Below are 57,413 nucleotides of genomic sequence, written 5' to 3' on the forward strand. Positions count from 1 at the left end.
CGTCCCGGGCCCGGTTCGTAGAAGCGGCCATTGCCGTCATTGACGATCACCGAGCCGATGTAGGCCTGGTCCAGCACGTTGTCCAGCCGGGCGAAGGCGCGCAGCTCGCCACCCGGCAGGGTCCAGCGACGGCCGGCTTCCAGGTTCAGCAACGCATAGCCCGGCGCGCGCTCGGTGGCCAGGTCGTTGACCACGGTATCGCTGCTGGCAGAAGCCTCCAGCGCCCACTGCCAGTCGGCGGGGCTCCACTGCAGCCGGGCGAAGGCCTGCTGGCGTGGCACACCGGGCAGGCGGCTGCCCGCAGCAACCACGCTGTTCGAGGTCACGTACGGCGAGCGCACCTGCGCCTGCAGCCAGGTCCACGCCAGCTGCAGTTCCAGTTGCTCGGCCAGCGGCTGTCGATACTGCAGTTCCACACCCTGACGGCGGGTTCGGCCGATGTTGCGATAGGTGCTGCGCCCACCAATATTGCTGGCAACGGCCAGCTCATCGTCGGTACCTGCACGGAACAGGCTGATATCGAGCTGGGTGCCATCCTGTGCGTGCCACTTGCTGCCAATCTCCAGGCTGCGGCTGAGCGCCGTCGCCAGATCCAGCGCCAATCCCGCCTGGCCGTCGGCGCGATAACCCAGTTCGTTGAAGGTAGGGGTTTCGAAGCCACGTCCCACCGCCGCGTGCAGGCGCCACTGCGGGCTGGCCTCGAAGCTGATCCCGGCCACCGGCGTGGTCGCCTGGTAGCGGCGGCGACCACTGTCATCCGGGTTGCCGACGGTGATGTAGCGATCATCCGAGTCGAAGCGCACGGTGCTGTGGCGCAGGCCGGCCAGCAACGACCAGCGCGGGCTCCATTGCCACCAGGCCTGGGCGAACTGGTCCACGTTCTGCACGGTGTCGATCTGGTCACGACGCAGGCGCCCCCGCACGCCCAGGGCGCTGCCGATGAAGTTCTCGTAGCCGGTGCGGTGCTGGCGCTGGCGGTCGGCGCTGAGCCCGGCCACCAGATCCAGCGGTCGACCCGCCAGATCGCCGTGCCAGCCCCAGCGCGCGTCCAGCCCGCCGTAGCCGCCCTCCAGATCGATCACGCCGCCGGCATGCAGCGGGCTGTTGTTCTGGGGTGCCGGCGGAATCGGCAGGTACTGGCGTACCGCGCGCTGGCCGGCATAGCCCATCAATTGCCAGCGCTGTGCCCCGGTCTCCCGCGTCCAGCGTAGGCCGGCCTGCTGCTGGCGCACCGATTTTCGCGTGTTGTACTGGTGCGCCACCGCCGTGGCCTGGCGCGGATCCGCCGCCACCTGGGTACGGGTCAGGCCCAGCGGATCCTGCGCATCGGGGGCGTCAAGCGCGTTGAGCAGCAGCTCCAACCGCCCGCCGCCCAGCTCACCACCGATGCGTGCGTTGAGCGATTCACGGCGCGCGCGGCTGTGGTCGCGCCAGCCATCGGTGCGGAAATGACTGGCGGCGATGTTGTAGTCCAGCCCGTGGCCGGCACCCTTCAGCTGCGCGCCGACACTGAGTGTGTTGTCAGCCCCGGCGTTGAGGCGCAGCCGCCACGGGTCGCCGGCCTGGCCCTGCGCGCTCCAGACCTGCAGCACGCCGCCGGAGGAATTGCCGTACAGCGCCGAGAACGGCCCGCGCAGCACCTCGATGCGTTCGGCGCCCAACAGGCTGGCATGCGACAGCTGGCCCTGGCCATCGGGCATGGTCGCGGGCACCCCGTCGATCAGCACCCGCACCCCGCGCACGCCAAAGGTCGAGCGTGCGCCGAAGCCACGGATCGACAGCTGCGTGTCCTGGGCAAAGTTCTGCCGGTCACGTGCCAGCAGTCCGGGGACCCCAGCCAAGGCCTCAGACAGCTGCGCGCCGGTGCCCGCGCGGCTGGCGTCGATCCAGACCGTGTCCTGGCTGGCCGGCAGCGCGAACGGATCGATGCCCGGCACCCGGGCGGCCTGTACCTGCACCGCAGGCAGGGCGGTGGGCGCAGGCTCGGCCACCGCCGCCCAGGGCGACAGCAGCAGGGCGGACAGCGGCAGGCAATGGCGTCGTGCGGCGGGATTCATGATTCAGGTTGATGGATCGGGCGGCAACGCACGCCATGGTACGGGGCCGCGGATGACGATGGCGGCGGCCAGCCCCGGCAGGCTTTGTTACGATGGGCTGTTTCCGGCTGAAAAGCCGCAGACCGCGTAGCGCACTTCCTCCCCCTTTCCGTCTACCGAACGAGTACCGCCGTGTCCTTCTTTGCAAACGTGGAACTGGTCCCAGGCGACCCGATCCTGGGCCTGACCGAGGCGTACAACGCCGACAGCCGCCCGACCAAGGTCAACCTGGGTGTGGGCATCTACTACGACGAGAGCGGCCGCATTCCGCTGCTGCGCGCCGTCAAGCAGATCGAGCAGCAGCTCGCCGCTGAAGCCAAACCGCGCGGCTACCTGCCGATCGATGGCCTGCCGGCGTACACGCAGGCCACGCGTGAGCTGGTGTTCGGCAAGGATTCGCCGCTGCTGGCCGCTGGCCGCGTCACCACCGCGCAGACCGTTGGTGGCAGCGGTGCGCTGCGCGTCGGCGCCGACGTGCTGAAGAAGCTGCTGCCGCACGCCACCGTTGCGCTGAGCAACCCGAGCTGGGAAAACCACCGTGCGGTATTCAGCGCCGCTGGTTTCGACGTGCTGGATTACACCTACTTCGACCCGAGCACCCATGGCGTCGATTTCGACGGCATGCTGGCCGACCTGGGCAAGCTGGACGCCGGCACCGTGGTGCTGCTGCACGCCTGCTGCCACAACCCCACCGGCGCCGACCTCACGGTCACCCAGTGGAAGCAGGTCGCGCAGCTGCTGAAGGACAAGCAGCTGTTCCCCTTCATCGACATGGCCTACCAGGGCTTCGACAAGGGCATCGAGCAGGACGGCGCCGCCGTGCGCATCATCGCCGAAGCCGGCATCGACAGCTTCATCGTCGCCAACTCGTACTCCAAGTCGTTCTCGCTGTATGGCGAGCGCGTGGGTGCGCTGTCGATGGTGGCGCCGACCGCCGCTGACGCCAAGGCCGTGCAGTCGCAGGTCAAGCGCGTGATCCGCACCATCTATTCCAGCCCGTCCACCCACGGTGCTGCGCTGGTGGCCGGCGTGCTGACCAACCCGGAACTGCGTGCGATGTGGGAGCAGGAGCTGACCGAGATGCGCGAGCGCATCCATGCCCTGCGCCAGGGCCTGGTCGAGAAGCTGGCCGCTGCAGGTGCACCACAGTTCGGCTTCATCAACGAGCAGGCCGGCATGTTCTCCTACTCCGGCCTGAGCCGCGAGCAGGTCGAGCGTCTGCGCGACGAGTTCGGCATCTACGCCGTCGGCACCGGCCGCATCTGCGTGGCCGCGCTGAACCAGAACAACCTGGAATACGTCGCCAAGGCCGTGGCCACCGTCGCCAAGGGCTGAAGCAACACTCCAGTAGCTTGAAGACAAAGGCGCCGAAAGGCGCCTTTGTTTTTTGCTTTTGCTCTTGCCTTTGCCATCCCCACCGCGCTCGCGGCGAACCCTGAAGCGCGTGGGAGGGGGAGGCGCTGCAGGACCGTTGGCGCCATGGGCCCGAGGCATGCCTCGGGCGGGTTGGGCAGGACGCCCCACCCCGGTCTTGCCGTGTGCGCAGGACAGCGCACACGAGCAAGGCGCCATCGAGCTTACATGGACGTACTTGCAGCGTGTCCTGCATCGCCTCCCCCTCCCACGAGCCTCGACAAAAGGAAGGCGCCACGAGCGCAACGCATCTGGAAACGATTACGCCTTCCCGCGCTCACGCACGCCCCCGCCATACGGGCGACAATAGGCGTTTTCCCGCTGCCGAGACCTGCCCACTCATGTCCCGTACTTCGTTGACCCGCTTCCTGATCCAGGAACAGCACGCCGGCCGCATCAACGCCGACCTGCGCCAGCTGATCGCGGTCGTCGCCCGCGCCTGCACCAGCATCTCCATCGCCGTCAGCAAGGGCGCCCTCGGTGGCGTGCTGGGCGATGCCGGTACCGGCAACGTGCAGGGCGAAGCGCAGAAAAAGCTGGACGTGATCAGCAACGAGATCCTGCTTGAAGCCAACGCGTGGGGTGGCCACCTTGCCGCCTGCGCCTCGGAAGAAATGGACCACAGCCAGCCGGTGCCGGACATCTACCCGCGCGGTGATTTCCTGCTGCTGTTCGATCCCCTCGACGGCAGCTCCAACATCGACGTCAACGTCTCCGTCGGCACCATCTTCTCGGTGCTGCGCTGCCCGACCAATGTCGAACTGCCGGGCGACGACGCCTTCCTGCAGCCGGGCAGCAAGCAGATCGCCGCCGGCTACTGCATCTACGGGCCCAGCACCCAGCTGGTGCTGACCGTCGGCCATGGCACCCACGCCTTCACCCTGGACCGTGAGAAGGGCGAGTTCGTGCTGACCACCGAGAACATGCAGATTCCGCCGGCGACCCAGGAGTTCGCGATCAACATGTCCAACCAGCGCCACTGGGAAGCACCGATGCAGGCCTATGTCGGTGATCTGCTGGCGGGCAAGGAAGGCACGCGCGGCAAGAACTTCAACATGCGCTGGATCGCCAGCATGGTGGCCGACGTGCACCGCATCCTGACCCGCGGCGGCATCTTCATCTACCCGTGGGACAAGAAGGATCCGTCCAAGGCCGGCAAGCTGCGCCTGATGTACGAAGCCAACCCGATGGGCCTGCTGGTGGAACAGGCCGGCGGCGCCGCCTGGACCGGCCGCGAGCGCATCCTCGACATCCAGCCCGACCAGCTGCACCAGCGCGTACCGGTGTTCCTCGGCTCGCGCGAGGAAGTGGCCGAAGCCGTGCGCTACCACCACGCACACGACAACGCACAGGGCTGACGGCCTATCGCCTGACAGCGGTCATGGCAGAACGATGACATGACCGTGGGGTGACACCGAGGGCGGCAAACGGCACCATCAAGCCGTTGCCGCCTAAGGAATGCACGCATGCACGAGCAGGGCCCGGTCGATTTCATTGAAGTCATCCACAACGCCGTCCCCAGCGAGGTCTGCGCGGCCATCGTTGAACGCCTGCGCGCCACGCGTGGCCTGCAGCCCGGTGCCGTGGGCAGTGGCGTGTTCCCGGAACTCAAGCACAGCAAGGATCTGCGCATCAGTGGCCTGGACGGCTGGCAGGATGTCGATCAACAGCTGCAGCTTGCGGTGTTCAACGGCCTGCTGACTTATCTACGCCGTTATCCACAGGCGTTGATCGCCCCGCTGATGTTGCAGATCCAGGACAGCAACGGCCAACCGCGACGCCTGTCTGCCGAGGACTTCCCCGACATGCCGCCACAGCAACTGGCGGATCTTGCGCGGACCTGCCTGCGCCCCGGCGCCATCAACCTGCAGTGGTATGCGGCGGGCGAGGGTGGTTACCCCTACTGGCACTGCGAGCTGTACCCGAAGGACGCACAGGCCGAGACCCTGCACCGGCACGTGCTGTGGACGCTGTACCTCAACGACGAATTTGAAGAGGGCGAGACCGAGTTCCTGTTCCAGGGGCGGAAGATCGCGCCGCGCACCGGCAGCCTGCTGATTGCGCCGACGGCGTTTACCCATACCCATCGCGGTAACAGGCCGCAGGGTGGGGACAAGTTCATCGCGACGAGTTGGATCCTGTTCCAGAGCGCGCAGAAGTTGTTTGGGGGAGGGTGAGGTCATCGTACTCCTCCCGATTGGGGCCGATATCCAGGCAAGTTCGTTATGCCGTCGGTGGTTTACCGGGCCTCAGGAGAGCAGTAGTAGTCGCCGCCCCTGTCCGAGTCCCAGTAGGTTCCTCCAGAGAGCTTCACCGTACTGCCTCTTGTCGTCAGCTCTACCGAGCGCGCCAGGCGATCCTCGCAGAAGACCATCAATCTGTAATGGCGCTGCCGTTTGTCTTTCTGCAGTCGCCACCGCTTCTCTGCGGCTTGTTTGATGAAGAAAGCGGCGATCTGCTCTGGATCAGATTCGAGTTCGGCGTCGAAGACGGCCCCCAGGAACGTGACCTTCGGTAAGAACCTAACGTTCGTGGGATGGCTCCCTGAAGGAAGTTCAAAGGTCTCGGTAGCAGCGCGCAGTTCTGATTCTGTTGGCTTTCCGGTCCAATCGCCACCTCCGAAGGATCCAAACATTGAAAGATAGGTACCGCCTATCAGGGCCGCAATGACAGTGCACAGGAGCAGATGGCGCAACGGTACCTTTTTCAAGGCCTATTCCCCGACTGTCGTTGTTCGTCGCTACTTGAATCCCGCAAGGCTTCAGTCGTCTTTGCCCCGAGCACCGGATCATTGATGCTCGACGGAGCTGGGCGCTTGTGAGGACGACGGCGATACAGGATCCCCCCGCTGCCCCACCAAATACGGCAGTGCCGAGGCCGACCAGCTCTTCGCTGCCTAGCGGATCCGCTGACAGCAATTTAGCTGCCGTCAGTAGAAGAAAGTTCAATGGGAGCATCCACAGGAACGCGATGCCCAGCCAGTAGATGATCTTCATTTCATGCGCTCATGGATCCGGAAACACCGACTTGAACCAGTAGGCGGATATGCTTCGCATCCATGATGCTGAACTCTTTCGTCTCTAGCTCGTGCAACTTGCGCATGTCTATTCCATGGTGTCGAAACATCGAAATCAGCTCTCTTACGCTGGCCTCATCCACAGCCGACCGATCCATGGAAACAATGCTCCTGCTGAGAGATCCTTGGACGGGAGCCACACCTTGCGCCCTCACTTCTGGAGGAAAATTCAGCTTCGTCCAGCCGTAAATGAAACCTCAGGAATTTGATTTCCAACCTCAAAATGTCCAGAACGCGGAAAAGTCGCTGGGCGTAGACTGATTCACCCGACTATTGGGAGAGACAAGGGATAGCCAGGAATTGGAGACCCAGCCTTGCCATACACTTGGCCTTCTCGACCAAGATTTCCTTGCATCGACATGTGCACTGTAGATCGAATGATGTGTCCTCGATTCGAAGCAGCCTTTCGAATCGAGGACACATCGTCCCAGCCCGCATTCGTCTCCGGCACTGCATGGCTACTCCCTCAGTAGCCTGATGCTGTGCTCCACTCTGTATAGAGATATGGGGAATTGGCAGCGCCTAATGTTGATTGTTCCCATCTGACCGGCACTTCCTAATAAATCCATCTCTGAACTCGTTGGGCCTTTGCGCACTGCCATTCGTCGTTAGGCGAACAAAAAGTGGCCCCTGGGGCTGTCCAGTTGCCATCGCGAACAGCGCACTCTGACCTTCTGGTCCATCGTGCACTGCAATCAGCGTGAACTCGCCTTTGGCGTACTCTCCACGGCGGCGCTCGCCGATTGTGAAGCCGGGATGTCCACCAATCAGTACGTCAATACGGCGCTTACCGTCTACGAACACCCCGGTTTCAAAGTCAGGCCCAGGAGCGTCGGATTGAAAGCGCATGCCAGATTGAGCCTCTGCGCATACGTTGAATCGCTTACTTATGGGGGCCAGCTCCTTAGCGTGGCAGCCCAGCATCATATAAGCGACTAAACTGCACAGTATGGCGGTCCTATTTGCACCCACACCCTTTGATAATTGCCTCATTGCCCGCCTTCAATACGTCTTCTATGTTTTTTTCATTGACGGAGTTCATGTTAATCACCCTGCCCATGATTCCGGTTCCGTAGTCAGGCAATCCCATCAGATGCCCTGCTTCATGAGCGAAGGTGGCTGCGCCCCACTGTCCAGGCAGATACCATACGCCCTCATTCATCCACACCCGATTTACCCAAGACTCATGATCGCCCTGGCGAATCGACACGGCATTGGTTCTGACAGGATCGTACTTGTCCATTTGCATGACAACCGTCGTGACCTGGTATTTCCCGAATCTCCCAGTCCATGCCTTTTCGATTGCACTGGCCATCGCAGCCGCCTGAGCATTGCTTCCATTCTGGAAATTGATTGGCAAAGCGATGCCAACATTGTTTCCTGATTTGGTGCATGCATATGCGATAAGCCCCAGAGGATCGACATTGCTCATGGGATTGCCACCAACATATGCGTAGGTGTTGGTTCCCCCTGCCAATCCAATCGGATCACTCTGCACGTAGCGGCCAATACTCGCGTCATAGTCGCGGAAGCCGTTGTACCAGAGGCCGCTTTCCGCGTCGTAGTACTGGCCCGGAAAGCCAATGTTCAACCCGCCAATCTCATCCTTCTGGACGCTGCGTCCATAGGCGTAGTTGTACGCCTTCCAGACGGTCTGCTGGCTTGGGCTGGTGACGAACTCAGGGCGTCCCAAATGATCGGTATGCACGTAATTGTGCTGCCCGCTTCGCGCCAAGCCCACCAGCTCTCCATCGAACCAGAAGTAATTGGTCCACACACCGTTGTTGAGCTCAGTCATGAGCTGGTTCTGGCCAGCGTAGAAGTAGCGGCTGTTGGTGCTCTGGTTGATCTTGGCAACGCGCTGTCCCTGCGCATTCAGCACGTAGTCGGTCGCTACTCCTCCGATGTTGCTTCGGCTCATGCGATTGAAGGCATCGTATTCGTAGGTACTGATCCGGCTACCCGCAGTCTCGCTGATACGATTTCCCAATGCGTCGTATTGGTACTGGCGGCTGCCGTCCTGATTGGTGTAGTTCAGCACCCGGTTGCTCCCCGGGTCGATGCTGTACTGGGTCAGCTGACTACCGGCCTGATAGCGGTCGTGATTGCCGCCGGCGTCGTAGGAAAGATTGTTGGTGACGCCAAACCGAGTCAGCTGGGTCAGTCGGCTCAGTGAGTCGTACCCGATCATCTGCGTCATGTTCGGGTCGACAGCATCGACGATGGCGATGATTTCTCCATCACCACTGTACTGGTAGTCCCAATAGCTGAGCTTGCTGCTGTTGGGTCCCCAGACCGACATTGCCGTCAGCCGTCCCTCCGGATCGTGGTTATAGCCCCGGCCGAGGCCATTGCCATAAGCCAGCCACCCGCGCGCTCCCGTGGCCTTCCAGCTTGCCTGGGAAATGATCGAACGCTGCGTGCCGTCTACGGTTGCCACCAACGCGCTTGGTTTTCCGTGGGAACCATAGGAGTAGGTTGCCTTGTCACCATTGGGATAGGTGATCTCGCTCAGGCGATTGATGCCGTCGTAGCCATACGTCGTACTGTAATCCGTCTTCTGACCAGACAGATCTGTGAAGTCGCGGCGTATCTGCAGCGATCCATTCGCGGTGTAGGCAAAATGTGTTGCTGTTCCCGGCCCCGAGGTGCCGCACAACAGTCCTTTACCATTGCCACACCAGTCGTAGCTGTAGCCCAACGTCCGGTCCTCCGCACTCGCAGAGGTCATGCGACCCAGGCCGTCATAGTCGAAGGAAACAACGCTTCCGTCCGATCTGGTCGTCGATGTCCGTAGACCTGCAGCGTCGTACTGGTGCTGTGTCGTTCCCGTATCCGGGCTCACCTGCTTCCACATCTGGCCGAAGCCATCAAACTCATAGGTGGTGACCAGATTGCGGGGATCGCTCACTCGGATTGGACGATCTGCATGATCGTACGCAATCTGCGTCTTCCCTCCAGCAGCATCGATTGATTGGATCAAGCGACCGCGAGCGTCGTAGCTCATGCGGGTAACCCGATTCTGCGAGTCGGTGACCTGGGTGACGCGTCCCTCCGCGTCATAGGCATAACGCACGTTCTGTACGCCGTTTCCGCGCTCGACAATCACGCGACCCAGCTCGTCGTACTCATATGTATTGACGGAGACAACAGCGTTCAGCCCGATCAGGGCAAGCGTCAGTGCTGGCATATGGATAGTCCTTTCTTACCGAGGCCGTTCGCACGTGACGCGACCACAGCTTCCCTTGTTGTTCTCTACAGACAATGTCGCCCTCCCCTCCGGGCCCCACGCAGTACCGCCAGAGGCCATCTGCGCCTTGTAGATGAAGGTGACGTTGCCATTGCCGGTGTTCTTCGGACCAACGCTTCTGCTGAAGGTTGCAACTGCTCCAGGAGGCACCGGTCCAGCTAGGCCCATGCTTTCATTGAGCTGAAGAATTCCGAATGCCAGATAGGTGTCACCAGGATTCCACACGACGTTGCCGGTATTTCGGAACTGGAACGTCAGATTCGACGAGCCACCATTGAATATCTGGCGGGGTGATGCCGATGCGCTGACCAGTTCCGCATTTCGGACGACGGCAGGTATGGTGAAGGCTCCTGATCGATTGAGCAGCAGATGAGCCTGGCCCGAGGGCGAGATGCCGTGGACGTAGATGGGCTTTCCGCCATGTGCGTTGCGCATATTGGAATCCAACGTGAAGCCAAACCAATACGCCCCTTGCGATTGGCATGCGGCCTTTACGTCGTCGTTCGGAACCAGCGTGCCGGTAACGCTCCCAAGATACGTACCAGCGCCTGCCGGCCCTCCCGCATAGATGTGTACGGTGGTGGCCGCGTTGACGCCCACGGAGCATGCCCATCCTTGTACGGAGAAGTTCCAGTTCGCGTCGTTCGTAACCCCTGCGACGTCTCCGATGATCGTTGCCGTGGGAATGGCGAAGTTGCCGGAGTTGCCCAGCGCTTGGTTGTGCTGTGCTCCCTTCGGAGATACACCGTAGATGGAGAACTTGCGGCCACCCAGCTGCTGCCTCTGGGCCAGCGATATCGGCAGCTGGTATCTATAGCCATTGCCTGAGGCTTGGCAGGCGGCAGCAACCCCTGGCTCGCTGGCGAGGTTTGCCTGGGTGCTTCCCAGGTAGACGTTGCCTTCGGCGTAGCCATCCACCTGGATGGATCCGGCCGATCCGGTGGAGCAGGCCCAGCCTCGAGCGAACCAGTTCCACTGCCCGTCATGGGTGATTTCGTCAATCATTCCCTTGACTGCCGTATCGATCGGATAGTCGGTCTGTGAAACCTCGGTACGCGTGCGGTTGGAAGCGTTGTTGTAGCTATGACGGGTCCACGCCCACGTACCGTCTCCCAGCGAGCGGACTTCATGCGTCAGGCGGCGTCCTGCATCGTAGCCGTAGCGTACCGTCACGCCATCGGGCTGGGTGAGCGAGGCGATGTCGCCTGCGGAGGTGTAGCCAATGGCTGTGGTCGCCCAGCCGGTTCCCGAGCTGGTTCTGTCGGACACAACGCGGCCACGACCGTCATACGTCAGCTCCCGCACACCACCGTTCGCATTGACGATACGTCCCGGCAATCCCAAGCCGTTGAAGTTGGAATAGCTGATCGTATGACCGAGAGCGTTGGTGGTGCTGGTCAGATCGCCCTGGTTGTTGAAGGTCGAGGTGACGTCATCCTGCGGAAGCGGGCCATCGATTTTGATCGAGGCCTTCAATCCATTGGCGTGATAGCTATAGGTGGTGCGGGTTACCCGCGTCTGGCTGGGCACCCCACGTGCCGTCAGATTGCGCTCAGTCACGCTGGCCACGTTTCCGCGATCGTCATAGGTGTAGGCGACTTCAAGATCACCCACCACCGTTGTCTTGAGCAGCCGGTTACGCGCGGTATCCCACTCCTGCAACGTCGTACGTTCGGCCGTGCTGCCGACCGCTTCCACCCGCTTCAGCAGGTAGCCCTGTGCGCTGTAGTCGAAGTTGGTCAGATTGTCCTGGAAATCATGGACCAGATCAGGGTACCCATTGGCGTCGTAGCTCTGCTCCTTGTAGCTGGCAGGGCAGTTCGGCGACGGATCACCCTTGGTCGACACCATCTTTCCGTCCTTGAACGTGTAGGTGGTGCTGCGGCCAAGAGGGTTGATCACAGTGACATCGATATCGACGGGCCGCGTAAGGCTCGGCGCAGCGGCGGCGGTCATGCCGAGAGCGCTCTCCATCGGCAGCGAATCGACAGGCAGCGAGCGCGGCTGGTAGCAGATGCGTGAGCCTCCGGGGCGCTGTTCGCACCATCCACGCTCTTCGTCGGCGCGGACACCGCCCGGTCGAGCCGGGGCGGGGGGCGGAAGCACCGGTTCGGTGCTGCGCACGGCGTAGCTGAAGCGGAATCGTTCGATGCCGCCATTGTGCTCGGTGCTGATGGCGCGCCGCTCCGCGTCGTAGGCAAACGTGGAATAGCGCACGCCGTCAAAGGACTTGCCGGTCAGGGCACCCGGGAAGCGGGCATCTTCGTAGTGGTAGCTGATCGTCGTTGCAGGTGTGCCTGGTAGCGTCGCACTGGCGAGCCGGCCACGCCCGTTCCCGAACACGTTGGGGGTATAGGTGTAGCGGTAGATGTTGCCGGCCGGGTCGGTCACCTGGGAGACCTGTCCATTGGTCCAGCCAAAGCTGATACTGCGTCCCGAGGAGTGGGTGACCTTCTGCAGGTAGCGATCGGTATAGGAGAACGTCCAGCTCACACCTTGCTCATTGCTGAGCCGGGTGATGTAGCCCTCGGCGTTGTAGATTTCCGTCCCGTTGTTTTCGTTTCGAAGCGTGAACGTGCCGTCTCCGTTCGCGGCGAGATACGCGATGGGCTGGGCCTTGTCCTCGTACCAGCGCCCGCTGGCTGGATCCTTGAGATACTTGATGCGGCGACCGTCGGGCCGTTGTACCCACGCCAGCTGGTTTGCATCGGTGAACGCGAGCGAATAGTCGAAGTTGCTCAGCCAGTGATTGCCGAACAGGCCGGTCGCGCTCCAGTAATGATTGTAGTTGCGCTGCAGGAACAAGCCCATTTCGCCCTGGCTGGCGAAATCGAGTTCCGGCTCGACCTTGTTGCCGCTGTAGAGCACGACAGGATTGCCCTTGCGGCCATTGCAGTCCTTCTCCTTGTCGTCGGTCGGCTGCTCCTTGGCGGTTTCCGTGGGGATTGCGCCACCACCACCACCGTTATCCATCTGTGCTTCGGACAGATGGATTTCACTACCACCACCGAATCCAAAGCCACCCACGCCACCACCGCCAGTTCCAGGCAGCCGCTTCTTGGTGACGTATACGGTTCCCTCAGTGCTTGCTGCAGTCGCCGGGGTCATGGGCAACGAAAGGAATGGCAGCAGAAGGAGTGGGGACTTCAGAATGTTCCGTGTAGCAAAGTGCATCATGCGCTTTTGTAGCTCCTCATCCGAGACCGAGTCATTCAGTCACCGGGAATTCACGTTTGTAAATATTCTAGGTCGGTGTGCCGCCGATGTGCAACGCACACGGTGCGAATCTTCTGTGCCTTCTTGATCTGTGTTGGTCAACTCATGCCGACAATGGCGTCAGAACAAACTGCCCTGCGGTGACTCTTTCTTCGGCGGCAGCGGCTTCAGGAACCGGCTGCAATCCAGCTTCGGCCAATGGCTGTTCTGCGCATTGAAGCCGAGACGCTTTCGCGCCAGCTTGAAGCGGTTGTTCAACAGATCGGCATACACGCCTTGGCCACGCATGCGCGTGCCGAACTGACTGTCGTAGTCCTTGCCGCCACGCAGCTGCTGGATGGTGCTCATCACATGCGCGGCGCGATCAGGATGGTGCGTATCCAGCCAGTCGCGGAACAACGGCGCCACTTCAAGCGGCAGGCGCAGCAGCACGTAACCGGCTGTGCTGGCGCCGGCATCATGTGCGGCCTCCAGCACGGCTTCCAGTTCGCTGTCGTTGATCCACGGGATCACCGGCGCCACCATCACTCCCACCGGAATGCCCGCTTCATGCAGGCGCTTCATCGCGCGCAGCCGTGCATGCGGCGCCGACGCGCGCGGCTCAAGCTTCGCGGAAAGATGCGGGTCCAGCGAGGTCACCGAGAAATGCACGCTGACCAGGTTCTCCGCCGCCAGCGGTGCGAGCAGATCGATGTCACGCTCGACCAGTGCGTTCTTGGTGATCAGCGAGAACGGATGCCTGGTTTCCAGCATCACTTCGATCAGCTGGCGGGTGAGCTTGAACTTGCGTTCGATCGGCTGGTACGCATCGGTGTTGATGCCCAGTGCGATCGGCTGCGGCACATAGCCTGGTTTCGACAGTTCCTTGCGCAGCAGCTGCGGCGCATTGGTCTTGGCGAACAGCTTGGTCTCGAAGTCCAGGCCCGGCGACAGGTTCAGATAGGCGTGCGAGGGGCGCGCGAAGCAGTACGAGCAGCCGTGCTCGCAGCCACGATAGGGATTCACCGATTGACTGAAGCCGACGTCGGGCGAGTTGTTGCGGGTGATGATGCTGCGCGCGGTTTCGGCGCGCACTTCGGTGCGCAGGCGCGGGGCAAGGAACTCATCGCTCTCGTCGACCGCCCAGCCGTCGTCCACCGCCTCGCTGACGGTGCTTTCAAAGCGCCCGGCAAGGTGGGACGTGGAACCTCGGCCCTTGATCGCAATACCCATTGCGTCAAGGTACGCCAAGGCTGTCTCAATGGCTGCGACGGTCGCCTGAAGGGTTCAGGGCGGTGCTGAGCCGAGCATGGGCTCGGCTCTACAGTTGATGCAGAGACTTTGTAGAGCCGAGCCGACGCTCGGCTGCAATGCATCAAAGCAACGCCAGATAACCGCGCACCGTGGCATCCAGTCCGTCATACAGCGCCTCGCCGATCAGCGCGTGGCCGATCGACACCTCCAGCACCTCCGGCACGTGGGCCAGGAAGTCACGCAGGTTGTCCTGCGACAGGTCATGGCCGGCGTTGACCCCCAGTCCCACTGCCTGCGCACGGCGCGCGGCGGTGGCGAACAGCGCCAGCATCGCGTCGGCATCGCCGGCCGCGTGGGCTTCCGCATAGGGGCCGGTATACAGCTCGATGCGATCGGCGCCGACTTCGGCCGCCTGCTCCAGCAGTGGGTTGCCCGCGTCGACAAACAGGCTGACGCGACAGCCCAGTGCTTTCAGTTCCGCAACCAGCGGGCGCAGTCGCTCGGCATCGCGCTCGAAGTCAAAACCGTGATCGGACGTGATCTGCCCATCGCCATCCGGCACCAGGGTGGCCTGCGCCGGGCGGGTCTGTTCGCACAGCGGCAGCAGGCCTGGGTAGCCCTCGCGCGGTGGCGCGAACGGGTTGCCTTCGATGTTGAACTCGACACCCCGCACGCGGGTCAGCATGGACAGCGCCAGCACGTCCTCGGCGGTGATATGGCGGCGGTCCGGCCGCGGGTGCACGGTGATGCCATGCGCACCGGCATCCAGGCAGGCCTGGGCGGCACGCACCACGTCCGGTTCGGCACCGCCGCGCGAATTGCGCAGGACGGCGATCTTGTTGACGTTGACGCTGAGCTGGGTCATGGAACGGAACTACTTGGAAAGAGGGGACGGATCGTGATCGTTGGCGTCTTCGTTGCGGCGGGCCTGGGCCTGCTCGCGCAGGCGGCGCAGCTCCTCGGCATCGACCAGGGTGGCGGGGTCGCGCTGAAGGTCGCCGAAGCGGGCCACGTAGCGGCCGCGCACCCAGGCCAGCAGGAAGGCGAGGGCGGCCAGCAGGCACAGGCTCATCAGCCCCGCGCTGGGCGTCTTCAGGGCGAAGGCAAAGCAGCCCAGCGCCAGCAGCAGGTACAACCAGTACATAGTCGGGCTCCCCGGGTGATCGCCGCAGTGTAGCGCTGCGTCAGAGCAGCGGCGAGGCCAGCCGGGCGAAGGCCTCGGGCAGGCGGTGCAGCCACAACGAGCGGCCGGCCTGGTCGTGCACCCGCGTGGAACGGTCGAATTCGCCCTGCAGCAGTTCGGCCAGCGCGGCGACGCGGTCACGGTCGCTGATCATCATCGACAGCTCGAAGTTCAGCCGGAAGCTGCGGTGGTCGAAGTTGGCGCTGCCGACGATGCAGACATCGTCATCGGCGATGAAGGCCTTGGTATGCAGCATGCGTGGGCCGTACTCGTAGATCTTTACCCCGGCGTGCAGCAGCTCGTCGAAATAGGAGCGTGCGGCCTGGGTGACGAACCAGGAGTCGCTCATCTTCGGCACCAGCAGGCGCACGTCCAGGCCGCCCAGCGCGGCCGAAGTCAGGGCCATCCGCGCCGCTTCGCCGGGCACGAAGTAGGGCGTCACCAGCCACACGCGCTCGTGTGCTTCCTGGATGGCTGCCACGTGCAGGCGGTGGATGGTTTCCCAGCCCGAGTCCGGGCCGGATACCAGCACCTGGGCGTTGATCGCACCGTCGCCGCGCAGCGGCATGTCGGCTGGCCACAGGCGGGCGATGTCCATGCGCGAGGGATCCTGCCCGCTGGCGTAGAGCCAGTCCTCGGCAAATACCAGCTGCAGGCTGCGCACTACATGGCCGCGGATGCGCATGTGCAGGTCGCGGTAGGCGTCCGACTTGCGGCTTTCGTCCTCGTCGTCGGTGATGTTGATGCCACCGGTAAACGCCAGCCGGCCATCGACGATCACCAGCTTGCGGTGGGTGCGCAGGTTCAACCAGGGGCGCTTGAAGGGCTTCAGCAGCTGCCGTGGGTGGAACCAGATCGCTTCACCACCGGCGTCGAGCAGCGGCTGCAGGAAGCGGCGGGGCAGGGCGGAAGAGCCCACGGCATCGAGCAGCAGGCGCACCTGCACGCCGGCCTGTGCGCGCTCGACCAGGGCGTCACGCAGGGCGGTGCCGGCATGGTCCGGGTTGAAGATGTAGTACTCCAGATGCACGTGGTCGCGTGCCTGCGCGACGGCCTCAAGCAGCGCCGCGTAGGTCGCCGCGCCGTCCACCAGCCAGGTCACTTCGGTGGCGCTGCTCGGCGCAAGCCCTGTCGTGGCCTGGGCGATCTTGGCCAGCTCGGTGCAGTCGGCATCGGGCGGGCAGACGTCGCTGTAGTGCTCCATGCCCGACCGCGCGCGGCCACGGCGCAGGCGCTGCCGCTTCACCTTCTGCGGGCCCAGCAGGTAGTAGATGAAGAGACCCAGGTAGGGCAGCAACGCCAGTGACAGGATCCAGCTCAGCGTGGCCACCGGTTCGCGCTTCTGCAGCATGATCCAGCCTGCCAGCGCGAACAGGTACAGCAGGTAGGCCACCGCCAGGATCGTGCCGAGATGGGCGATGCCGTCAAGCCAGTGGCGCAGGGAGTCGAAGAGGGCGAGCATCCGCCGATCATAGCGGCCCCGGCCATCCGGCATGAAAAAAAACGCCCCTGTTTCCAGGGGCGTCTGCAGTCGCGTCATGACTGTTGTGTTGCGGTGTAGCGATTACTGCTGCACAAAACCGATCTTCTTCATCTGAGCATTCTTCGCGGCGGCCAGAACCTTGGCCATCACGTCGTACTCGGAATCCGGGCTGGCGTCGATGCGCAGTTCCGGCTGGTTCGTCGGGTCACGCTGGACCTCCTGCTCCATCCGCTGCTGCAGCTCGCTGGTATTGATCGGGCTGTTGTTCCACGAGACCTGGTTGCTGGCGTCGATCTTCAGTTCGATCGGCGGCGGCGGTTCGACCAGCTGCGGCGGTGGATTGAGCACGCGCTGCGGCAGGTCCACGGCGATCGGGTACGTCATGATCGGCGCGGTCACGATGAAGATGATCAGCAGAACCAGCATCACGTCCACAAGGGGCGTGACGTTGATGTCTGCCATGGGGCCCTTGCCACCACCACTACTGAATGCCATGGCTTATTGCCCCTTTTCTTTGGTCGCGACGAAGCCGACGTCCAGCATGCCCTGCTCCTGCGCGACCTTGGTCAGGTCGTTGATGACGCGCATCTTGGTGGTGCGGTCACCACGCAGGTTCAGCGGCGGCTGCGGGGTCTGCTGGGCGGCGGTCGCCAAGCGCGACTCGAGAGTCTGCTTGTTGATTTCTTCGTCGTTCCAGTAGATCGAGCCGTCTTCCTTGACTGCCAGGGTGATCGGTCCGGAACGCTTTTCAGCGTCTTCCGGCTTCTGGATCAGGTTGGCTTCCGGCAGATCCACCTTGACCTTGTGGGACATCAGGGGCGCCGTGATGATGAAGATGATCAGCAGCACCAGCATCACGTCCACGAGGGGCGTAACGTTGATGTCGGCCATGGGGCCGCCGCTGTTACCACTACTGAAAGCCATAACGGGCTCCGTCTAGATCTTGGTGACTACTTACGTTCGTCGCAGGGTGACGCGCGCCGCAATTAGCGGACGCGCGAGCCGGTGGCGAAGAAGTCGTGCAGGTCGTGCGCGAAGGTATCGAACTTGCTGATGGTCGCGCTGTTGATCTTGCTGAAGAAGTTGAAGGCGAACACAGCCGGGATCGCGACGAACAGACCGATCGCGGTCATGATCAGCGCTTCACCCACCGGGCCGGCAACGGCGTCGATCGAAGCGGAGCCGGTGGCACCGATCTTGATCAGCGCGCCGTAGATGCCCCACACGGTACCCAGCAGACCGACGAACGGAGCGGTTGCACCGACGGTGGCCAGCAGGGTCATGCCCGACTGCAGCTTGTTGCTTTCGCGGGTGACGGCCTGACGCAGAGCGCGGTCGACGAACTCCGAACGGCTCAGGTTCTCACCCACGCCGCCGGTGGCGCCGCCTTCAGCGCGCTGGTGGTGGGCAGCAGCCTGGGCAGCGTCCAGGGCGATCTTGGAGAACGGCTCGGAAGCCGGCTGTTCTTCCATCGCACGGATGGCGTCCTGCGCGTTCGGGGTATCCCAGAACAGGCTGACGACGCGATCGGCGGCGCTCTTCAGGCGGGTGGCACGGAAGATGTTGATGACGGTCCAGTACCAGGACATGGCCGACATGGCGATCAGGGTCAGCAGCACGACCCAGGAAACCGCGAAATCACCCGGCTTGGTGGTCATTTCGTGGATCAGGTGCTCGAAGCCCATCTGCGACAGGGCGTTGGACGGATTGCCCCCGGCAGCAGCGGCGATGAAAATTTCCTGCAGCATGACGCTTACCTTTGTTGTGTGTGGTGATAAAGGGTGTAGCTAAGCTAAACAATCGAACCGGGAGCGGGGGTGGCCAGGCGGCCACCCGGACGCATCAGTTCAGCGCAAAGTTGACCGGGACGCGAACGCGACCTGCCGCCTTCTTACCGCCAGATTCAGCGGCGTTGAAGCGCCACTTGCGAGCCGCTTCCATCGCAGCACGGTCCAGGTCGCGGTTACGGCTGGACTTTTCCACCGTGACATTGGTGACGTTGCCGCTGGCATCGACATCAATGATCAGGATCACTTCGCCCTGGATACCAGCGCGGAAGGCTGCCGGCGGGTAGCGCGGCGGATTCATGGCCTTCGACGAGATGTCCACGCTGGCCTCGATCGAGGTCGCAGGTGCCGGCGGCGCGGGCGGCGACGGCGGGGTGACGATATCGCTCGGGCGCGGTTCCGGCACGTCCACGACCGGCGCCTGCGGCGGCGGCGGGACCGGCGACGGCTTCGGCGGCGACAGATTCTTCACCGGCGGCGGCGGAGTATCTGTCGGCGGCGGCGGCGGCGGCGGCGGGGGCGGCGGCGGCGGTGCGTCGACGATGGTCACCATGACGTTACGCTCCTTCTCAGCCACGGCCTTGGGGGCCACGGCGGGGATCAGGAGCATCATGAAGGCGGCCAGATGCAGGGCGATTACAAACGCGATGCCGACGATGCGAGGCCAGCTCAGCCCCTTGTCATCGGGTTGTTCGTACCGGTGAACGACTAGTTGTTCCGTCATGCGCCAAGAGCTCAATAGTGGGGCCGGGATGCCGGGGGCGGAATCCCTGATCAGCGGTGCATGACACCGCAGGAACCTCCAAGCTTATACCAATCCTGAGCGCCTGCGCATCAACTGGGCAGGCATTCAGGCGTTATTCCTACTTACTTCAGGTTGATGATTTTTTTGGCATCAGCCTGGTTCTTCACACCCTTCGCCAGCGCCTGCTGGGCGGCCTGCTTGGCCTCCGGGATGCGACCTTCGGCATGCAGGACGCGTGCCAGGTTCAGGTAGGTCTCACCGTCCTTGGACAGCGGGGCAGCCTTCTGCCACGCATCGATCGCCTGCGGCACCTGGTCGGAGTAGTAGTAGGACTGGGCCAGCGCCAGGTAGACCTGGTAGTCCGGCTTCAGGATGCCCTTCTGCAACCCTTCGTTGATGACCGCGATGACGTCCTTTTCCTTGTGTTCGGTGTTGGCATAGATCGAGTACAGCTGCTTGTACTCGCGCTCTTCGGTGAGCTGGCCGCTGCTGCGCAGCTTGTCCATCACCGCAGCCGCCTTGTCCATCTGGTCGGCCTGCATGTACATGCTGGCCAGGTTCAGCTGGGCCTTCTTGTCGTTGGGGTTCTTGGCAGCCAGGGCCTCGGCTTCCTTGACCGCTTCACCGGACTGGCCGGCTTCGGACAGGGCCGCCATCAGCAGCTGGTTCCAGTTGTCCTTCGGTTCGGTCGAGCCAGCGATGGCCTGCTTCAGCACCGGAATCGCTTCCTGGTAGCGCTCCAGCTGGTACAGCGCCTGGCCCTTGGCGATCAGCTCTTCCGGCTTGGTCGACTTGCTCTCGGCGAAGTACTTGTCGAGAGTGGCCAGGCCTTCGGCTGTCTTGTCTTCCTGCAGTTCCAGCTGGCCCAGCATCAGCATCGACTGGAAGTGGCCGTTGTTGTCCAGGCCGTTGAACTGCAGGACCTGCTTCAGGTAGGCGATCGCCGCTGCGGTGTCGTCGGTCTGGTAGGCGGCCTGCGAGGCCAGCTGTGCGGCCAGCGACTTGTCGTACTCGTTCGCGGCGCTGTCAGCCAGGATGGCGTCGGCCTGCGTGCGGGTCTCCGGGAACTTTTCCTTGTTGTAGCTGTCGATCATTTTCTGCAGCTTGCTGCCCAGCTTGGCCGAAGCCTTGACCGTCGGCTCCTGGCGGGTCGCGTTCGGGTACAGCACCTCGGCCTTGGCCTGCTTGCCGCCGCGGTTGCCGCGCTCGGAGGAGCGCGAGGACTGCGCGAAGGCATCGGTGACCACGGCGCCGGTCAGGGCGGTCGCGACGAGGACGGAAAGCACAGCTTTGTGGTTACGGAAAATCATCGTTCACCTCGATCGAACCGCCGGTTAGCGGCAAAGTCGGACTGTCAGAAAAATCTGAGCCGCCAAACGTATCAGAAACAGATGGCGTGAGAAATCGTTTTATGTGCTGCAATACAGCATAAAACTGCGCACTCATCCGCACTTTGGCCGCAGTCCGGCCGCCTGCGCCTGCTGATAGACCGGCGTCAGAGCCGGTGCATCGCGCCGCAGTTCCTGGATCCGGTTGGCCGGGTCAGGGTGCGTGGAGAGCCATTGTGGGCTGCGACCGCCACTGGCGGCCATCATGTTCTGCCACAGATCGACCGCCTGGGCCGGGTTGAAGCCGGCCTGGGCCATCAGTCGCTGGCCGATCACATCGGCCTCGCTCTCCTGGGTGCGCGAGCCGGGCAGCAGGAAGGCGGTCTGCGCGCCCATCCCGCCAAGCTGGTTCACGGTGCTGGCGGCACCCTCGCCGTAGGCGGCCCCGGCGAGCGCGCCGAGCACGGCCAGGCCGGTCTGCGCGCCCATCTGCCGGGTGATGCGCTCTTCGTGGTGGCGAGCGATGACATGGCCGATTTCGTGGCCGATTACGGCAGCCAGCTGGTCCTGGTTCTTGGCGACGGTGAAGATGCCGGTGTTCACGCCCACCTTGCCGCCGGGGAGGGCGAAGGCATTGGGCTCCTTGTCGACGAACACCGCGGTCTCCCACCGTACGCCACGGTACTGGGCAGGCAGCTGCGCGACCAGCGCGTTGACCACACACTGCACGTAGCCGTTCTGGCGGCCGTCGGTGCTGATCTTTTCCTTCTGCTTGGTTTCGGCGAACGCCTGTGCACCCAGCTGGTCCAGCTGCGCCTGTGATACGCCGCCCACCATCTGCCGGCGCCCGGTCGGCGACGTCGTGGTCGCGCAGGCGCTGACCAGGGTGGTGATGACAAGGGCCAGCAGCAGTTGTTTCATGGAAGCTCCCCCGCGTTCATATGCGCAGTGTGTAGCGTAGCGGCTTAATCTTTCGTCAAGCGGACACGGCGTTACGTTGACCCCAGGAACACCATCGCGGCAAGCGCGACAGCATTGTTCAGCGCATGCGCGGTGATCGCCGCCCACAGCGTACCGGTGCGCTGGTAGAGCCAGCAGAACGCGGCGCCCATGCCGCCATAGACCAGCCACAACTGGGCCATCCCCAGCAGCGAATTCTTGCTCAGGCCGGGCACTTCATGCACCAGCGCGAAGGCCAGGCTGCTGAGGATGATGCCCAGCCAGGGGCGGCCCGCCTGCCACAGGCGCCCGAACAACACGCGGCGGAACAGCAGCTCCTCGTAAGCCGGGGCAAGCACCACGGCAAACAGCACCAGGAACAGCGGGAAACGCGCGATCGCGTTCTGCATCAGTTCCACGTTGGTCGGCACCGGCTCGATGCCGAACTGCCTGGCCAGGAACGCGATGCCGTTGCTGCCGAGCACGATCAGCGTGGCCACCAGCAGTGTCCAGCCCCAGGTCGAGGGCCGCCGCAGTGCCTGGCGGGAGGCGAGGCGTTCGTCCGCATTGGCGGGACGGCGCCAGAAGTACAACAGCAGTGCGGCGCCTCCGGTGGCAATCAACGCCATCAGGATCTGCGCCAGCGCACCCGGCTGGCCAACCGCCGCGCCGATTGCATCAGGCGACAGCACGCCGCCATTGGCCTCCGCGTTGGCACGACTGACCATGATCGCGCGGTAGAACCCCCACAAAAGCCCGGTGATCATGCTCAGGCCGAACAGGGTGACGGCGGCAATGCCCAGGTCAATGAAGAAGCCCGCCAACGGGGAACCGGCACGCGGCGCGACCGAAGCCGGCGGAATCGGGGGCGGGGCGGAAACCGGGGCGGATGCGGACATCAGGTACCTGCGTTCAAGGGTCGAAGGCCGGCGCGCCTCCCCGCGCACCGGCCGTGTCCCGATTGTGTCAGATATCCAGGTTTGCGACCTTCAGCGCGTTGTCTTCGATGAAGTCGCGACGCGGTTCGACGACATCGCCCATCAGGGTGCTGAAGATCTGGTCGGCAGCGACAGCGTCTTCGATGCGTACCTGCAGCAGTCGACGGGTTTCCGGATTCACCGTGGTGTCCCACAGCTGCTCCGGATTCATTTCACCCAGGCCCTTGAATCGCTGGATCTGGCGGCCGCGCTTGGCCTCCTCGAGCAGCCAGTTCTGCGCCTTGGCGAAGCTGTCGACTTCGATCGACTTGGCGCCGCGGGAAATGGTCGCGCCCTCGCGCACCAGACCGTGCAGCAGCTTCGACGCCTGGTGGATCGCGCGCAGTTCGCCGCTTTCGAAGGCCGACATCGGCAGCACCTGGATATGCTGTTCGCCCATGTGGCGACGGGTCACCAGCACGGCGGCCGGGCGCTCATCGTTCGGTTCCTGCAGTTCCAGGCTGAAGCGCGGGCTGCCCAGGCTGCCCTGGTTGAGGCGCTTGGCCAAGGCATCCAGGCCTTCGCCTTCGCCGGCATTGCGCAGGCTGTCCAGATCCATCGGCACGAAATCGACCAGCGCTTCGAGCAGGTTGCGGTCGTAGCGATGCGCGTTGCGTTCGATCGAATCCAGCGCGGCGGCGTAGGTCAGCAGCAGCTTTTCCAGGGCCAGGCCTTCAATGCCCGGCTCGCCGGTGGCCGGTACCAGCGCAGCGTTTTCCACTGCGCTGCTGGCCAGGTAGCTGTCCAGCGCCGGGTCGTCCTTCAGGTACAGCTCCTGCTTGCCCTGCTTGATCTTGTACAGCGGCGGCAGGCCGATGTAGACGTAACCCCGCTCGATCAGCTCCGGCATCTGACGATAGAAGAACGTCAGCAGCAGGGTGCGGATGTGGGCGCCGTCGACGTCGGCGTCGGTCATGATGATGATCTTGTGGTAACGCAGCTTGTCCGGGTTGTACTCGTCACGGCCGATGCCGGTGCCCAGCGCGGTGATCAGCGTACCGACCTGGTCGGAGGACAGCATGCGGTCGAAACGTGCGCGTTCCACGTTGAGAATCTTGCCGCGCAGCGGCAGCACGGCCTGGTTCTTGCGGTTGCGGCCCTGCTTGGCCGAGCCACCTGCCGAGTCGCCCTCGACGATGAACAGTTCGGACAGCGCCGGATCCTTTTCCTGGCAGTCGGCCAGCTTGCCCGGCAGGCCGGCGATATCCAGCGCGCCCTTGCGGCGGGTCAGGTCGCGGGCCTTGCGCGCCGCTTCACGTGCACGCGCGGCGTCAACGATCTTGCCGGCGATCGCCTTGGCTTCGTTCGGGTTCTCCTGCAGGAACTCTTCCAGGCGCGCACCGAAGGCGTTTTCCACCGCCGGGCGCACGTCGGAGCTGACCAGCTTTTCCTTGGTCTGGCTGGAGAAGCTCGGATCCGGCACCTTCACCGACAGCACCGCGATCATGCCTTCGCGCATGTCATCGCCGGTGAGGTTGATCTTGGCCTGCTTGGCGATGCCGTTCTGCTCGATGTAGTTGTTGAGCACACGGGTCAGGGCACCGCGGAAACCGGCCAGGTGGGTACCACCGTCCTTCTGCGGAATGTTGTTGGTGAAGCAGTACATCGTCTCCTGATAGGAGTCGGTCCACTGCAGCGCTACATCCACAACGATGCCGTTGTGCTCGCCGGTGACCGAGATGACGTTCGGGTGCAGCGGGGTCTTCAACTGGGCCAGATGCTCCACGAAGCTGCGGATGCCGCCTTCGTAGTGGAAATCGTCGCGACGGCCTTCGCCGCGCTCATCGGCCAGCACGATCTTGACGCCGGAATTGAGGAAGGACAGTTCGCGCAGGCGGCGGGCGAGGATGTCGTAGTGGAACTCCACGTTGTCGTGGAAGGCGACGGTCGACGGCCAGAAGCGCACGGTGGTACCGCGCTTGGTGGTGGTTTCCAGCTTGGCCAGCGCGGTCACTGCGGCGCCGTTGCTGAATTCCTGCTGGTAGTGGAAGCCGTTCTGGAACACGTCCACCAGCAGCTTCTGCGACAGCGCATTGACCACGCTGACGCCTACGCCGTGCAGGCCGCCGGAAACCTTGTAGCTGTTGTCGTCGAACTTGCCGCCTGCGTGCAGGACAGTCATCACCACTTCGGCGGCAGACACTTCGCGACCGAGCTTGGCGCTCATCTGCTCGTGCTTGCCGGTCGGGATGCCACGGCCGTTGTCGGACACCGAGACCGAGCCATCGGCGTGGATCGTCACGGCTACGTGGTCGGCGTGGCCGGCCAGCGCTTCGTCGATCGAGTTGTCGACGACCTCGAACACCATGTGGTGCAGACCGGTGCCGTCATGCACGTCGCCGATGTACATGCCGGGACGCTTGCGGACAGCCTCCAGGCCTTCCAGGGCGGTAATGCTGTTGGCGTCGTAATTGCCGTTGTTTGCCGGGGTGTTCTGTTCGTCGCTCATTGCGCTTGCCGTAGGCTCCGCAGGTCGGCCACCGCGTGGAGCGATGTGCCGAGAATGAAAGGGTTCCAACCCGAATTATACCAGCCGGGGTCTAACGGCCCTGATGTGCCCACTATGGCACAGCCACGATCTGTGCATGTTCCACGTGGAACCGGGCGATGTGGGTCAGGTCCTGCAGCGCCGCCGGAGTTTCAGTGGCAGTGATGAAGATCTGTGCCGGCCCACTGAGCAGGCGCTCCAGTACCCGCGCCTGGTGGGTGCGATCCAGCTCCGAGGCCAGATCGTCCAGAGCGATCACCGGCCATTCGCCGCGCTGTTCCGCATAGTCTTCGGCCTGTGCCAGCAGGCAAGCCAATGCCGTCAGCTTGGCCTGACCGCGGGACAGCGCATCACGTCCCGGAATGCTATGGGAATCCACACTCCAGTCCGCCCGATGTGGACCGACCGAGGTGTATCCGGCCTGCCGGTCACGTTCCCGGGCCAAAAGCAGGGCATCGGCCAAGGGAAGCTCATGCCGCCGCCAACCGGGGCTCAGTTCCAGTCCCTGGATGCCGAGTTGCGGAGCCAGGCTGGCGGCCAACGCCACCGTGCGCTGTTGAAGACGCTCCAGATAGTGCTGACGGCGGCTGGTCAACGGTTCTCCGGCCTCGGCCAACTCATGGTCCCAGGTATCGAGCATCCGCGACGGCCCGCCCTGCTTGAGCAGGGCATTGCGCTGCTTCAGCGCACGGGAGTAGCGGCGCCACAGCGATAGAAAATCCGGTTCCACGTGGAACAAGCCCCAATCGAGGAAGCGGCGGCGGGGTTCTCCGCCCCCGCTGACCAGTGCGTGGCTCCCGGGCTCGAACGTCACCACCGCCAGCGCTGCGCAGAGATTACCCAGCTGCGCGACATCTTCGCCATCCAATCGCCCCTTCCAGTCCTGGCCGCTGTGACGCAGCCCGGCCTTTCGGCGGTGGGGCGGGTGATCGGCACGCTGTTCGTCCCATTCCACGAAGATTTCCAGCGCTTCCTGACCCTGGCGCACCAGACCGTCGCGCACCCGGCCACGGAAGCTGCGCCCGTAGGCCATCAGGTGCAGGGCTTCGAGCACGCTGGTCTTTCCGGCACCATTGTCGCCGGTCAGCAGGTTCAATCCCGGCTGGGGCGACAGGTCCACCGCACTGAAGCGACGCAGTTGGTGCAAGGCGAGGCGGCGGATAAGCATGGGGCGCGAAAGACCATCCGCACGAGGCGGTAGTGGGGCAGGGAATCCATCAGCTTACTGCATCGGTCAAGCCAGCCGTGGCGCGCCAGACATCGCCACTGTGCTGAAGCCTCCGCCTGGCAGCCCTACGCGTGTTCCACGTGGTGGCGCTCCCTCACCTGTGCTCGCCTGGGTCTGGATATGCCCCGGAATCCTTGAATTCTGAGCGGCGGCGCAGGGTGCAGGCCCTCAGATTTCAGTGATTTCAGCCTCATTCCGCAAGCATCGCCAGGTGCCCCGACGGTGGGTTGCGCGAACACCGCACAGATTTCTTGAAATCTACGATGCGATGCCGTGGAGGGTTCCACAGATTTCAAAGAATTCAGCCCATTCGTTTCACGCTGTCCACAGCGGGTCTGTATGACTTATACACAAGGTATGGGCAAACTGTGGATAAAAAAGCCCTTTTGCCCGACCTGCGAAACTATCCACAGGTTCCCCCCCAGCCTGAGGGGCCTCTATACAGGGGGTTTCATCTGCATAAATCTCTTAAAAATCAATTGGATAATGCATTTTTCCACGAAATCTGGGCCTACCATCACCACCATGCTTTAGATTTATACCCAGATTTAGAAGCTAGGCCAGCCCTGATCCGGCCCCAACCAGGCCTGTGGACAGTGACGTCTGCAGATGAAGCAACCACTGCGATAGCGGATGCGATCCGCTTCATCCATCCGACCAGATCGAGTCACCTGCGATCAGGCTGAAGACCCGGAACTGCTTACTCGATCGAAGTTGGCTGGGCAGCGCCCAAGTCAGCAACCTGGATTCCTACCGCGCAGGGCCGATTGCATCGGAGGGGCAACCAAGAACTATCGCCAAGCAGCAATCTCGAGCAAGGCATTCGCCCAGACCTAGAGATTCCGCGATCCCCGATGCTCCACGTGGAACCTGCAAAAAAAAAACGCCCGGGAAAATCCCGGGCGTCCTTCGGTTCCACGTGGAACAGGCTGCAGTCAGAGACGCAGCGGCATCACCACGTGGCGCGACTTCTCGCTGCTGGATTCACGCACCAGCGCCGAGGAGTTGGAGTCGCGCAGCTGGATGATCACTTCCTCGTCGCGCAGGGCGGAGAGGGCATCCAGCAGGTAGTTCACGTTGAAGCCAATGGCCAGATCGCTGACCGTGGTGTCGGCTTCGATCTCTTCCTGGGCTTCTTCCTGCTCCGGGTTGTGCGCGCTGATCTTCAGGTTGCCCGGCGAGACTTCCACGCGGATACCGCGGTACTTCTCGTTGGACAGGATCGCAGCACGCTGCAGCGAGGCACGCAGTGCTTCACGATCAACCTTCACTTCGCGGTCGGCACCGATCGGGATCACCGCTTCGTAATCCGGGAAACGGCCGTCGATCAGCTTGGAGGTGAAGGTGACATCGTCGCGCTTGACGCGCACGTGGCTGCGGCCGACTTCCAGCTCGATCTCGCGATCGCCGCTCTCCAGCAGGCGCTGAAGTTCGGTCACGCCCTTGCGCGGCACGATGATCTGGCGCTTGGAACCGCTGGGCTTGGCCAGGTCGGTTTCACAAAGAGCCAGGCGGTGGCCGTCGGTGGCAACGGTACGCAGTGCATCACCGCGCAGGTCGAACAGCAGACCGTTGAGGTAGTAGCGCACGTCCTGCTGGGCCATTGCGAACGCGGTGCGCTCGATCAGCTCCTTCAGGGTCGCTTCGCCGATGGCCACGCGCTCGGTGGCTTCCACTTCGTCAACCGAAGGGAAATCATTGGAGGGCAGGGTGGCCAAGGTGAAACGGCTGCGACCGGCCTGCACGGTGATCTTGTCACCTGTCTGCGAGACGGTGATCCGGCTGCCATCGGGCAGGGCGCGGATGATCTCGAACAGCTTGCGGGCGGGAATGGTGGTTTCGCCGTCCTGGGCATCTTCAACCGCGATCCGCGACACCATCTCCACTTCCAGGTCGGTACCGGTCAGCGACAGCTGGCCGTTCTGCACCTGGACCAGGAAATTGGCCAGAACCGGAAGGGTCTGGCGGCGTTCGACCACGTTGACGACCTGTGCCAACGGCTTGAGAAAGGCTTCGCGCTGCAGTGTGAAACGCATGTGGTTCCGTGCCCCTATGCTTTAAAAAATGTGGAATAAATCAAAAGCTTGGTGGTGCTGGTAGAGACAGAATCGCTGGAAAACAACGCTAAGTCTTTGTAAATAAAAGGATTTCAGACCTCGAAACCCTCTGTATTACCGACCCCCAGAGGGTGGGGAAAGCTGTGGATAAATCCGACGCGATTTCAGACGCCTTTTTTATCCACAACGTGTCCCGCGCTTGCTACCGGATTCTGCACCGTTTTGTGCGATGACGCCTCATCGGCATCCGTGCATCATTCGCTCAGCTTCCGGATCAGCTTGTCCCAGTCCTCGCGGAGCTTGCCGTCGGTTTCCATCAGGGTCCGGATCTGGCGGCAGGCATGCAGCACCGTGGTGTGATCGCGACCGGCAAAGGCGTCGCCGATCTCGGGCAGGCTGTGCTCGGTCAGTTCCTTGGTCAGCGCCATGGCGACCTGGCGGGGGCGGGCCAGCGAGCGGGTCCGACGCTTCGACAGCAGATCCTTGATCTGCAGGCCGTAGTAGTCGGCAACGGTTTTCTGGATGTTGGGAATGCTGATCGCCTGCTGCTGGGCGCGCAGCAGGTCGCGCAGGGTTTCCTGGGCGAATTCGGTGGTGATCGCGCGGCCGGTGAAGTTGGCGCGGGCGGTCAGGGTATTCAGCGCACCCTCGAGGTCGCGCACGTTGGAGCGCATCTTCTTGGCGATCAGGAACGCAACATCATCGGGAATCTCCGCACCACGTTCGCGTGCCTTGGCAAGCACGATCGCGGCGCGGGTCTCGAAGTCCGGCGGTTCGATCGCGACCGACAGGCCCCAGGCAAGACGCGACTTCAGGCGCGCTTCCAGACCTTCGACTTCGCGCGGATAGCGGTCGCAGGTCAGGATGATCTGCTGCTTGCCATCGAACAACGCGTTGAAGGTGTGGAAGAACTCTTCCTGCGTGCGGTCCTTGCCGGCGAAGAACTGGATGTCATCGATCAGCAGCGCGTCCACCTGCTGGAACTGGCGCTTGAACTGATCCATGGTCTTTTCCTGCAGGGCCCGGATCATCGCGCTGAAGAACTGTTCCGAACGCAGGTACAGCACCTTCGCGCCCGGATTGGCCTGGCGCATCGCGTTGCCGGCGGCGAACATCAGGTGGGTCTTGCCCAGGCCGGTGCCGCCGTACAGCAGCAGCGGGTTGTGCGCGCGGTCGCCCGGCTTCTGCGCTGCCTGGAAGGCGGCGGCCAGGCCCAGCTGGTTGCTGCGGCCTTCGACGAAGTTGGCGAACGTGTAGTGGTTGTCCAGGTTGCCGGCGAAGGGCACCTGCGGTTCGCTGGACACATGCGCCGACGGCGTGGAAACCGGCGCGATCTGCGCCTCCACAGGACGCGGGCGCGAGCCGATTTCAAGAAAAACGTCGCTGAAACCGGCGAAATGAGCCAGCAGTTCGCGGATCCGGGCCAGGTACAGCTCGCGGACCTGGTCGACGATGAAGGCATTCGGTGCATACAGCACCAGGCTGTCCACGCGCAGATCAGCCTGCAGCGGCTTCAACCAGGTATGAACGTCTTCCGGCGGGAACTCCGCTTCGAGGCGCTCGAGACTACGGGACCAGGCATCCATCAGCAATAATCGTCCGGTGGCCGGGGCATGGACGCGACAAGGCGCCCAAACACAGGCCGGAAAGGGGGGAAATGGATGGCTCAGACTACCACCGAGCGCCCGCCTTCGGAATGCTTGTCCCCTACTTATTCACAAAAACATCCACAGCTATTGCACAGCCCAGTGAATTCGCGTAGCTGACAGGGGTTGACTTGGGGCAGGGTACCTCTCTAGAATTTCCGGTTCTTTCCGTCCCATTCATACGAGAGGCCCCCAATGGCCACGAAGCGCACCTACCAGCCCAGCAACCTCAAGCGTAAGCGCGACCACGGCTTCCGTGCCCGTATGAAGACCGCTGACGGCCGCAAGATCCTGTCGCGTCGCCGCGCCAAGGGCCGCAAAGTCCTGAGCGCCTGATTGCCATGCCGCACCCTGCGGCAGACGCAATCCCTTCGACAGTGAATACTGCAGACCCGCGCAAGCGATTCCCTCGCTCTGCGCGGGTTCGCACGCGTGCCGAATACTCAACGGTCTTCAACGGCGCCCGCCGTGTGTCCGATCCGCTGATGACCCTGCACTGGCTGCCAGCTGACCGGCCGGCCAGGCTGGGTCTGGCGGTTTCCCGCAAGGTTGATCCGAACGCCGTTGGGCGTAACCGGATCAAGCGCGTCCTGCGCGACATCCTGCGTCAGACACGTACCGACATCCAGCCAGGCGACTTTGTCGTCGTGGCTCGTAGTGCTGCGCGTTCCGCCAGCAACGACGAGATCCGCCAGGCCTTCCTGCGCCTGCTGCGTCGCCTGCGTGCATTGCCCACGCCGGGCGTGGACGGCACAATGCCGCCGCCTGATGGCATCGCAACTCCTTCTTTGACCGAGCCGGCATCGCGTCCCGGCCCCGCCGAGCCTGTCCGCTGATGAACCAGACCCGCGTATTCCTCATTTTTGCCTGGCTGATGGTGGCCGTGCTGCTGTGGATGGAGTGGAGCCGTGAAAAGGCTGCTCCGACCCCGGCACCGACGACCACGTCGGCCCCGGCCGCCGCACAGAGCGTTCCGGGCGCAACCCCGGGCGCCATCCCCAGCGCCCAGGTTCCGGGTGCCCCCGGCCAGGCCGCCGTGCAGGCGCAGGCCAGTGCCACCCCGGCCAGCCAGCGCGTGACCGTCACCACCGACGTGCTGCGCCTGGTGCTCGATGGCGGCCGTGTGCTCGACGCCGAGCTGCTGCAGTTCCCGCAGACCAAGGACGAAGGCAGCCCGCCGGTCCGCCTGCTGACCGAAGACCCCGCGCACCCGTACAGCGCGATCAGTGGCTGGGCCAGCGAAGACAAGAACACCCCGGTCCCCGGCGCTGACGGCTTCAAGCTGGTCGGTGACACCAGGGACTTCGTGCTGGCCAAGGGCCAGAACGAACTGCAGATCCCGTTCGTGTGGACCGCCGACAACGGCGTGACCATCAAGCGCACCCTGACCGTCTCGCGCAACGAGTACGCCGTGCGCTTCAAGGACGAAGTCAGCAACGCCGGCGCCGCGCCGTGGAACGGTTACGTCTACCGCACCCTGGACCGCACCCCGACCATCCTGTCGCGGAGCATGACCAACCCGGATTCCTTCAGCTTCAACGGTGCCACCTGGTACGACAACGACAAGAAGTACCAGCGTCGTGCGTTCAAGGACTACCTGGAAGACGGCACGCTGAACCAGAACATCACCGGCGGCTGGCTGGCGATGCTGCAGCACCACTTCTTCACCGCCTGGATCCCGCAGAAGGACCAGACCGCGCACTACGTGCTGTCTCAGGTGGCCGGTCGTGACCTGATCGAAGCGCGTGGCCCGGCCTTCACCGTGGCCCCGGGCCAGTCCACCAGCACCGAAGCCCGCCTGTGGGTCGGCCCGAAGCTGGTCAACCTGATCGCCAAGGAAGACGTACCGGGCCTGGACCGCGTGGTCGACTACAGCCGCTTCTCGATGATGGCGGTGATCGGCCAGGGCCTGTTCTGGGTGCTGAACCAGGTGCACAAGCTGGTCGGCAACTGGGGCTGGGCGATCGTCGGCCTGGTGGTGCTGCTGAAGCTGGTGCTGTACCCGCTGTCGGCAACCCAGTACAAGAGCGGTGCAAAGATGCGTCGCTTCCAGCCGCGCATCGCGCAGCTGAAGGAACGCTATGGCGATGACCGCCAGAAGTTCCAGACCGCGATGATGGAGCTGTACAAGAAGGAAAAGATCAATCCGATGGGCGGCTGCCTGCCGATCCTCATCCAGATGCCGATCTTCTTTGCCTTGTACTGGGTGCTGGTGGAATCGGTCGAACTGCGCCAGGCGCCCTGGTTCGGCTGGATCCAGGACCTGACCGCACGCGACCCGTACTTCATCCTGCCGGTGATCAACGTGGCAGTGATGTGGTTCACCCAGAAGCTGACCCCGGCACCGGGCATGGACCCGATGCAGCAGAAAATGATGCAGTTCATGCCGCTGGTGTTCGGCGTCATGATGGCCTTCATGCCGTCCGGCCTGGTCCTGTACTGGGTGGTCAACGGTGGCCTGGGCCTGCTGCAGCAGTGGTGGATGACCAAGCGCCATGGCGGAGAGCCGGTTCCGGCCACCACCGCGCCGGCCCCGGTCAAAAAGAAGTAATCCCGACCGCAGGTCACCTGCTTTGTAGAGTCGACTGTTGGTCGACTGGCGGATGAGCAGTCGACCAACAGTCGACTCTACCGGCCCGATCGACCCGAGAAGCCCGCCGCAAGGCGGGCTTTTCGCATGCGGCGTTAGAATCGCCTGCACATCGTTCCTCCCACCTTCGAGTCCACCATGCTGCGTGCGTCGTCGTTTCGCCTGTTCCTGCCCTCGCTGTTGTTGACGCTGGTTGTTGCCGGCTGCGGCGACAAGGACGCGAAGGCGCCGGCGACCACGGTCACCCAGCCGAGTGCGCAGGCCGCGGCCGCCGCCGATCCCGCCGCAGCGCCGTTGCTGGCGGCGCTGCAGAAGCAGCTCGACGGCTACCGCCGGATCATCGTGCTGCTGGCCGGCGAGGAACAGCAGTCGGCCGCCGACCGCGGCACCTCCACGCGTGTGGGCCAGCAGCTGTTCCACGATGGTCTGGAACAGCGCACGGCCATTGCCACACAGTTCGACGCGCTGCTGCGCGGCTCCAGTCCGCAGCGCTTCGCCACCCTCGGCACCGTGCTGGACTACATCGAGTCGGCGCCGGAACTGTTCGACGCCGACCGCCTGGCCTTCCGCGAAGTGCTGCGTGACCTGCATGAGCGGGTCGGCACCGATTCGTCGCTGCCGGCGGTGAAGCTGCACCAGCGCATCGGTGAGGACCTGGAAGCGCTTGATGAGATCGAGCGCAACTACAACCAGGAACTGACCCGCATCTTCAGCCGTTTCGAGCGCACCCGCGCCATCGAACTGAAGCGTGAGAAGTGGGACGACTACATCGCCCACTTGCACAAGGACTACAGCCGCGAAGCGATCCTCCGCGACTATGGCGTGATCGAGCCGTACCCGATGTCGATGAAGGACAGCGACCGCGAGATCTTCGGCCGCGACCTGCCGGCCAAGACCGTGGTGCTGACCTTCGACGATGGCCCGCACAAGGCCTATACCGATGAAGTGGTGGCCATCCTCAAGCGCTACGACGTGCCGGGTGTGTTCTTCGAAGTGGGCCGCAACCTGGGCAAGGTCGAGGCCGATGGCAAGGTCAGCCTCGGGCCGATGGCGAAGATCAGCCGCAACCTGATGGAAGAGGGCTACGCGGTGGGCAACCACAGCCTGACCCATGCCCAGTTGTCGCGCACGACCGGTGACGCGCTGCGCCAGCAGGTGCTGGACACCGACACCCTGCTGAAGGACGTCGACAGCAAGCGCGCGCCGCTGTTCCGTTTCCCGTACGGCGCGCGCAATGCCGAAGGCCTGCAGCTGCTCAACGAAGCCGGGCTGAAGTCGATCATGTGGAACATCGACTCGATGGACTGGGCCGACCCGGTGCCGGAGTCGATCGTGCAGCGCGTGCTCGACCAGGTGAACAAGGAGCAGCGCGGCATCATTCTGTTCCACGACATCCACGACCGTGCGGTGAAGGCGCTGCCGCAGATCCTCGATCGTTTGATCGCCGATGGTTACCAGTTCGCCGGCTGGAATGGCCGCGACTTCAGCGTCGCCCGACCGCGCAAGGGCAGCGACCGCGATGCCACCGTCACCACCGGCTATGAAAAATCGTGGGCGATCGTGGTCGGCATCGACAACTACGCCAAGTGGCCGAAGCTGGAATACGCCAGCCACGATGCCCAGGCCGTGGCCGATACGCTGACCGGGCAGTTCGGCTTCCCGTCCTCGCAGGTGATCGTGCTGAAGAACGAGCAGGCCACCCGCAACAACATCCTGGCCGCCTTCCACGACCGCCTGGCCGATGACCGCACTGGCAAGAATGATCGCGTGTTCGTGTTCTTCGCTGGCCATGGCGCCACCCGCCAGCTCGCCTCCGGGCGTGACCTTGGCTACATCATTCCGGTCGATTCGGATCCGAAGGAATTCGCCACCGACGCGATTGCGATGACCGACATCCAGAACATCGCCGAAAGCATGCAGGCCAAGCACGTGATGTTCGTGATGGATGCCTGCTACAGCGGTCTGGGCCTGACCCGTGGCGGCCCGTCGTCGTCGTCGTTCCTGCGCGAGAATGCCCGCCGCAGCGCGCGGCAGATGCTGACCGCCGGCGGTGCCGACCAGCAGGTGGCCGATGCCGGCCCGAACGGCCACTCGGTGTTCACCTGGGTGCTGCTGCAGGCGCTGGCCGGCAAGGGCGACCTCAACGGCGATGGCCTGATCACCGGTACCGAGCTGGCCGCCTACGTGGCGCCGGCGGTGTCGGCGGTCTCGCACCAGACCCCGGCCTTCGGCAGCCTGCCCGGTTCCCAGGGGGGCGAGTTCGTGTTCCAGGTGCCGGACAGCCAGGAATTCCTCAACGCTGATACGCGCCAGCTGACCGCCGATGCGATCGCGCTGAACAGCAAGGTGGATGCCGCCAGTGAAGCCAAGGGTGCCCAGGCGCCGGTAACCGTGGCCGATCTGCAGGGCGGCAAGGCCAAGCTGGTGGTGCCCACCGCCGGCCCGGCGTCCGACCGCCAGCGCGCACAGCAGGCCAACGACCGCGGCCTGCAGCTGTACCGCGAGAAGCAGTACGATGAGGCGGCCGCGCAGTTCACCGAGGCGCTGAAGCTGCGCCCGGACTTCGCCCAGGCCGCCAACAACCTCGGTTTCGTCTATTACCGTCAGCAGCGCTACGCCGAAGCCGCACGCTGGCTGGAAAACACGCTGAAGATCGATCCGTCGCGTGCCGTGGCCTATCTCAACCTGGGCGATGCCTACTTCAACGCCGGCGACAAGGCCAAGGCGAAGCAGGCCTACACCACCTACCTGGCGTTGCAGCCGCAGGGTAGTGGTGCCGCGCAGGCACGCGCGCAGCTGGAGAAACTCTGAACCATGAACGACGCGATCCGCACCGACACCATCGTGGCCATCGCCAGCGCGCCGGGCGCCGGCGGTGTCGGCCTGCTGCGCCTGTCCGGTCCGCGCGCAGCGGCCATCGCCAACGCGTTGGGTGCGCCTGCACTGCGCCCGCGCCATGCGCACTATGCGCGCCTGCGCGACGCCGATGGCGAAGTCATCGACGATGGCATCGTGCTGTGGTTCCCGGCGCCGAACAGCTTCACCGGCGAAGAGGTGGTGGAACTGCAGGGACACGGCAGCCCGGTGCTGCTGCAGCAACTGGTCGCGCGCTGCATTGCGCTCGGTGCGCGCCAGGCGCGACCGGGTGAGTTCAGCGAACGCGCGTTTCTCAACGGCAAGCTCGACCTGGCCCAGGCCGAGGCCATCGCCGACCTGATCGCGGCCGGCGACAACCGCGCCGCGCGCGCTGCACGCCGTTCGCTGGATGGCGTGTTCTCGCGCCGTATCGACGCGGTGATCGAACAGCTGGTGCTGCTGCGCGTCCATGTGGAGGCGGCCATCGACTTCGCTGACGAACCGCTGGATACCCTCGGTGGCGCGCAGGTGCGGCGTGGCCTGGCACAGGCGCGCAGCGACCTTGGCCTGCTGCGCCGCGATGCCGAACGCGGCCGTCGCCTGCGCGATGGCCTGCATGCGGTGCTGATCGGTCCGCCGAATGCAGGCAAGAGTTCCCTGCTCAATGCATTGGCCGGCAGTGAGCGCGCCATCGTCACCGACATCGCCGGCACCACCCGCGACACCTTGCGCGAGACCATCCGCCTGGATGGCCTGGAGCTGACCCTGGTCGACACCGCCGGCCTGCGCGACGGTGGCGACGCCATCGAACGCGAAGGCATGCGCCGCGCCCACGTGGAAATCGAGCGCACCGACCTGGCGCTGATCGTGCTGGATGCGCGCGATCCCGCGGCCGGCGAAGCCGCGCTGGGCGAGGCCGTAGCGGCGGTGCCGCACAAGGTCTACATCCACAACAAGTCGGACCTGCTGGAGACGTTGCCGGCACTGGACGATCCGGACCGCGTGTTCGTCTCGGCTGCGACTGGTGCCGGGCTCGACGATCTACACGCGCGCCTGCGCAGCATCGCCAGCGCCGGGGCAGGAGAGCAGGTGGATGGCGAGTTCTCCGCCCGCACCCGCCACGTGGATGCGATCGAGCGTGCGCAGGAACACGCGCAGCGTGCCGATGGCGAGCTGGTGCACGAACACCTGGAACTGGCCGCCGAGGAACTGCGGCTGGCGCATGACGCGCTGGGCGAGATCACCGGGCAGATGAGCGCCGATGATCTGCTGGGAAGGATCTTCTCCAGTTTCTGCATCGGGAAGTAACTGTAGAGCCGAGCCCATGCTCGGCTTCTACCCGTCAGCCGAGCATGGGCTCGGCTCTACAGGTGCAGGCTTCCCCCACCTGTCACATTGCCGCCGCATACTGACGCCCATCACATACCGCTTGGGGAAGTCGCAGTGAAGTCGTGGGGTTGTGCGTTGCTGTTGTCGCTGGCCGTGGCACCATCGGTGGCCATGAGTGCCGAATCCTCCACCCCGGCCGGCCACAAGGTGTCGGTCTATGGCCATCGCGGCGCAAGCGCGCTGCTGCCCGAGCACACCCTGGCGGCTTATGCGCAGGCCATTGCCGATGGCGCTGACTACATCGAACCGGACCTGGTGATGACCAGGGACGGGGTGATGGTGGCCCGCCACGAGAACGAGATCGGGGGCACTACCGATGTCGCCTCGCATCCCGAATTCGCCAGCCGCCGCACCAGCAAGGTCATCGACGGGCAGAAGGTCGACGGCTGGTTCACCGAAGACTTCACCCTGGCCGAGCTGAAGACCCTGTACGCGCGCGAGCGCCTGCCGGAACTGCGCGGCACCGCCTATGACGGCCAGTTCCGCATCGCCAGCCTGGACGAGATCCTGGCCTTCCTGGTGCAGCAGGCCGGCCGCGCCAACCGCGGCATCGGCCTGGTGCCGGAGATCAAGCACCCGACCTACTTCCAGTCGATCGGCCTGCCGATGGAAGACAAGCTCCTGACCGCGCTGCGTGGCAACGCGTATACCAACGTCGGCCCGGTCACCATCCAGTCGTTCGAGACCGCGAACCTGCGCTACCTGCGCGGCAAGATCCCGCGCGGCAGCAACATCCGCCTGCTGCAGTTGCTGTGGAAGGGCGACACCCAGCCGGCCGACATCGCCAAGGCCGGTGGCAAGCTGACCTACGCGCAGATGATGACCCCGGCCGGACTGAAGGACATCGCCAGCTACGCCGACAGCATCGGCCCGGAACTGCGCTCGATCATTCCGCTGGATGCCAAGGGTGCACTCGGCACGCCGACCTCGCTGGTGCGCGATGCGCATGCGGTGGGCCTGATGGTGATTCCGTACACCTTCCGCCCGGAGAACCACTTCCAGGCCAGCAACCTGCGCAAGGGCGCCGACACCGCGCGCAATGCCGAAGGTTCGATTGCCGAAATGCGTGCCTACCTGGCCACCGGCATCGATGCCTTCTTCACCGATGACCCGGCACTGGGCCGGCAGGCGGTGGACGGGATGGGCGCGGCGGGGAATGCGGCGAACTGACGGACTCTGGTAGGTGCCAACCTTGGTTGGCACACAACAACCGCGCCGACCAAGGTCGGCCACTACCGGTTCATGAAGTTGCCGGCCAGCGGCCGGCACTACCGTCACTTCAACTGCGCGGCTCGCCCGGCCGGCGGAACGGGATCACCACGTAGTCCTGGCCTTCGCGCGGCTGCCACAGCACCGGCACGCGCTGCGGTGACGGCGGCTCCAGCTCATCGTCGGCCAGCGGTTCGATGTCTTCTTCCTCGTCTTCCCAGCTGTAGCGCGGGCGCGGCGGCAGCGGGTCGGCATTGCGGAACAGCAGCGCGGCGATGATGCCGGCGAAAGCGCCGCCCATGTGCGACTGCCAGGACACGCCGTCGGCGTGCGGCAGGATGGTCATCAGCATGCCGCCGTAGAACAGCATGCCGATCAGGCCGGTGGCGATCGCCGCGCGATCGCGGCGCAGCAGGCCCAGGCTGGCCAGCAGGAACATCAGGCCGTGGGTTACGCCGCTGGCGCCCAGGTGCACGCTACCCGGATTGCCGAGCATCCACGCGCCGATGCCCGAGCCCAGCCACAGCAGGGGCAGGGCGCGCACGGTGGCTTTCGGGTAGACGCTGCCGGCAAGGGTGCCAAGGATCAGGATGGCGATGCTGTTGGCGGCGATGTGCTCGACCGAGGCATGCAGCATCGGGCCGCCGATCAGGCCAAGCAGGCCCTTGGCTTCCAGCGGTGCGACCGCCCACGGCCGCCAGTCGAAAGTGCCCTGCAGGGCGAACACCGCCACCAGCACCAGCACGGCGGCCAGGCTGACATTGAACGCCCGCAGGATGCGCGAGCGGTCATTGCGGGGGGCCGGCACGTCGCCAGCGGGCAGGGGCGCGTTGTTGTTCATACCTCAGCAATGGCGGTGGTTGGTGCGAAACCAAGGCCACCGCTGCGGGAGAGTGGGTGCGGCCGGCGGGACAATCCCGCCGGCCGGCCGTGATCAGGCCTGGCCTTCGCCTTCCTTCGGCGGGTACTTCAGGCTCAACACCACGGTGGCGGCGATGATCACCGCAACCACGCCCAGCGACACCGGGGTCGGGATCTTGAACAGGTCGATGATCATCATCTTGATGCCGATGAAGCCCAGCACCAGCGCCAGCCCGTACGGCAACAGGTGGAAGCGGTCGGCCATGCCGGCCAGCAGGAAGAACATCGCACGCAGGCCCAGCACCGCGAACACGTTGGAGGTGAGCACGATGAACGGGTCGGTGGTGATCGCGAAGATCGCCGGGATGCTGTCCACCGCGAAGATCACGTCGGTGACCGCGATCAGGATCAGCACCGCGAACAGCGGGGTGAACCAGCGCACGCCATCGCGCTTCACGCTCAGCGCATTGCCGGCGTAATCCGGCAGCAGGCGCAGGTGCTTGCGCATCCAGCGCAGCGCCGGGTTGGCCTCCAGGTCCGGCTCCTGGCCAGCGGCGAACCACATCTTCCAGCCGGTGAACAGCAGGAAGGCACCGAACACATAGAGCAGCCAATGGAACTGGGTGATCAGCACGCTTCCGGCGAAGATCATGATCGTACGCAGCACGATCGCGCCCAGGATACCGATGATCAGCACCTTCTGGCGCTGTTCCTCCGGCACCGCGAAGTAGCTCATGATCATCAGGAAGACAAAGATGTTGTCGACCGCCAGCGCCTTCTCGACCAGGTAGCCGGTCAGGAACTCGAGGCCGACCTTGTTGGCCACCACCTGGCCGGCGGTCTCATTCAGGTAGTACCAGAGGCCCGCATTGAACAGCAGGGCCAGCGCGACCCAGCCGATGGACCACCACAGGGCCTCCTTGAAGGTGACCTTGTGCGGTCCACCATGGCGCATCAACACGAGGTCGACCAGCAGGGCGATGACCACCACCGCTGCGAAGCCGCCCCACAACCACACGTTACCGATCGTCTGCATTGGGAATGTCCGTTGGAAAGATGAATGCCAGGCCGGACGGCGAGGATCTGCAACGGAGGATCGGGAGGGGGATCCAGGGACAGAGCTTCGCCAGTACGGCGAAGGTCTCGCTCGCAGTTCCAGTCGGCTGGAACTGCCGTTGCACCGGAGCCTGCGGGCTCGAAATGACGGCGACAACGTCTGGGAGCTACTCCCCTTCTGGCGCCGATTCTGCCGTCTGGCCGGGCCGCAGTCAAATGCCCCTGCACTGGGGTCGAGTCCCCAACGGGGCTCCGCTCCCCGCTCTGGTAGATGCCAACCTTGGTTGGCATGCCGGCCGGGGTCAGAGCCCCTTCGGAGATCCGACCCCGATGCCCGGTTTACAATAGGTGGATGAATACCCCCCTTCCGATTGTCCGCCTCAAGAATGCGTGGCGTTCCAGCCACCCGTGGATCTTCCAGAAACTGGTCGAGAAGCCGACCGTCCGGCCCAAGCCCGGTTCCATCGTCGACGTGGTCGGCATCGATGGTGAGTTCATTGGCCGCGGGTTCTACAACGGGCACTCGCGCATCGCCGTGCGCATCCTCGAAACCGACCAGAACGTGCCGGTCGATGCCGGCTGGTTCTCGCGCAAGATCGCCCAGGCGGTGTCGCTGCGCCGTGAGGTGCTCAAGCTCGACGCGGTGTCCGACGCCTGGCGCGTGGTGCACAGCGAAGGCGACGGCCTGTCCGGCCTGGTGGTCGACCGCTACGGCGACCTGGTGGTGGTCGAGTTCTTCGCCGCCGGCATGTTCCGTCACCGCGAGTGGATCTACGACGCCCTGCGCGAACAGTTCCCAGGCTGCCGTTTCCACAGCTTCGCCGATGAGCACGTGCAGAAGCAGGAAAGCTTCGACTTCCACGGCAATACCACCACCGAAGCGTCGGTGATCACCGAGTACGGCATCAAGTTCCGCGCCGACCCGGCCGGTGCGCACAAGACCGGCTTCTTCGCCGACCAGCGCGAGAACCGCGAGTGGTTGAGCCAGCAGGTGGAAGGCAAGAGCGTGCTGGACCTGTGCTGCAACACCGGCGGTTTTGCGGTATATGCGGCGGCGCGTGGTGCTTCGGAAGTGGTCGGCATCGATATCGATGAGGACGTCATCCAGATCGCCAAGGGCAATTCGCGCCTGAACAACGTGCGCCCGAAGTTCATCCAGTCCGACATCTTCCCGTGGCTGCGCGACGCCGCCAACCGCGGTGAGCAGTACGACGTGGTGATCCTGGACCCGGCGAAGATGACCCGCGACCGCGACCAGGTCATCACCGCGCTGAAGAAGTACCTGGACATGAACAAGCTGGCGCTGGGCGTGGTGAAGCCGGGCGGCCTGTTCGCCACCTTCTCGTGCACCGGCCTGGTGGCCGAGGACCAGTTCCTCGACATGCTGCGCCGCGCGGCCTATTTCTCCGGCCGCACGATCCAGATCCTGAAGGTGGCCGGCGCCGGTCCGGACCATCCGTTCATGGCCCACGTGCAGGAATCGCGTTACCTGAAGGCCGTGTTCTGCCGCGTGGTGGACTGATTCCAACCTGTAGAGTCGAGCCATGCTCGACTTGCGCGGTCCTTGATCAGATCAGTCGAGCATGGCTCGACTCTACAAATCAATGGGCCCCGGGCCTGCAGCGCCAGGGAATGGTCCATGCGCAAGGCCATTGTCCTGCCCGGTTGAGCACCGGCGGCGCGCACCTCAGGGGGGCGCGCCCGCCTGTGCCGGTGGCACCTGCAACTGCTGCAGCAGGCCGTTGATCACCCGGGCCCGGCCGCGCACGTGGTAGCCCAGCGTGGTCAGGCCGATGCCAGCGATGACCAGCAGCAGCAGCGACCAGGCGATCGCCGTGCCGATGAAGTGCAGCGCGCTCATGCGCAGCCAATGGTCATGCAGCCACGCTTGGCTGCGCACCGAATAGGGAACCTTGGCTTTGGCTTCAAAACGCGCACGGATGACGTCGGGCACCGCGATACCGATGTCCTCGCCGCGGGCGACGGCCTGGCCGACGTCGTTCAAGGGGATGCTGGGCCTTCCCAGCGAGCGCTGCGCCTGCAGGTAGCCCTGCCATTGCGGGCTGAGCGTCGTGAAACCCGGGCTGTCGATGAGCTTGCCGAGCTGGCTGCTGTCGAGCTTCCTGCCATCGCCGGCGTCAGCCCGGCTGAAGTCGGGACTGACGATTCCGCTGCCGAACAGCAGGCCGACCAGCACCGGACCACCAATCACGAACGAGAAGGTGAAGTGGCGTACGCCGCGGTTGAGCAGCACCCTGCGCAGGCCGAATCCCATCCAGAACAGCAACCCGCCAAAGAGGATCAGGTTGGCCAGCAGCAGCAGGGCAGATGTGCCGGGATCAGTGCCGTAGCCGGCCGGCACGTGTGCCGAGGGTGGACTGCCGGTCAGCCCCTGCAGGAAGATCATGGACAGCAGCGCCGTGGCCGGCAGCACCGCCAGACACGCCAGACCCAGGGTGCGTGCGAACGAACCCCGGCGATACAGCGCGCGCAGTCCGGGAACCGCTTCGACCCGCGGCTGCAGTTCCGCCGGTACCTTCAGTGGGTCGGGCCGGGACGTGATCATGCCGGTTCTCCGGAAGTGCGCAGCAGCTGCTGCAGGGCCTGTTTCAACTGGTCCTGTGCCTGCGAGGCGCGGTAGACCAACTGCGGGCTGGCGTTGTCGCTGTTGTGCAGGGCGAGGACGGTCTGGCGCCAGATCGGCAGCAGGATCTGCACCGTCTCGCTGTAGCGGTCCAGCAGTTCGATGGCGTGGTTGCGTGCCAGCTGCACCTGGATGCGGCTCATCGAATGGCTGGCCAGCAGCGCGGTCAGGTTGGCGATGCGGCGCTGCAGGCGCTCCACAGGGCGATCCAGCACCATCGGGTCATCGCTGGCAGCACTTCCCGGGGGCAGTTCCTGCAGGAACTGCACGCCCGCATCGATGTAGATCTGCAAGTGTGCGCCCTGCACGTCATGCAGCTCCAGCTGAGCGTTCAACCGATCAACGCTGCTGCGTACCGCAACCGCCTGGCGCTCGATCTCGGCCAGCACGTCACCGTTTCCCCCCAGCGCAATGCGTCGGCGCAGGCGCTGCTCGATGTCGGCACCGGTGAACCGGTCCCACCAGCCAGCGCGTTCCAGCAGTGCATTGGGGTCATGCTCGGAGAGGCGGCTGACCAGTTCAGCCAGCGCCTTGGCCAACGCGTTGGCGCTGCCGTCCTGCCAGGCCGGTTCCGCGTTGGCGCTGGCCAGTTCGGCCGGGCCATAGCGACCGATGTCGATGCGCCCGGCGAACAGGACCGGCAGCACATCGCGCTTGAGCTGTTCGACGCTCGGCGCGCCGGGAAGCGGTGGAGGACCAGGGGGCGGCATCGGGATTCCGTCTCAGGGGGCGGCGCAGCGCGGGGCTGCCAAGGCTGTTAGCGGTTGCCGCCGAGTGTAATGGAGCGTGCGCGCTGTCGTCCGGCACTACCCCCGGTCACCCTCGCGGCGCTATGGTCGGCGTCTCCCAACATCGGTGGATGCCCATGCCCTCGTTGCGCCGTCTGTCCGTCGTGCTCGCCCTGGCGCTGTGTGCGCCGCTGTCGGCCCATGCCATCGAGTTCAGTGCGCAGGAACTTGCCCGCGCCAAATCCCTGCAGCAGCGCCTGGTCACTCTGGACAGCCATCTGGATACACCGGCCAATTTTGGCCGCACCGGTTTCGACATCGAGCAGCGCCACGACCGCAACGCGCTTTCGCAGGTGGACTACCCGCGCATGGTCGAAGGTGCGCTGGACGGCGGTTTCTGGGCGATCTACACCGACCAGGGCGACCGCACCGCCGCCGTCCATCTGGCCGAGCGCGACCATGGCCTGCAGCGGCTGCTGGAGATCCGCGAAATGCTGGCGGCCAATCCCGAGCGTTTCGCGCTGGCGTTGACCGCCGATGACGCGGCGCGGATCAAGGCCGCCGGCAAGCGCGTGGTCTACATCAGCATGGAAAACGCCAGCCCACTGGTGGAAGACCCCAGCCTGCTCTCGTTCTACCACCGTGCCGGCCTGCGCCTGCTCAGTACCGTGCACTTCGCCAACAACGAGTTCGCCGATTCGGCCACCGACCCCAAGGGTGCGGAGTGGAAAGGCCTGAGCCCGGCCGGCAAGGATCTGGTGCGGCAGGCGGTGAAGCTGGGCATCGTGATCGACCAGTCGCATGCCTCGGACGCGGTGTTCGATGACCTGCTGGCGATGATGCCGGTGCCGTTCGTGCTGTCGCACAGCTCGGCCAAGGCCGTGTATGACCACCCGCGCAATCTGGATGACGCGCGCCTGCGCAAGTTGGCCAAGGCCGGTGGCGTGATCCAGGTGAACGCCTACGGTGGCTACCTGATCGACACCGCAAAGACGCCCGAGCGCAAGCAGGCCGAAGAAGCGTTGAGCAAACAGCTCGGTGGCTGGGAAGGAATGAACATCGAGCAGGGCGTGCAGCTGCTGAAGGCCGAGCAGGCGTTGGACCACGAGCACCCGGTGCGCCATGCCAGCCTGGACGACTTCTTCGCCCACTTCGAGCACATCCTCAAGGTGGTCGGCCCCGAGCACGTGGGCATCGGCCTGGACTGGGATGGCGGCGGTGGCCTGAGCGATCTGCCCGATGTCAGCCAGCTGCCGAAGATCACCGCGTGGCTGCTGCGCAAGGGCTATACCGAGCAGCAGATTGCCGGCATCTGGGGCGGCAACCTGTTGCGGGTGATGCGCCAGGCGCAGGATTACGCCGCAAAGCAGGGCGGTTGAAACGACCTGCGGTAGTGCCGGCCGCTGGCCGGCATTGCCCCTATCAACAGGATGCGGGTTGCCGGCCAGCGGCCGGCACTACCGGTGATCCGGTTATTTCGCGATCAGCGCGTGGCGACGGCTGTACAGGAAGTACAGCACCAGGCCGGCCAGGTTCCACAGCAGGAAGTACAGCTGGGTGCTGTGCGGCAGGCTGAGGAACAGGTAGATGCAGCCCAGCGCGGCCAGCGGGCCGACCACGAAGGCCAGCGGGGTGCGGAAGGTACGTTCGCGGTTGGGCTCGCGCAGGCGCAGCACCACCAGGCAGATGCCCACGGCGGTGAACGCGGCCAGGGTACCGGCGTTGGCCAGCGCGGCAATCTCGTCCAGGCGCGCAACGCCGGCCAGCGCCGACACCACCACCGCGGTGAACAGCGTGGTCGCCACCGGCGTGCCGGTACGTGCATTGACCTTGGACAGGCTGCGCGGCAGCAGGCCATCGCGGCTCATCACGAAGAAGATGCGGCTCTGGCCGTACAGGAAGGCCAGCAGCACGGTCGGCAGCGCGATGATCGCGATCACGCCGATCACCATCGCCGCCGTCGGATGACCGAGCTGGCGCATGATCAGCGCCAGCGGCTCGGCGCTGTGGCCAAACACGGCGTAGCTCATCGCACCCACCGCGGCCAGCGCCACCAGCACGTAGACGATGGTGCAGCCGATCATCGAACCGATGATGCCGATCGAGAGGTCGCGGCCCGGGTTCTTGGTTTCCTCGGCGGCGGTGGAGATCGCATCGAAGCCGTAGAAAGCGAAGAAGATGATCGCCGCCGCCGCCATCACGCCGTGTTCGACGCCATCGGGGCCGATCGACTTGGCGAAGCCGTACGGCATGAACGGCTGCAGGTTGGCACTGTCGAACGCGGGCAGCGCCACGGCCACGAAGATGGCCAGCGCGATCAGCTTGAACACCACCAGGATGGCGTTGAGGGTGGCGCTTTCCTTGGTGCCGGCCATCAGCATGCCGGCCACCAGCCAGGTGATGATGATCGCCGGCAGGTTGATCATGCCGCCTTCGACGTGCGGGCCGGCCGCCAGCCAGGCCGGCAGGTGCACGTTCCAGCCGAACTGGGTGTGGATCCATTCGAGGAAGCCGACGAAGTAGCCGGACCAGCCCACCGCCACCGTACTCACCACCAGCGAGTACTCCAGGATCAGGCTCCAGCCCACCACCCAGGCAAACACTTCGCCCAGCGCGCTGTAGCTGTAGGTGTAGGCACTGCCGGCGGCCGGCATCATCGTCGACAGCTCGGCGTAGGACAGCGCCGCGCAGGCACAGACCGCACCGGCGATGGCGAAGGAGATCAGCACGGCCGGGCCGGCCAGGTTGGCACCGACGCCGATCAGCGTGTAGATGCCGGTACCGACGATGGCGCCAATACCCAGCGCGATCAGGTGCGGCCAGCTGAGCGTCGGGATCAGACGCCTGCCGGCTTCGTGGACGGTGACGGAATCTAGGGACTTGCGCCGGAACAGGGACATGCAGGCCTCGGAAGGGGTGACTAAGAACGACAAGTTCCCGAGTGTGACCGAACGCAGCGCAGCATTGCCACTGACGGGGGTCATGCAGGGCGGCGCGCGCGCTGCGCCCCAGCCATGCTGCCGGAATCGGCACAATCCGGCGGCAGCCACCGGTGTCCGTTCGTCCCGGCCGCTGCTACGACTCGATGTTGGCCATACCGCTGTCCGAATAGCGGTCACCGGCCGCGGCGTGCAGCGGGAAGGCCGCATCCAGTGCGACCAGCGTGGCCGCCTCCAGTTCCACCTGCAGCGCACCGAGGTTCTCGTCCAGCCGTGCCTGCCGCGTCGTGCCCGGGATCGGCACGATGTGCTCGCCACGCGACAGCACCCAGGCCAGCGCCAGCTGCGAGGCGGCGATGCCGCGCTCGGCGGCCAGCGCCTGCACGGTATCCACCAGTGCCAGGTTGCGCTGGAAGTTCTCGCCTTCGAAGCGGGGCGAGGTGCGCCGGTAATCGTCGGCGTCGAAGTCATCCGGGCTGCGGATGGCGCCGGTCAGGAAGCCACGGCCCAGCGGCGAATACGGCACGAAGCCGATGCCCAGTTCCGCCGTGGTGGCCAGCACTCCGTTCTGCTCCGGCTCGCGCGACCACAGCGAATACTCGCTCTGCACCGCAGTGATCGAGTGTACCGCATGGGCGCGGCGGAGGGTGGCCGCCGAGGCCTCGGACAGGCCCAGCCAGCGCACCTTGCCCTGTTCCACCAGGCGTGCCATCGCACCCACGGTGTCCTCGATCGGCACGGTCGGGTCGACGCGGTGCTGGTAGTACAGGTCGATGTGGTCCACGCCCAGCCGGCGCAGGCTGGCCTCGCAGGCGGTCTGCACATAGTCCGGGTGGCCGTTGATCTGCCGTCCCTGCGGGTCGGAAGGATCCAGGCCGATGCCGAACTTGCTGGCCAGGAACACCTGGTTGCGGCGCCCGGCAATCGCGCGGCCAACCAGCACCTCGTTGGTGTGCGGGCCATACACATCGGCGGTGTCGAGCATGGTCACGCCACGGTCCAGCGCGTGCCGGATGACGGCAATGCCGTCATCGTCACTGCCGCGGCCGCCGTAGTAGGCGCTCATGCCCATGCAGCCGAGGCCGAGGGCGGACACGGTGGGGCCGGCGGGGCCGAGAGTACGGGTCTTCATGCGGATCTCCTTGGGGAAGGCGCCACGCCTGGAGGGGCAGCGGCGAGGGGCACAGCATCCTCCACGCCATCATGTGGATAAACTGCGTGCCACCGGACTTACCTTGAAGACTGGCTTCACAATGGATGCTTCCGCCCCCCTCACCGCTGTGGTCGCATTCGTCCACGTGGCCGAGCATGCCAGCTTTACCCGCGCCGCCGATGCCCTGGGCGTGTCCACCTCGGCGCTGTCGCAGAGCGTGCGCGCGCTGGAAGCGCGGATGGGCGTGCGGCTGCTGCAGCGGACCACACGGCGGGTCAGCCTGACCGAACACGGCGCGCGTTTCCTGCAGCGCGTGCGTGGCGGCCTGGACCAGATCGACCAGGCCTTTGCCGAACTGGACAGCGCGCGCTCGGTGCCTGCCGGGCGGCTGCGGGTGACCCTGCCGCGCATCGTCGCCGATCGCATGGTGCTGCCGCGGCTGCCCGATTTCCTTGCGCGCTACCCGCAGGTGCAGGTGGAACTGTGCGTCGACCCGGCGCTGACCGATCTGGTGGCCGAGGGCTTCGACGCCGGCATCCGCCTCGGCGAATCACTCGCACAGGGCATGATCGCGGCGCCGGTCGGGCCACCCGAGCGGCAGGTGGTGGTGGCCACGCCGGCCTATTTCGAACGCCATGGCGTGCCGCAGACACCGCATGACCTGCAGAGCCACGCCTGCATCGTGCACCGCCTGGCCAACGGCCGGCTGATGCCCTGGGAGTTCAGCCGCGAAGGCCATGACCTGGACGTGGAAGTGAACGGGCGGCTGGTGTTCAACGATGCCGGCGTCGCCCATCGCGCCGTGCTGGCGGGGCTGGGCATGGCGCAGGGCTTCGCCTCGTTGATGGCCGACGATATCGCCGCTGGGCGACTGCAGAGCGTGCTGCAGGACTGGCAGCCGCCGTTCCCCGGCTTCCACCTGTACTACCCCGCGCGCGAGCAGATGGCGCCCAAGCTGCGGGTGTTCATCGACCACCTGCGCGCGGAGATGCACGACCAGTAGATGCCAACCTTGGTTGGCATGCTTCAATCGACCACGCGTGCCGCTACGCCTCCCGGCCAATGGCAGCCATCCTCCTGCCACGCCTCGCTGTCATCGTGGAAGGTGGTGCGACGGCCATCACGGGCGCGTTCGTAGCTCAGGTCCAGCACCAGCGCGCCCTGCGTGCTCAGGTGGTAGCGGCCGTTGAGACGCCCGTCGATGCGTTCTTCCCAGACGCTGTCGAACTGGTACGGGCGGTCTTCGTCCAGCACCGTCGTTTCCTGCGACACCTGTTGCACCTGCAGGCGGCCGCGCTGCCCGGCGTACTGCACGTCGGCGCTGCCATTATCCAACCAGCGCCACAGCAGGTGAATGCCGTCGTTGCGGCCCCGGGTGAGGCAGCGATGGTCCTGCGCGCTGGCCGCTGCGGTGTCGGCCAGAAGCCCGATCAACACCAGCACCAGCACTCGCCGGATCATCCGTTCAGCCCCAACCGGATGCCGAACCCCACCAGGAACAGGCCGGCCACCCGACGCAGCGCATCGCTGATGCGCGGATGCTGGATCAACCGGCGACGGGCCAGGTTGCCCACGCCGATCAACATTGAGCAGTAACCGATGCTGACCACCAGGATGATCCCGGCCAGGGCGGCGAAGGTGGCGATGCCCTGGTGTGCCTTCGGATCGATGAACAACGGCAGGAAGGCCATGTAGAACAGGATCGCCTTCGGGTTGAGCAGGCTCACCAGGATCGCCTGCTGGAAATAGCGGCCCGGCTGCATGCGGATCGGGCCGGCGTCACCACCCTCGTGCTTCGGCGTGCGCAGCAGGCTGATGCCCACCCACACCAGGTAGGCCGCACCCAGGTACTGCACGGCGTGGAACACCAGCGGGTTGGCCTTCAGCAGCGCGGCCACACCGGCCAGCGCCAGCCACATCAGGATCTGATCGCCGACCAGCAGGCCGGCCAGTGCGGTGTAGCCGCCACGCACGCCGCCACGGCCGGTGGCGGTCAGCAGGGTGAAGGTGCCGGGGCCGGGCAGGGCGAGAAACACCAGCACAGCGACCAGAAACGTCCACAGGTCCTGGATGCCCATCCACGGCATGGCGGCGTTCTCTCTTACGGGGGGCCGCCATTGTCGGTCAGCGCCGGGATCGGCGACAGGGGGCCGGTGGACCCTTCCGGCATGCCAGACAGCAGCGGTTGCAGGTGCTGGCGCAGCTGTGCATGCAGTTGTCGTACCGCGGGCGAGAACTGCTTGCGGTGCGGGCATACCAGCTGCAACGGAATGCTGCTGCCAACACCGTCCAGCAGCAGCTGCAGGCGTCCGGCCAGCACGTCCTCGCGCAGGTCCAGCCAGGACTTGTAGGTGATGCCTTCGCCGGCCACCGCCCAGCGTCGCACTACATCGGCGTCGTCGCAGACCAGCGGACCACGTACCGGAATCACGCTGCGGCGCCCTTCGACGTCGAATGACCAGCGATCGTAGGCGCGGCCACTGAGCTGGTAGACCAGGCAGTCGTGCTCGCGCAGTTCGTCCAGGCGCGTGGGCGTACCGCGCCGCTGCAGGTAGTCGGGCGAGGCCGCGAGTACGCGCCGATTGCCTTCCAGCAGGGGCAGGGCGACGTAGCTGGCGTCGTCGAAGTGGCCGATGCGGATGGCCACGTCGACCGGTTCGCGGAACACATCAGCCACCTCGTCGGACAAGCGCAGGTGCAGGCGCAGCCGCGGGTGCGCGGCGCGGAAGGCGCTCAGCCAGGGCAGCAGCAGGTTGCGGCCGAAGTCCGAAGGAGCCGAGAGCTGCAGGGTGCCGTGCAGCTCGGTGTCCTCGCCCTGCACGCGCGCCTGACCCTCGCGCAGGGTGGCCAGCACCTCCTGCGCGTACGGCAGGTAGAGCGCGCCCTCGCCGGTCAGGCGCAGGCTGCGGGTGGTGCGCACGAACAGGCGCAGGTCCAGCTCGCGTTCCAGCCGCGCCACTGCCGCGGCAACCTGCCCCGGCAGCAGGTCGGCCTCGCGGGCCGCCTGCGAGAAGCTGCCCAGCGCGGCAGTGCGGACGAACAGCTGCAGATCGTCGAAGCGGATCATTTTCATTGCCGGAGTGAAAGTGCTGCCCGATTCTGCGCCTTTCTGCGGCAGCGCGCGCGGCGCAACCTGTCGCCTCCTTCCCCACTGGACCGCTGCCATGCGCGCCATTGCCTACACCCAAGCCGGCCTGCCGATCGATGATGCCCGGGCCCTGATCGACATCGAACTGGAGCTGCCGCAGCCCGGGCCGCGTGACCTCCGCGTGGCAGTACGCGCGGTGGCGGTGAACCCGGTCGACACCAAGGTCCGCCGCGGCGTGGCCACCGATGGCCCACGCGTGCTGGGCTGGGATGCAGTCGGCATCGTCGACGCGGTGGGCAGCGAGGTGACCCTGTTCCAGCCTGGCGATGCGGTCTACTACGCCGGCGTCATTGACCGCCCGGGCAGCAATGCCGAGTACCAGCTGGTGGACGAGCGCAGCGTCGGGCGCAAGCCGGCCAGCCTTGATGATGCGGCCGCCGCCGCGTTGCCGCTGACCGCAATCACTGCCTGGGAGCTGCTGTTCGACCGCCTGCGCATTGCCGAGGGCGGCGGCGAAGGCCAGACCCTGCTGGTGATCGGCGCTGCCGGCGGTGTCGGTTCGATCCTGGTGCAGCTGGCGCGGAAGCTGACCAAGCTGACCGTGATCGGCACCGCCTCGCGTCCGGATACCCAGGACTGGGCGTACGCAATGGGCGCACACCACGTGATCGACCACAGCCTGCCGCTGGCCGAAGGCCTGGCGCGGCTGGGCATCAGCGAGGTGCAGCACGTGGCCAGCCTGACCCATTCCGACCAGCACTACACGCAGATCGTCGAGCTGCTGGCGCCGCAGGGCCAGCTGGGCCTGATCGATGATCCCGGCCAGGTCGATGTGATGGCGCTCAAGCGCAAGGCGTTGTCACTGCACTGGGAATCGATGTTCACCCGGCCGCTGTACCGCACCGCCGACATGCAGCGCCAGCATGACCTGTTGAACCGGGTGGCCGAGCTGATCGACACGGGCGTGCTGCAGACCACCCTGGGCGAGCACTTCGGACGCATCGACGCGGCCAACCTGCGCCGTGCCCATGCGCTGCTGGAGAGCCACCGCGCCAAGGGCAAGATCGTGCTGGAAGGCTGGTAGGAGCAGACGCTGTCTGTAGAGCCGAGCCCACGCTCGGCTGCCGTTCGCGCGTGGGCGTCAGCCGAGCATAGGCCCGGCTCTACAGCGCTTCATCCACGCATGGGGTGAATCTACCGTGTCGACCAAGGTCGACACCTGCCAACAGCTGCGGGAGCCACTGCTCAGGCCACGCCGTTGTCGACGTGGTCGGCGAAACCCGGCTGCTGCCGCAGGCGTTCGAACCATGCTGCGAGGTGTGGCAGCGCCGGTTTGCTGCCGGGTGTGCCGCGCCAGCGTTGGGTCGACAGCCCCAGCACGATGTCGGCAAGGGTGAAGGTGCTGCCCGCCACATAGCCATCGGTAGCGGCCAGCTGTTCATCAAGCACACCCATCAGCCGGTTCCACTGCGCCAGGCTGGCCTCGGCGCGGGCATCGTCCAGATAGTCCGGGTGCTGCCGTACGCGCGCCATGAATACATGGCGCCAGGCACTGTTGAGATCGCTGGCCTGCCAGTCCATCCATTGCTCCACCTGCGCACGCTCATGCAGCGTGGTGGGCAGCAGATCCTCGCGACCGGCGCGCGCGGCCAGGTAGCGGCAGATGCTGTTGGATTCCCACAGCACGAAGTCGCCATCGCGCAGCACCGGCACCTGCCGGTTGGGGTTCAGCGCGGCCAGCAGCTCCGGTGGGGGTGCCGGTTCGTGGTGCAGCGGCAGATCCAGGCCGGCGCACAGCCACAGCACCTTGCGCACGTTGATGGAGGTGGGCTTTCCGTACAGAGCGAGCATGGTCCTGACGCAGCAGCTGAGACTCGGCCAGCCTACACTTGCCCCATGCAAACCGAATATCTGCTCATTGGCGGCCTTCTATTGGCCGTGCTCATCCTGCAGCTGGTCGCCCTGCTGCGCCGCCCGCCGCATGACCGCCTGGAACAGGCAGTCCGCGAGGAGGCGCGCGCCGGGCGCAGCGAGCTGCGCGAACAGCTCGATGGCTTCGCCCGCGCGCTGACCGATCTGTCCACCCGCACCGATCAGCGCCTGGATCTGCTGCGCGAAGCACTGGGCGAAGATGCCCGCAAGGCGCGCGCCGAAGTGGCCGAGAGCCAGCAGCGGGGGGCTGCGTTGATGGGGCAGCGGCTGCAGGAACTGCGCGGCCAGCTGGAGACCTTCGGGCAGCAGCAGGAAGCCCGCATCCATGCGTTTGGCCAGCAGCTGCAGGAGCTCACCGGGCGTACCGATACCCAGCTCGGCGCGCTGCGCCAGACCCTGGTGGACGATGCACGCAAGGGCCGCGAGGAGGGCGCGCAGTCGCAGCAGCGGCTGACCGAAAGCCTTGGCCTGCGCCTGCAGGAACTGACCCAGCGCAACGAGCAGCGCATCGCCGAGATGCGCACGACGCTGGAAGAACAGCTGCGCGCGCTGCAGAGCGACAATGCGCAGAAGCTGGAGCAGATGCGCCACACCGTGGACGAGAAGCTGCAGTCGACGCTGGAAACGCGGCTGGGCAATTCCTTCAAGCTGGTCTCCGAGCGCCTGGAGCAGGTGCAGCGTGGCCTCGGCGAAATGCAGCAGCTGGCCACCGGCGTCGGCGACCTCAAGCGCGTGCTGACCAACGTCAAGAACCGCGGCAGCTGGGGTGAAGTGCAGCTGGAGAACATCCTCGAGCAGACGCTCACCCAGGAGCAGTACGCGCGTGCGGTGAAGGTGCGCCCGGAGAGTGGCGAGATGGTCGATATCGCCGTGCGCCTGCCGGGCCGCAGCAACGACGACACGCCGGTGTGGCTGCCGATCGACTCCAAGTTCCCGCGCGAGGACTACGAGCGCCTGCTGGACGCGCAGGAACAGGGTGACGCCGAGGGTGTGCGCCTGCAGGGCATCCAGCTTGAACGCGCGGTACGCGTGCAGGCCAAGTCGATCTGCGACAAGTACATCGTGCCGCCGCACACCACCGACTTCGCGGTGATGTTCCTGCCCACCGAGGGCCTGTATGCCGAGGTGATCCGGCGCCCGGGCCTGGTCGACCTGCTGCAGCGGGAGCACCGCGTGGTGGTGGCCGGCCCGACCACGGTCACCGCGCTGCTCAACAGCCTGCAGATGGGCTTCCGCACGCTGGCCATCGAGCAGCGTTCCAGCGAGGTGTGGAGCCTGCTGGGTGCGGTGAAGAGCGAGTTCGGCAAGTTCGCCGGCATCCTGGAAAAGGCCGAGAAGCAGATCACCACGGTGGGTCGAAGCATCGGCGAGGCCAGCCGCAAGACCCGCACCATCGAACGGCGCCTGCGTGGCGTGGAGTCGCTGGCGTCCGAACAGGCGCAGTCGCTGCTCGGCGACCTGGCTGAGGGTGACGCGGCGGGCGAGGACGAAGGCAGTGAAGGCGACCGGGACGAGACCTGAGCCACGCTGACACGCCGCCTGCATCGCCGATGCGTATGCTGGCGGCCTGTCCGCTTCGATCAGGTATCGTCATGCGCCTGCGCCGCTTCACCAGCCTTGTCCTGACCGCGCTGCTTGCCGCCTGCAGCAGCGCACCACCGGCCGCCGATACGGCGGCGGCACCTGCTGCAGCTACCAGCCCTGAAGCAGCCGAGGCGTACCGCGAAGCGCGTGACGTCGACTGCCAGGCAGCCGGCGGCACCCTGCAGCGGCTTGGCCGGCTGCAGCGCGAGCAGTGCGTGATTCCCTATGCCGACGCTGGCAAGGTCTGCAGTCGCAAGAGTGACTGCAGCGGCCAGTGCCTGGCCACGGGCGAGGTGGCTGCCGGCAGCCCCGCTACAGGTACCTGCCAACGCGATGCCAGCCAGACCTTCGGCTGCCGCCAGCGCATTGATGACGGCAAGGCGCAGGGCACGATCTGCGTTGACTGAAGATGTCCTGTAGAGCCGAGCCCATGCTCGGCGCTACAACAGCGCGCGCGGCGCTATGCTGGTCGGCCATTCCCCGCTGTTGCCGGAGCCCCCGCGTGAGCACCTCGATCCAGGACATTTCCCTCACCACCATCGACGGCCAGCCGTCCTCGCTTGCCGACTACCAGGGCAAGGTGCTGCTGCTGGTCAACGTCGCCTCCAAATGCGGCCTGACCCCGCAGTACGAAGGTCTGCAGGCGCTGTATGCGGAAAAGCACGCGCAGGGCCTGGAAGTGCTGGGCTTCCCCGCCAACAACTTCCTCGGCCAGGAGCCGGGCAGCGAGGCGGAGATCCAGCAGTTCTGCCAGCTCACCTATGACGTCAGCTTCCCGATGTTCTCCAAGATCAGCGTGGCTGGTGAAGACACCCATCCGCTGTACCAGCAGCTGACCGCCGCCCAGCCGCAGTCGATCGGTGAAGGCCCGCTGCGTGAGCGCCTGGCGAGCAAGGAGATCCCGATCCACGCAGCACCGGCGGTGCTGTGGAACTTCGAGAAGTTCCTGGTTGGCCGCGACGGCAAGGTCATCGCGCGCTTTGCCCCGGACGTGGCTGCCGATGACGCGCGCCTGCGCGAAGCCATCGAGGCCGCGCTGGCGGCCTGAGGAAAGCGTGCCAACCCGGGTTGGCACCTACCGGAAAAGAAAAACCCCGCCGAGGCGGGGTTTTTCATGTGTCGCTGAAAGGACTCAGTGCGTCCACTGCGGCATCGGCATCGCATCGACCGGGATCGGCGAATTGGCGTCGTCGTGGCCACGGTCGCGCTTGCTGCGCAGATCGTTCTCGATCTGGTAGTTGCGGCGCTGCATCCACGCATCGCGGACCAGCGAGTACTCGTCCACGGCGGTGTCGCGCAGGTCGTCGATCGCCAGCAGCTGTGCGCGGGTATCGACCAGCTGCAGGCCCTGCAGGCCGATGCGGACCTTGTCCTCTTCGATGCGGCGAATCGGCGACAGCGGAATGTCACCGGCCAGGCCGAACACATCGCGCACGGTACGCGGGCCGAAGAACGGCAGTTCCACGTAGCGCGAACGCCGCCAACCCCAGACGCCCAGCGTCTGGCCGAAGTCTTCGTTGCGACGCGGCACCATCGCCTTGCTGGCCGGATCGAACAGGCCGCCAATACCCAGCGTGCTGTTCATCAGGAAGCGGCCCAGGCTGTCCCACGCATCGGCACCACGGCCCTGCAGCAGCTGGTTGGTGATGGTCACCGGCGCGCGCAGGTTGCTGAAGAAGTTGCTGACGCCGGTACGCGCGAAGCGCGGCACCACGTGGGTATAGGCCGTAGCCAGCGGACGGGCGATACCGCGGTCGACCGCGTTGTTGAACGTGTGCACCTTGCGGTTGAACGGTTCCCACGGATCGTAGGCCGCCGCGCTGCCGGTGTTGCCGGCACCGCCATAGAGGGCATCGAAGTCGTCATCACCGCCGGGGGCGGTCGCCGCTGCGGCCCTGGCCGCATCGGTGTCGGCGCTGCGGGCCGGTGCCGATGGCGGCGTGGCCGGCGCAGGTGCGGCAACCACGGCCGCTGCCGGTGCGGTATCGACCGTAGCGGAATCGGCGGTGGGGGCGGAGACCTCGGCGATGGTGCTGGCCGGGACCACGGTGCTGGCCGCTGGCGCATCGCTGCGTGCGGGCTTGCCGGCGCAGGCGGTCAGGGCGGTGGCCAGGACGATCAGGGGGAGAGTGCGTACGACGTTCATGTCAGCTCGCAGCAGAAGTAGCGTTGAAATCCAGGTCGGGCGACAGCCGGTAGGCCGCGCTCAGCTCGTTGTAACCCGCCGGTGCACCAGAGATCGCCAGCGGATGGCCGGCCTTGCCCGCACGTGCGGCCAGCTCGGCCAGCAGGGCCAGGCCGGCGCTGTCCACGCGCTCGACCTCGCCCAGTTCCAGGCGTGCCAGCTGGGCCGGCAGCGACTGCAGCTGTGGCCACAGCGCAATCACCGCAGCACGGTCGAGCACCCCGCGCAGGCGCAGGGTGTCGCCTTCCAGCAGCGCCAGTGCGTTACTTGCCATTGCCCGCGGGTCCGGCCTGCATGCTGCCGCTATGCAGCTCGGTGGCCACCTGCTTGATGCCCTTCTGACGCAGCGGGGTGTCGAACTGGTTGCGGAAGGTCTGCACGTAGGAGATGCCTTCGATGTTGACGTCGAAGATCTTCCACTGGCCGTTCACGTTGCGCATCCAGTACTCGACCGGGGTCGGCTCGTTGCCGGCGCGCACCAGCTCGGTGCTCACGCGCACGCCGCGGTTGCCCGGCAGCGGGCTCTCGCCCTTCAGGCGGAAGCTCGGCTTGCCCTGGATGTTGAGCAGGGTCGAGCCGTAGCGCTGCATCAGGCTGTCGGCCATGGCATCGGCGAACAGCTTGATGTCGGCGTCGGAGGCACCGCGGGCGTGCGGGCCCAGCACCAGGCGCGCGGCATAGTCGCGGTCGAAGGTACGGGTCAGCTCGCTGTCGATGTAGCTGCGCAGGCTGGCCGGGTTGCTGGTGAACTCGCTCTTGCGCTGCTGCAGCGTGGACAGGATGCGGCTGCTGGCATCGATCACCACCTTGCCGGCCTGGCCCTGCGTCGCGGCAGCGGCGGGAGCGGCGGCCTGTGCCTGGGCGAGGAACGGAGTGGCCGCCAGCAGCGCCGAGGCGAGCAGGGCCGGGATCAGTTTTATCTTCATGGTTGCGGTTCCGTTGCAGGCGCCTGCGCGCCATCGTTGGGCTTCTGAGCAGCGCCGCCACCGGCACCGCCACTGAACATGTACTTGCCGACCAGCTGGATCAGATCCACTGCCGGCTGGGTGAAGAC

Annotated in this window: 48 protein-coding genes and 1 pseudogene (1 of these 49 running past the window's edge); 16 read left to right on the top strand and 33 right to left on the bottom strand. The window is 65.1% G+C overall.

Annotated elements, in window-relative coordinates; all coding sequences use genetic code 11:
* Positions 1 to 2,057, bottom strand: a 2,057-nt coding sequence (locus N5J73_RS08425) for a TonB-dependent receptor (protein WP_279940804.1), incomplete at its 3' end; no start/stop codon positions are given.
* A 171-nt stretch (positions 2,058 to 2,228) separates the two neighbouring features.
* On the opposite strand from N5J73_RS08425, the gene N5J73_RS08430 reads away from it, so the two are divergent.
* The 3 genes from N5J73_RS08430 to N5J73_RS08440 all read left to right on the top strand — a co-directional run bounded on the left by N5J73_RS08430 (position 2,229) and on the right by N5J73_RS08440 (position 5,686).
* Entirely contained in the window at positions 2,229 to 3,431 is a 1,203-nt protein-coding gene (locus N5J73_RS08430; RefSeq protein ID WP_005411770.1) for an amino acid aminotransferase, read from the top strand.
* Positions 3,432 to 3,850: 419 nt separating this feature from the next.
* On the top strand, positions 3,851 to 4,867 hold the full coding sequence (locus N5J73_RS08435; protein WP_024958797.1) for a class 1 fructose-bisphosphatase: 1,017 nt from the start codon (positions 3,851 to 3,853) through the stop codon (positions 4,865 to 4,867).
* A gap of 108 nt (positions 4,868 to 4,975) precedes the next feature.
* The gene (locus tag N5J73_RS08440; protein ID WP_049447453.1) at positions 4,976 to 5,686 is read left to right on the top strand and encodes a 2OG-Fe(II) oxygenase; all 711 of its coding nucleotides are present in this window, start codon (positions 4,976 to 4,978) and stop codon (positions 5,684 to 5,686) included.
* Positions 5,687 to 5,748: 62 nt separating this feature from the next.
* Here the strand turns inward: N5J73_RS08440 and N5J73_RS08445 are convergent, their stop codons facing one another.
* The 18 genes from N5J73_RS08445 to dnaA all read right to left on the bottom strand — a co-directional run bounded on the left by N5J73_RS08445 (position 5,749) and on the right by dnaA (position 30,085).
* Positions 5,749 to 6,219 carry a hypothetical protein gene (locus tag N5J73_RS08445; RefSeq protein ID WP_239508869.1) on the bottom strand — a complete coding sequence of 157 codons (471 nt, stop codon included), beginning with the start codon at positions 6,217 to 6,219 and terminating at the stop codon, positions 5,749 to 5,751.
* Between the two features lie 1,324 nt (positions 6,220 to 7,543).
* The gene (locus tag N5J73_RS08450; protein WP_049447452.1) at positions 7,544 to 9,775 is read right to left on the bottom strand and encodes an RHS repeat-associated core domain-containing protein; all 2,232 of its coding nucleotides are present in this window, start codon (positions 9,773 to 9,775) and stop codon (positions 7,544 to 7,546) included.
* A gap of 15 nt (positions 9,776 to 9,790) precedes the next feature.
* Complete coding sequence (locus tag N5J73_RS08455) at positions 9,791 to 13,012, bottom strand: DUF6531 domain-containing protein (RefSeq protein ID WP_049447451.1); 3,222 nt, start codon at positions 13,010 to 13,012, stop codon at positions 9,791 to 9,793.
* Between the two features lie 159 nt (positions 13,013 to 13,171).
* Positions 13,172 to 14,263, bottom strand: coding sequence for a PA0069 family radical SAM protein (locus tag N5J73_RS08460; protein WP_164078620.1), 1,092 nt, complete (start codon positions 14,261 to 14,263; stop codon positions 13,172 to 13,174).
* Positions 14,264 to 14,405: 142 nt separating this feature from the next.
* Complete coding sequence (locus N5J73_RS08465) at positions 14,406 to 15,149, bottom strand: pyridoxine 5'-phosphate synthase (RefSeq protein ID WP_049447426.1); 744 nt, start codon at positions 15,147 to 15,149, stop codon at positions 14,406 to 14,408.
* Between the two features lie 9 nt (positions 15,150 to 15,158).
* Positions 15,159 to 15,428 (bottom strand): hypothetical protein, encoded by a 270-nt coding sequence (locus N5J73_RS08470; protein ID WP_049447425.1) that lies wholly within the window; start codon positions 15,426 to 15,428, stop codon positions 15,159 to 15,161.
* Between the two features lie 40 nt (positions 15,429 to 15,468).
* Complete coding sequence (gene cls, locus N5J73_RS08475) at positions 15,469 to 16,929, bottom strand: cardiolipin synthase (RefSeq protein ID WP_049447454.1); 1,461 nt, start codon at positions 16,927 to 16,929, stop codon at positions 15,469 to 15,471.
* Between the two features lie 102 nt (positions 16,930 to 17,031).
* Positions 17,032 to 17,445 (bottom strand): biopolymer transporter ExbD, encoded by a 414-nt coding sequence (locus tag N5J73_RS08480; protein WP_005411740.1) that lies wholly within the window; start codon positions 17,443 to 17,445, stop codon positions 17,032 to 17,034.
* 3 nt (positions 17,446 to 17,448) lie between these two features.
* Entirely contained in the window at positions 17,449 to 17,874 is a 426-nt protein-coding gene (locus N5J73_RS08485; protein WP_005411739.1) for a biopolymer transporter ExbD, read from the bottom strand.
* Between the two features lie 62 nt (positions 17,875 to 17,936).
* Positions 17,937 to 18,698: a TonB-system energizer ExbB gene (gene exbB / locus N5J73_RS08490; RefSeq protein ID WP_005411738.1), complete on the bottom strand. Its 762-nt coding sequence runs from the start codon at positions 18,696 to 18,698 to the stop codon at positions 17,937 to 17,939.
* 94 nt (positions 18,699 to 18,792) lie between these two features.
* The gene (locus N5J73_RS08495) at positions 18,793 to 19,350 is read right to left on the bottom strand and encodes an energy transducer TonB (RefSeq protein ID WP_170272480.1); all 558 of its coding nucleotides are present in this window, start codon (positions 19,348 to 19,350) and stop codon (positions 18,793 to 18,795) included.
* 254 nt (positions 19,351 to 19,604) lie between these two features.
* A complete protein-coding gene (locus N5J73_RS08500; RefSeq protein ID WP_049447424.1) occupies positions 19,605 to 20,792 on the bottom strand; it encodes a tetratricopeptide repeat protein in 1,188 nt (395 codons plus the stop codon).
* 132 nt (positions 20,793 to 20,924) lie between these two features.
* Positions 20,925 to 21,731 (bottom strand): M48 family metallopeptidase, encoded by an 807-nt coding sequence (locus tag N5J73_RS08505; RefSeq protein ID WP_006479406.1) that lies wholly within the window; start codon positions 21,729 to 21,731, stop codon positions 20,925 to 20,927.
* A 71-nt stretch (positions 21,732 to 21,802) separates the two neighbouring features.
* Positions 21,803 to 22,648, bottom strand: a complete 846-nt coding sequence (locus N5J73_RS08510; protein WP_049447423.1) for a CPBP family intramembrane glutamic endopeptidase — start codon at positions 22,646 to 22,648, stop codon at positions 21,803 to 21,805.
* A 67-nt stretch (positions 22,649 to 22,715) separates the two neighbouring features.
* Positions 22,716 to 25,175 carry a DNA topoisomerase (ATP-hydrolyzing) subunit B gene (gene gyrB / locus N5J73_RS08515; RefSeq protein ID WP_049447422.1) on the bottom strand — a complete coding sequence of 820 codons (2,460 nt, stop codon included), beginning with the start codon at positions 25,173 to 25,175 and terminating at the stop codon, positions 22,716 to 22,718.
* 112 nt (positions 25,176 to 25,287) lie between these two features.
* Entirely contained in the window at positions 25,288 to 26,382 is a 1,095-nt protein-coding gene (recF, locus tag N5J73_RS08520) for a DNA replication/repair protein RecF (protein WP_049447421.1), read from the bottom strand.
* A gap of 995 nt (positions 26,383 to 27,377) precedes the next feature.
* Positions 27,378 to 28,478 carry a DNA polymerase III subunit beta gene (dnaN, locus tag N5J73_RS08525; protein WP_005411731.1) on the bottom strand — a complete coding sequence of 367 codons (1,101 nt, stop codon included), beginning with the start codon at positions 28,476 to 28,478 and terminating at the stop codon, positions 27,378 to 27,380.
* Between the two features lie 275 nt (positions 28,479 to 28,753).
* Positions 28,754 to 30,085 (bottom strand): chromosomal replication initiator protein DnaA, encoded by a 1,332-nt coding sequence (gene dnaA / locus N5J73_RS08530; protein ID WP_049447420.1) that lies wholly within the window; start codon positions 30,083 to 30,085, stop codon positions 28,754 to 28,756.
* A 255-nt stretch (positions 30,086 to 30,340) separates the two neighbouring features.
* Between dnaA and rpmH the strand changes: the two genes are divergently transcribed.
* From rpmH to N5J73_RS08560, 6 genes are all read left to right on the top strand, one after another.
* Complete coding sequence (rpmH, locus tag N5J73_RS08535) at positions 30,341 to 30,481, top strand: 50S ribosomal protein L34 (RefSeq protein WP_005411729.1); 141 nt, start codon at positions 30,341 to 30,343, stop codon at positions 30,479 to 30,481.
* Positions 30,482 to 30,486: 5 nt separating this feature from the next.
* Entirely contained in the window at positions 30,487 to 30,981 is a 495-nt protein-coding gene (gene rnpA, locus N5J73_RS08540; RefSeq protein ID WP_005411728.1) for a ribonuclease P protein component, read from the top strand.
* Entirely contained in the window at positions 30,981 to 32,696 is a 1,716-nt protein-coding gene (gene yidC / locus N5J73_RS08545; protein ID WP_049447419.1) for a membrane protein insertase YidC, read from the top strand. Before rnpA ends, yidC begins: the two co-directional genes overlap by 1 nt.
* Before the next feature lie 177 nt (positions 32,697 to 32,873).
* Positions 32,874 to 35,546: a polysaccharide deacetylase family protein gene (locus tag N5J73_RS08550; RefSeq protein WP_049447418.1), complete on the top strand. Its 2,673-nt coding sequence runs from the start codon at positions 32,874 to 32,876 to the stop codon at positions 35,544 to 35,546.
* Between the two features lie 3 nt (positions 35,547 to 35,549).
* Positions 35,550 to 36,899, top strand: a complete 1,350-nt coding sequence (gene mnmE / locus N5J73_RS08555; protein WP_049447417.1) for a tRNA uridine-5-carboxymethylaminomethyl(34) synthesis GTPase MnmE — start codon at positions 35,550 to 35,552, stop codon at positions 36,897 to 36,899.
* A gap of 135 nt (positions 36,900 to 37,034) precedes the next feature.
* Positions 37,035 to 38,150, top strand: coding sequence for a glycerophosphodiester phosphodiesterase (locus N5J73_RS08560; RefSeq protein WP_049447416.1), 1,116 nt, complete (start codon positions 37,035 to 37,037; stop codon positions 38,148 to 38,150).
* Positions 38,151 to 38,259: 109 nt separating this feature from the next.
* On the opposite strand, the gene N5J73_RS08565 is transcribed toward N5J73_RS08560, so the two are convergent.
* Together N5J73_RS08565 and N5J73_RS08570 are read right to left on the bottom strand one after the other, a co-directional pair.
* Positions 38,260 to 39,030, bottom strand: a complete 771-nt coding sequence (locus N5J73_RS08565; protein ID WP_049447415.1) for a rhomboid family intramembrane serine protease — start codon at positions 39,028 to 39,030, stop codon at positions 38,260 to 38,262.
* A 93-nt stretch (positions 39,031 to 39,123) separates the two neighbouring features.
* Entirely contained in the window at positions 39,124 to 40,086 is a 963-nt protein-coding gene (locus N5J73_RS08570; RefSeq protein ID WP_049447414.1) for a TerC family protein, read from the bottom strand.
* A gap of 372 nt (positions 40,087 to 40,458) precedes the next feature.
* On the opposite strand from N5J73_RS08570, the gene N5J73_RS08575 reads away from it, so the two are divergent.
* Positions 40,459 to 41,628, top strand: a complete 1,170-nt coding sequence (locus tag N5J73_RS08575; RefSeq protein WP_005411721.1) for a class I SAM-dependent rRNA methyltransferase — start codon at positions 40,459 to 40,461, stop codon at positions 41,626 to 41,628.
* 165 nt (positions 41,629 to 41,793) lie between these two features.
* Here the strand turns inward: N5J73_RS08575 and N5J73_RS08580 are convergent, their stop codons facing one another.
* Both N5J73_RS08580 and N5J73_RS08585 read right to left on the bottom strand, forming a co-directional pair.
* Positions 41,794 to 42,672, bottom strand: coding sequence for a hypothetical protein (locus N5J73_RS08580; protein WP_049447413.1), 879 nt, complete (start codon positions 42,670 to 42,672; stop codon positions 41,794 to 41,796).
* On the bottom strand, positions 42,669 to 43,460 hold the full coding sequence (locus N5J73_RS08585) for a protein klaA (RefSeq protein ID WP_049447412.1): 792 nt from the start codon (positions 43,458 to 43,460) through the stop codon (positions 42,669 to 42,671). Before N5J73_RS08585 ends, N5J73_RS08580 begins: the two co-directional genes overlap by 4 nt.
* Before the next feature lie 155 nt (positions 43,461 to 43,615).
* Here N5J73_RS08585 and N5J73_RS08590 point away from each other — a divergent pair, with 155 nt between their 5' ends.
* Positions 43,616 to 44,857, top strand: a complete 1,242-nt coding sequence (locus N5J73_RS08590; protein ID WP_049447411.1) for a dipeptidase — start codon at positions 43,616 to 43,618, stop codon at positions 44,855 to 44,857.
* Between the two features lie 93 nt (positions 44,858 to 44,950).
* Here the strand turns inward: N5J73_RS08590 and N5J73_RS08595 are convergent, their stop codons facing one another.
* Together N5J73_RS08595 and N5J73_RS08600 are read right to left on the bottom strand one after the other, a co-directional pair.
* Positions 44,951 to 46,378 carry an amino acid permease gene (locus N5J73_RS08595; protein ID WP_049447410.1) on the bottom strand — a complete coding sequence of 476 codons (1,428 nt, stop codon included), beginning with the start codon at positions 46,376 to 46,378 and terminating at the stop codon, positions 44,951 to 44,953.
* A gap of 175 nt (positions 46,379 to 46,553) precedes the next feature.
* A complete protein-coding gene (locus N5J73_RS08600; protein WP_049447409.1) occupies positions 46,554 to 47,549 on the bottom strand; it encodes an aldo/keto reductase in 996 nt (331 codons plus the stop codon).
* 121 nt (positions 47,550 to 47,670) lie between these two features.
* Between N5J73_RS08600 and N5J73_RS08605 the strand changes: the two genes are divergently transcribed.
* Entirely contained in the window at positions 47,671 to 48,573 is a 903-nt protein-coding gene (locus N5J73_RS08605) for a LysR family transcriptional regulator (protein ID WP_049447408.1), read from the top strand.
* A gap of 23 nt (positions 48,574 to 48,596) precedes the next feature.
* On the opposite strand, the gene N5J73_RS08610 is transcribed toward N5J73_RS08605, so the two are convergent.
* The 3 genes from N5J73_RS08610 to N5J73_RS08620 are packed head-to-tail and all read right to left on the bottom strand — an operon-like array spanning position 48,597 to position 50,643.
* Entirely contained in the window at positions 48,597 to 49,031 is a 435-nt protein-coding gene (locus N5J73_RS08610) for a hypothetical protein (RefSeq protein ID WP_049447407.1), read from the bottom strand.
* Positions 49,028 to 49,657 carry a leucine efflux protein LeuE gene (gene leuE / locus N5J73_RS08615; protein WP_010487461.1) on the bottom strand — a complete coding sequence of 210 codons (630 nt, stop codon included), beginning with the start codon at positions 49,655 to 49,657 and terminating at the stop codon, positions 49,028 to 49,030. The genes N5J73_RS08610 and leuE overlap by 4 nt, the downstream gene beginning before the upstream one ends.
* Before the next feature lie 14 nt (positions 49,658 to 49,671).
* The gene (locus tag N5J73_RS08620; protein WP_049447406.1) at positions 49,672 to 50,643 is read right to left on the bottom strand and encodes a LysR family transcriptional regulator; all 972 of its coding nucleotides are present in this window, start codon (positions 50,641 to 50,643) and stop codon (positions 49,672 to 49,674) included.
* Positions 50,644 to 50,734: 91 nt separating this feature from the next.
* Between N5J73_RS08620 and N5J73_RS08625 the strand changes: the two genes are divergently transcribed.
* Entirely contained in the window at positions 50,735 to 51,742 is a 1,008-nt protein-coding gene (locus tag N5J73_RS08625) for a zinc-binding alcohol dehydrogenase family protein (protein WP_049447405.1), read from the top strand.
* Positions 51,743 to 51,903: 161 nt separating this feature from the next.
* On the opposite strand, the gene N5J73_RS08630 is transcribed toward N5J73_RS08625, so the two are convergent.
* On the bottom strand, positions 51,904 to 52,509 hold the full coding sequence (locus N5J73_RS08630) for a glutathione S-transferase N-terminal domain-containing protein (protein ID WP_049447404.1): 606 nt from the start codon (positions 52,507 to 52,509) through the stop codon (positions 51,904 to 51,906).
* Positions 52,510 to 52,554: 45 nt separating this feature from the next.
* Between N5J73_RS08630 and rmuC the strand changes: the two genes are divergently transcribed.
* From rmuC to N5J73_RS08645, 3 genes are all read left to right on the top strand, one after another.
* Positions 52,555 to 54,111 carry a DNA recombination protein RmuC gene (gene rmuC / locus N5J73_RS08635; protein ID WP_049447403.1) on the top strand — a complete coding sequence of 519 codons (1,557 nt, stop codon included), beginning with the start codon at positions 52,555 to 52,557 and terminating at the stop codon, positions 54,109 to 54,111.
* A 71-nt stretch (positions 54,112 to 54,182) separates the two neighbouring features.
* The gene (locus N5J73_RS08640; RefSeq protein ID WP_049447402.1) at positions 54,183 to 54,581 is read left to right on the top strand and encodes a hypothetical protein; all 399 of its coding nucleotides are present in this window, start codon (positions 54,183 to 54,185) and stop codon (positions 54,579 to 54,581) included.
* 95 nt (positions 54,582 to 54,676) lie between these two features.
* Positions 54,677 to 55,222: a glutathione peroxidase gene (locus N5J73_RS08645; RefSeq protein WP_049447401.1), complete on the top strand. Its 546-nt coding sequence runs from the start codon at positions 54,677 to 54,679 to the stop codon at positions 55,220 to 55,222.
* Between the two features lie 84 nt (positions 55,223 to 55,306).
* On the opposite strand, the gene N5J73_RS08650 is transcribed toward N5J73_RS08645, so the two are convergent.
* From N5J73_RS08650 to mlaD, 4 genes and pseudogenes are all read right to left on the bottom strand, one after another.
* Positions 55,307 to 56,320 carry a VacJ family lipoprotein gene (locus tag N5J73_RS08650; RefSeq protein WP_049447400.1) on the bottom strand — a complete coding sequence of 338 codons (1,014 nt, stop codon included), beginning with the start codon at positions 56,318 to 56,320 and terminating at the stop codon, positions 55,307 to 55,309.
* Between the two features lies 1 nt (position 56,321).
* On the bottom strand, positions 56,322 to 56,633 hold the full coding sequence (locus tag N5J73_RS08655) for an STAS domain-containing protein (RefSeq protein WP_049447399.1): 312 nt from the start codon (positions 56,631 to 56,633) through the stop codon (positions 56,322 to 56,324).
* Positions 56,623 to 57,285 carry an ABC transporter substrate-binding protein gene (locus N5J73_RS08660; protein ID WP_164078618.1) on the bottom strand — a complete coding sequence of 221 codons (663 nt, stop codon included), beginning with the start codon at positions 57,283 to 57,285 and terminating at the stop codon, positions 56,623 to 56,625. Before N5J73_RS08660 ends, N5J73_RS08655 begins: the two co-directional genes overlap by 11 nt.
* 56 nt (positions 57,286 to 57,341) lie before the next feature.
* Positions 57,342 to 57,413: pseudogene (mlaD, locus tag N5J73_RS08665) on the bottom strand (outer membrane lipid asymmetry maintenance protein MlaD); its annotated part runs 393 nt beyond the window's last position; the annotation flags it as partial.

The sequence above is a fragment of the Stenotrophomonas sp. GD03654 genome (assembly GCF_029845105.1).
Classification (GTDB): domain Bacteria; phylum Pseudomonadota; class Gammaproteobacteria; order Xanthomonadales; family Xanthomonadaceae; genus Stenotrophomonas; species Stenotrophomonas africana.

Bases quoted from the DNA above. Each gene is read 5' to 3' on its own strand.
- N5J73_RS08435 (WP_024958797.1), top strand. From the start codon at position 3,851: ATGTCCCGTACTTCGTTGACCCGCTTCCTGATCCAGGAACAGCACGCC.
- N5J73_RS08440 (WP_049447453.1), top strand. From the start codon at position 4,976: ATGCACGAGCAGGGCCCGGTCGATTTCATTGAAGTCATCCACAACGCC.
- N5J73_RS08450 (WP_049447452.1), bottom strand. From the start codon at position 9,775: ATGCCAGCACTGACGCTTGCCCTGATCGGGCTGAACGCTGTTGTCTCC.
- N5J73_RS08455 (WP_049447451.1), bottom strand. From the start codon at position 13,012: ATGATGCACTTTGCTACACGGAACATTCTGAAGTCCCCACTCCTTCTG.
- N5J73_RS08460 (WP_164078620.1), bottom strand. From the start codon at position 14,263: ATGGGTATTGCGATCAAGGGCCGAGGTTCCACGTCCCACCTTGCCGGG.
- N5J73_RS08465 (WP_049447426.1), bottom strand. From the start codon at position 15,149: ATGACCCAGCTCAGCGTCAACGTCAACAAGATCGCCGTCCTGCGCAAT.
- N5J73_RS08470 (WP_049447425.1), bottom strand. From the start codon at position 15,428: ATGTACTGGTTGTACCTGCTGCTGGCGCTGGGCTGCTTTGCCTTCGCC.
- cls (WP_049447454.1), bottom strand. From the start codon at position 16,929: ATGCTCGCCCTCTTCGACTCCCTGCGCCACTGGCTTGACGGCATCGCC.
- N5J73_RS08480 (WP_005411740.1), bottom strand. From the start codon at position 17,445: ATGGCATTCAGTAGTGGTGGTGGCAAGGGCCCCATGGCAGACATCAAC.
- N5J73_RS08485 (WP_005411739.1), bottom strand. From the start codon at position 17,874: ATGGCTTTCAGTAGTGGTAACAGCGGCGGCCCCATGGCCGACATCAAC.
- exbB (WP_005411738.1), bottom strand. From the start codon at position 18,698: ATGCTGCAGGAAATTTTCATCGCCGCTGCTGCCGGGGGCAATCCGTCC.
- N5J73_RS08495 (WP_170272480.1), bottom strand. From the start codon at position 19,350: ATGATGCTCCTGATCCCCGCCGTGGCCCCCAAGGCCGTGGCTGAGAAG.
- N5J73_RS08500 (WP_049447424.1), bottom strand. From the start codon at position 20,792: ATGATTTTCCGTAACCACAAAGCTGTGCTTTCCGTCCTCGTCGCGACC.
- N5J73_RS08505 (WP_006479406.1), bottom strand. From the start codon at position 21,731: ATGAAACAACTGCTGCTGGCCCTTGTCATCACCACCCTGGTCAGCGCC.
- N5J73_RS08510 (WP_049447423.1), bottom strand. From the start codon at position 22,648: ATGTCCGCATCCGCCCCGGTTTCCGCCCCGCCCCCGATTCCGCCGGCT.
- gyrB (WP_049447422.1), bottom strand. From the start codon at position 25,175: ATGAGCGACGAACAGAACACCCCGGCAAACAACGGCAATTACGACGCC.
- recF (WP_049447421.1), bottom strand. From the start codon at position 26,382: ATGCTTATCCGCCGCCTCGCCTTGCACCAACTGCGTCGCTTCAGTGCG.
- dnaN (WP_005411731.1), bottom strand. From the start codon at position 28,478: ATGCGTTTCACACTGCAGCGCGAAGCCTTTCTCAAGCCGTTGGCACAG.
- dnaA (WP_049447420.1), bottom strand. From the start codon at position 30,085: ATGGATGCCTGGTCCCGTAGTCTCGAGCGCCTCGAAGCGGAGTTCCCG.
- rpmH (WP_005411729.1), top strand. From the start codon at position 30,341: ATGGCCACGAAGCGCACCTACCAGCCCAGCAACCTCAAGCGTAAGCGC.
- rnpA (WP_005411728.1), top strand. From the start codon at position 30,487: ATGCCGCACCCTGCGGCAGACGCAATCCCTTCGACAGTGAATACTGCA.
- yidC (WP_049447419.1), top strand. From the start codon at position 30,981: ATGAACCAGACCCGCGTATTCCTCATTTTTGCCTGGCTGATGGTGGCC.
- N5J73_RS08550 (WP_049447418.1), top strand. From the start codon at position 32,874: ATGCTGCGTGCGTCGTCGTTTCGCCTGTTCCTGCCCTCGCTGTTGTTG.
- mnmE (WP_049447417.1), top strand. From the start codon at position 35,550: ATGAACGACGCGATCCGCACCGACACCATCGTGGCCATCGCCAGCGCG.
- N5J73_RS08565 (WP_049447415.1), bottom strand. From the start codon at position 39,030: ATGAACAACAACGCGCCCCTGCCCGCTGGCGACGTGCCGGCCCCCCGC.
- N5J73_RS08570 (WP_049447414.1), bottom strand. From the start codon at position 40,086: ATGCAGACGATCGGTAACGTGTGGTTGTGGGGCGGCTTCGCAGCGGTG.
- N5J73_RS08575 (WP_005411721.1), top strand. From the start codon at position 40,459: ATGAATACCCCCCTTCCGATTGTCCGCCTCAAGAATGCGTGGCGTTCC.
- N5J73_RS08580 (WP_049447413.1), bottom strand. From the start codon at position 42,672: ATGATCACGTCCCGGCCCGACCCACTGAAGGTACCGGCGGAACTGCAG.
- N5J73_RS08585 (WP_049447412.1), bottom strand. From the start codon at position 43,460: ATGCCGCCCCCTGGTCCTCCACCGCTTCCCGGCGCGCCGAGCGTCGAA.
- N5J73_RS08590 (WP_049447411.1), top strand. From the start codon at position 43,616: ATGCCCTCGTTGCGCCGTCTGTCCGTCGTGCTCGCCCTGGCGCTGTGT.
- N5J73_RS08595 (WP_049447410.1), bottom strand. From the start codon at position 46,378: ATGTCCCTGTTCCGGCGCAAGTCCCTAGATTCCGTCACCGTCCACGAA.
- N5J73_RS08600 (WP_049447409.1), bottom strand. From the start codon at position 47,549: ATGAAGACCCGTACTCTCGGCCCCGCCGGCCCCACCGTGTCCGCCCTC.
- N5J73_RS08605 (WP_049447408.1), top strand. From the start codon at position 47,671: ATGGATGCTTCCGCCCCCCTCACCGCTGTGGTCGCATTCGTCCACGTG.
- N5J73_RS08610 (WP_049447407.1), bottom strand. From the start codon at position 49,031: ATGATCCGGCGAGTGCTGGTGCTGGTGTTGATCGGGCTTCTGGCCGAC.
- leuE (WP_010487461.1), bottom strand. From the start codon at position 49,657: ATGCCGTGGATGGGCATCCAGGACCTGTGGACGTTTCTGGTCGCTGTG.
- N5J73_RS08620 (WP_049447406.1), bottom strand. From the start codon at position 50,643: ATGAAAATGATCCGCTTCGACGATCTGCAGCTGTTCGTCCGCACTGCC.
- N5J73_RS08625 (WP_049447405.1), top strand. From the start codon at position 50,735: ATGCGCGCCATTGCCTACACCCAAGCCGGCCTGCCGATCGATGATGCC.
- N5J73_RS08630 (WP_049447404.1), bottom strand. From the start codon at position 52,509: ATGCTCGCTCTGTACGGAAAGCCCACCTCCATCAACGTGCGCAAGGTG.
- rmuC (WP_049447403.1), top strand. From the start codon at position 52,555: ATGCAAACCGAATATCTGCTCATTGGCGGCCTTCTATTGGCCGTGCTC.
- N5J73_RS08640 (WP_049447402.1), top strand. From the start codon at position 54,183: ATGCGCCTGCGCCGCTTCACCAGCCTTGTCCTGACCGCGCTGCTTGCC.
- N5J73_RS08650 (WP_049447400.1), bottom strand. From the start codon at position 56,320: ATGAACGTCGTACGCACTCTCCCCCTGATCGTCCTGGCCACCGCCCTG.
- N5J73_RS08655 (WP_049447399.1), bottom strand. From the start codon at position 56,633: ATGGCAAGTAACGCACTGGCGCTGCTGGAAGGCGACACCCTGCGCCTG.
- N5J73_RS08660 (WP_164078618.1), bottom strand. From the start codon at position 57,285: ATGAAGATAAAACTGATCCCGGCCCTGCTCGCCTCGGCGCTGCTGGCG.